Source organism: Streptomyces sp. NPDC052225, from assembly GCF_040679615.1.
Taxonomy (GTDB): domain Bacteria; phylum Actinomycetota; class Actinomycetes; order Streptomycetales; family Streptomycetaceae; genus Streptomyces.
Window position 1 is genome coordinate 115,344 of sequence record NZ_JBFAVD010000013.1, and the last position, 56,911, is coordinate 172,254.

At 72.1% G+C, this 56,911-nt stretch carries 51 protein-coding genes (2 of these 51 only partly in view); 33 read left to right on the forward strand and 18 right to left on the reverse strand.

Annotation, left to right across the window (positions count from 1 at the left end; all coding sequences use genetic code 11):
• Nucleotides 1–992: the 5' portion of an Lrp/AsnC family transcriptional regulator gene (locus AB0L37_RS20545; protein WP_365507082.1), read on the reverse strand. 46 nt of this gene lie to the left of the window's left edge; only the first 992 of its 1,038 coding nucleotides appear in the window; the start codon lies at nt 990–992; its stop codon lies off the left edge, out of view.
• A 132-nt stretch (nt 993–1,124) separates the two neighbouring features.
• On the opposite strand from AB0L37_RS20545, the gene AB0L37_RS20550 reads away from it, so the two are divergent.
• Together AB0L37_RS20550 and AB0L37_RS20555 are read left to right on the forward strand one after the other, a co-directional pair.
• Nucleotides 1,125–2,327, forward strand: a complete 1,203-nt coding sequence (locus AB0L37_RS20550) for a M20 family metallopeptidase (RefSeq protein WP_365507085.1) — start codon at nt 1,125–1,127, stop codon at nt 2,325–2,327.
• The gene (locus AB0L37_RS20555; RefSeq protein WP_365507087.1) at nt 2,324–3,772 is read left to right on the forward strand and encodes an MFS transporter; all 1,449 of its coding nucleotides are present in this window, start codon (nt 2,324–2,326) and stop codon (nt 3,770–3,772) included. The genes AB0L37_RS20550 and AB0L37_RS20555 overlap by 4 nt, the downstream gene beginning before the upstream one ends.
• On the opposite strand, the gene AB0L37_RS20560 is transcribed toward AB0L37_RS20555, so the two are convergent.
• The 5 genes from AB0L37_RS20560 to AB0L37_RS20580 all read right to left on the reverse strand — a co-directional run bounded on the left by AB0L37_RS20560 (nt 3,729) and on the right by AB0L37_RS20580 (nt 9,506).
• On the reverse strand, nt 3,729–4,751 hold the full coding sequence (locus tag AB0L37_RS20560; RefSeq protein ID WP_365507090.1) for an ABC transporter permease: 1,023 nt from the start codon (nt 4,749–4,751) through the stop codon (nt 3,729–3,731). The genes AB0L37_RS20555 and AB0L37_RS20560 overlap by 44 nt on opposite strands.
• On the reverse strand, nt 4,748–5,710 hold the full coding sequence (locus AB0L37_RS20565; RefSeq protein WP_365507093.1) for an ABC transporter permease: 963 nt from the start codon (nt 5,708–5,710) through the stop codon (nt 4,748–4,750). The genes AB0L37_RS20560 and AB0L37_RS20565 overlap by 4 nt, the downstream gene beginning before the upstream one ends.
• On the reverse strand, nt 5,703–7,229 hold the full coding sequence (locus AB0L37_RS20570) for a sugar ABC transporter ATP-binding protein (protein ID WP_365507096.1): 1,527 nt from the start codon (nt 7,227–7,229) through the stop codon (nt 5,703–5,705). The genes AB0L37_RS20565 and AB0L37_RS20570 overlap by 8 nt, the downstream gene beginning before the upstream one ends.
• Nucleotide 7,230: 1 nt before the next feature.
• Nucleotides 7,231–8,331, reverse strand: a complete 1,101-nt coding sequence (locus tag AB0L37_RS20575) for an ABC transporter substrate-binding protein (protein ID WP_365507099.1) — start codon at nt 8,329–8,331, stop codon at nt 7,231–7,233.
• A 161-nt stretch (nt 8,332–8,492) separates the two neighbouring features.
• Complete coding sequence (locus AB0L37_RS20580) at nt 8,493–9,506, reverse strand: LacI family DNA-binding transcriptional regulator (RefSeq protein ID WP_365507102.1); 1,014 nt, start codon at nt 9,504–9,506, stop codon at nt 8,493–8,495.
• Nucleotides 9,507–9,687: 181 nt separating this feature from the next.
• Here AB0L37_RS20580 and AB0L37_RS20585 point away from each other — a divergent pair, with 181 nt between their 5' ends.
• The 4 genes from AB0L37_RS20585 to AB0L37_RS20600 all read left to right on the forward strand — a co-directional run bounded on the left by AB0L37_RS20585 (nt 9,688) and on the right by AB0L37_RS20600 (nt 18,067).
• Nucleotides 9,688–12,309 (forward strand): PA14 domain-containing protein, encoded by a 2,622-nt coding sequence (locus AB0L37_RS20585; protein WP_365507105.1) that lies wholly within the window; start codon nt 9,688–9,690, stop codon nt 12,307–12,309.
• A 181-nt stretch (nt 12,310–12,490) separates the two neighbouring features.
• Nucleotides 12,491–14,833: a GH92 family glycosyl hydrolase gene (locus tag AB0L37_RS20590; RefSeq protein ID WP_365507108.1), complete on the forward strand. Its 2,343-nt coding sequence runs from the start codon at nt 12,491–12,493 to the stop codon at nt 14,831–14,833.
• A gap of 166 nt (nt 14,834–14,999) precedes the next feature.
• A complete protein-coding gene (locus AB0L37_RS20595) occupies nt 15,000–16,376 on the forward strand; it encodes a wax ester/triacylglycerol synthase family O-acyltransferase (protein ID WP_365507111.1) in 1,377 nt (458 codons plus the stop codon).
• Between the two features lie 185 nt (nt 16,377–16,561).
• Complete coding sequence (locus AB0L37_RS20600; RefSeq protein ID WP_365507114.1) at nt 16,562–18,067, forward strand: SDR family NAD(P)-dependent oxidoreductase; 1,506 nt, start codon at nt 16,562–16,564, stop codon at nt 18,065–18,067.
• On the opposite strand, the gene AB0L37_RS20605 is transcribed toward AB0L37_RS20600, so the two are convergent.
• Nucleotides 18,046–18,864 carry an SDR family oxidoreductase gene (locus AB0L37_RS20605; RefSeq protein ID WP_365507117.1) on the reverse strand — a complete coding sequence of 273 codons (819 nt, stop codon included), beginning with the start codon at nt 18,862–18,864 and terminating at the stop codon, nt 18,046–18,048. The two genes, AB0L37_RS20600 and AB0L37_RS20605, sit on opposite strands and share 22 nt — an antisense overlap.
• Nucleotides 18,865–18,962: 98 nt before the next feature.
• Nucleotides 18,963–19,535, reverse strand: a complete 573-nt coding sequence (locus AB0L37_RS20610; RefSeq protein ID WP_365507120.1) for an HD domain-containing protein — start codon at nt 19,533–19,535, stop codon at nt 18,963–18,965.
• Nucleotides 19,536–19,673: 138 nt separating this feature from the next.
• Here AB0L37_RS20610 and AB0L37_RS20615 point away from each other — a divergent pair, with 138 nt between their 5' ends.
• The 6 genes from AB0L37_RS20615 (at nt 19,674) to AB0L37_RS20640 (ending at nt 25,618) form a co-directional block, all read left to right on the forward strand.
• Complete coding sequence (locus AB0L37_RS20615; RefSeq protein WP_365507123.1) at nt 19,674–20,027, forward strand: hypothetical protein; 354 nt, start codon at nt 19,674–19,676, stop codon at nt 20,025–20,027.
• A gap of 63 nt (nt 20,028–20,090) precedes the next feature.
• Nucleotides 20,091–20,825: a thioredoxin domain-containing protein gene (locus AB0L37_RS20620; protein ID WP_365507126.1), complete on the forward strand. Its 735-nt coding sequence runs from the start codon at nt 20,091–20,093 to the stop codon at nt 20,823–20,825.
• On the forward strand, nt 20,822–21,721 hold the full coding sequence (locus tag AB0L37_RS20625; RefSeq protein ID WP_365507129.1) for a cytochrome c biogenesis CcdA family protein: 900 nt from the start codon (nt 20,822–20,824) through the stop codon (nt 21,719–21,721). Before AB0L37_RS20620 ends, AB0L37_RS20625 begins: the two co-directional genes overlap by 4 nt.
• Nucleotides 21,722–21,763: 42 nt before the next feature.
• Nucleotides 21,764–22,543: a DUF4142 domain-containing protein gene (locus tag AB0L37_RS20630; protein WP_365507132.1), complete on the forward strand. Its 780-nt coding sequence runs from the start codon at nt 21,764–21,766 to the stop codon at nt 22,541–22,543.
• 340 nt (nt 22,544–22,883) lie between these two features.
• Nucleotides 22,884–23,057, forward strand: coding sequence for a hypothetical protein (locus tag AB0L37_RS20635; protein WP_365507135.1), 174 nt, complete (start codon nt 22,884–22,886; stop codon nt 23,055–23,057).
• A 206-nt stretch (nt 23,058–23,263) separates the two neighbouring features.
• Nucleotides 23,264–25,618, forward strand: a complete 2,355-nt coding sequence (locus AB0L37_RS20640; protein ID WP_365507138.1) for an alpha-L-fucosidase — start codon at nt 23,264–23,266, stop codon at nt 25,616–25,618.
• Between the two features lie 13 nt (nt 25,619–25,631).
• On the opposite strand, the gene AB0L37_RS20645 is transcribed toward AB0L37_RS20640, so the two are convergent.
• Entirely contained in the window at nt 25,632–26,459 is an 828-nt protein-coding gene (locus AB0L37_RS20645; RefSeq protein WP_365507345.1) for an alpha/beta hydrolase, read from the reverse strand.
• A gap of 69 nt (nt 26,460–26,528) precedes the next feature.
• Between AB0L37_RS20645 and AB0L37_RS20650 the strand changes: the two genes are divergently transcribed.
• The 3 genes from AB0L37_RS20650 (at nt 26,529) to AB0L37_RS20660 (ending at nt 28,787) form a co-directional block, all read left to right on the forward strand.
• The gene (locus AB0L37_RS20650; protein WP_365507141.1) at nt 26,529–26,990 is read left to right on the forward strand and encodes a MarR family transcriptional regulator; all 462 of its coding nucleotides are present in this window, start codon (nt 26,529–26,531) and stop codon (nt 26,988–26,990) included.
• A gap of 290 nt (nt 26,991–27,280) precedes the next feature.
• Nucleotides 27,281–28,267 carry a formylglycine-generating enzyme family protein gene (locus tag AB0L37_RS20655; protein ID WP_365507143.1) on the forward strand — a complete coding sequence of 329 codons (987 nt, stop codon included), beginning with the start codon at nt 27,281–27,283 and terminating at the stop codon, nt 28,265–28,267.
• Nucleotides 28,260–28,787: a hypothetical protein gene (locus AB0L37_RS20660; RefSeq protein WP_365507146.1), complete on the forward strand. Its 528-nt coding sequence runs from the start codon at nt 28,260–28,262 to the stop codon at nt 28,785–28,787. Before AB0L37_RS20655 ends, AB0L37_RS20660 begins: the two co-directional genes overlap by 8 nt.
• On the opposite strand, the gene AB0L37_RS20665 is transcribed toward AB0L37_RS20660, so the two are convergent.
• Nucleotides 28,769–30,415: an amidohydrolase gene (locus AB0L37_RS20665; protein WP_365507149.1), complete on the reverse strand. Its 1,647-nt coding sequence runs from the start codon at nt 30,413–30,415 to the stop codon at nt 28,769–28,771. The two genes, AB0L37_RS20660 and AB0L37_RS20665, sit on opposite strands and share 19 nt — an antisense overlap.
• Before the next feature lie 30 nt (nt 30,416–30,445).
• The gene (locus tag AB0L37_RS20670) at nt 30,446–31,927 is read right to left on the reverse strand and encodes an APC family permease (RefSeq protein ID WP_365507151.1); all 1,482 of its coding nucleotides are present in this window, start codon (nt 31,925–31,927) and stop codon (nt 30,446–30,448) included.
• Between the two features lie 135 nt (nt 31,928–32,062).
• On the opposite strand from AB0L37_RS20670, the gene AB0L37_RS20675 reads away from it, so the two are divergent.
• A complete protein-coding gene (locus AB0L37_RS20675) occupies nt 32,063–32,779 on the forward strand; it encodes a TetR/AcrR family transcriptional regulator C-terminal domain-containing protein (RefSeq protein WP_365507154.1) in 717 nt (238 codons plus the stop codon).
• Here the strand turns inward: AB0L37_RS20675 and AB0L37_RS20680 are convergent.
• Nucleotides 32,769–33,782 (reverse strand): endonuclease/exonuclease/phosphatase family protein, encoded by a 1,014-nt coding sequence (locus AB0L37_RS20680; RefSeq protein WP_365507349.1) that lies wholly within the window; start codon nt 33,780–33,782, stop codon nt 32,769–32,771. The genes AB0L37_RS20675 and AB0L37_RS20680 overlap by 11 nt on opposite strands.
• Before the next feature lie 77 nt (nt 33,783–33,859).
• A complete protein-coding gene (locus AB0L37_RS20685) occupies nt 33,860–34,549 on the reverse strand; it encodes a M15 family metallopeptidase (protein WP_365507157.1) in 690 nt (229 codons plus the stop codon).
• An 87-nt stretch (nt 34,550–34,636) separates the two neighbouring features.
• On the opposite strand from AB0L37_RS20685, the gene AB0L37_RS20690 reads away from it, so the two are divergent.
• Both AB0L37_RS20690 and AB0L37_RS20695 read left to right on the forward strand, forming a co-directional pair.
• Complete coding sequence (locus AB0L37_RS20690) at nt 34,637–35,323, forward strand: response regulator transcription factor (protein WP_365507160.1); 687 nt, start codon at nt 34,637–34,639, stop codon at nt 35,321–35,323.
• Nucleotides 35,316–36,398 carry a HAMP domain-containing sensor histidine kinase gene (locus tag AB0L37_RS20695; protein WP_365507352.1) on the forward strand — a complete coding sequence of 361 codons (1,083 nt, stop codon included), beginning with the start codon at nt 35,316–35,318 and terminating at the stop codon, nt 36,396–36,398. The genes AB0L37_RS20690 and AB0L37_RS20695 overlap by 8 nt, the downstream gene beginning before the upstream one ends.
• Here the strand turns inward: AB0L37_RS20695 and AB0L37_RS20700 are convergent.
• Complete coding sequence (locus tag AB0L37_RS20700) at nt 36,395–37,093, reverse strand: FadR/GntR family transcriptional regulator (RefSeq protein WP_365507162.1); 699 nt, start codon at nt 37,091–37,093, stop codon at nt 36,395–36,397. The two genes, AB0L37_RS20695 and AB0L37_RS20700, sit on opposite strands and share 4 nt — an antisense overlap.
• Before the next feature lie 240 nt (nt 37,094–37,333).
• On the opposite strand from AB0L37_RS20700, the gene AB0L37_RS20705 reads away from it, so the two are divergent.
• Genes AB0L37_RS20705 through AB0L37_RS20740 form a run of 8 tightly spaced genes read left to right on the forward strand, consistent with a single transcriptional unit; the run spans nt 37,334 to nt 45,379 of the window.
• Nucleotides 37,334–38,443, forward strand: coding sequence for a sugar ABC transporter substrate-binding protein (locus AB0L37_RS20705; RefSeq protein WP_365507165.1), 1,110 nt, complete (start codon nt 37,334–37,336; stop codon nt 38,441–38,443).
• Nucleotides 38,440–39,963, forward strand: coding sequence for a sugar ABC transporter ATP-binding protein (locus AB0L37_RS20710; protein WP_365507168.1), 1,524 nt, complete (start codon nt 38,440–38,442; stop codon nt 39,961–39,963). The genes AB0L37_RS20705 and AB0L37_RS20710 overlap by 4 nt, the downstream gene beginning before the upstream one ends.
• A 17-nt stretch (nt 39,964–39,980) precedes the next feature.
• Complete coding sequence (locus AB0L37_RS20715; protein WP_365507170.1) at nt 39,981–41,021, forward strand: ABC transporter permease; 1,041 nt, start codon at nt 39,981–39,983, stop codon at nt 41,019–41,021.
• 60 nt (nt 41,022–41,081) lie between these two features.
• Entirely contained in the window at nt 41,082–42,446 is a 1,365-nt protein-coding gene (locus AB0L37_RS20720; protein ID WP_365507172.1) for an L-fuconate dehydratase, read from the forward strand.
• Complete coding sequence (locus AB0L37_RS20725; protein WP_365507175.1) at nt 42,443–43,210, forward strand: SDR family oxidoreductase; 768 nt, start codon at nt 42,443–42,445, stop codon at nt 43,208–43,210. Before AB0L37_RS20720 ends, AB0L37_RS20725 begins: the two co-directional genes overlap by 4 nt.
• Before the next feature lie 11 nt (nt 43,211–43,221).
• Nucleotides 43,222–44,211: an aldo/keto reductase gene (locus AB0L37_RS20730; RefSeq protein ID WP_365507355.1), complete on the forward strand. Its 990-nt coding sequence runs from the start codon at nt 43,222–43,224 to the stop codon at nt 44,209–44,211.
• Complete coding sequence (locus AB0L37_RS20735; protein ID WP_365507178.1) at nt 44,208–44,522, forward strand: L-rhamnose mutarotase; 315 nt, start codon at nt 44,208–44,210, stop codon at nt 44,520–44,522. The genes AB0L37_RS20730 and AB0L37_RS20735 overlap by 4 nt, the downstream gene beginning before the upstream one ends.
• Nucleotides 44,519–45,379 carry an amidohydrolase family protein gene (locus tag AB0L37_RS20740; protein WP_365507181.1) on the forward strand — a complete coding sequence of 287 codons (861 nt, stop codon included), beginning with the start codon at nt 44,519–44,521 and terminating at the stop codon, nt 45,377–45,379. Before AB0L37_RS20735 ends, AB0L37_RS20740 begins: the two co-directional genes overlap by 4 nt.
• On the opposite strand, the gene AB0L37_RS20745 is transcribed toward AB0L37_RS20740, so the two are convergent.
• The gene (locus tag AB0L37_RS20745; RefSeq protein WP_365507184.1) at nt 45,340–46,746 is read right to left on the reverse strand and encodes a lipase maturation factor family protein; all 1,407 of its coding nucleotides are present in this window, start codon (nt 46,744–46,746) and stop codon (nt 45,340–45,342) included. The genes AB0L37_RS20740 and AB0L37_RS20745 overlap by 40 nt on opposite strands.
• A gap of 96 nt (nt 46,747–46,842) precedes the next feature.
• Here AB0L37_RS20745 and AB0L37_RS20750 point away from each other — a divergent pair, with 96 nt between their 5' ends.
• From AB0L37_RS20750 to AB0L37_RS20760, 3 genes are read left to right on the forward strand one after another with little or no spacing between them, the layout of a single operon-like run.
• Nucleotides 46,843–48,075 carry a DUF6777 domain-containing protein gene (locus AB0L37_RS20750; protein ID WP_365507187.1) on the forward strand — a complete coding sequence of 411 codons (1,233 nt, stop codon included), beginning with the start codon at nt 46,843–46,845 and terminating at the stop codon, nt 48,073–48,075.
• A gap of 39 nt (nt 48,076–48,114) precedes the next feature.
• Nucleotides 48,115–50,226 carry a SpoIIE family protein phosphatase gene (locus AB0L37_RS20755; RefSeq protein WP_365507188.1) on the forward strand — a complete coding sequence of 704 codons (2,112 nt, stop codon included), beginning with the start codon at nt 48,115–48,117 and terminating at the stop codon, nt 50,224–50,226.
• Nucleotides 50,227–50,239: 13 nt separating this feature from the next.
• Nucleotides 50,240–51,100: a DNA-formamidopyrimidine glycosylase family protein gene (locus AB0L37_RS20760; RefSeq protein WP_365507191.1), complete on the forward strand. Its 861-nt coding sequence runs from the start codon at nt 50,240–50,242 to the stop codon at nt 51,098–51,100.
• A gap of 11 nt (nt 51,101–51,111) precedes the next feature.
• On the opposite strand, the gene AB0L37_RS20765 is transcribed toward AB0L37_RS20760, so the two are convergent.
• Nucleotides 51,112–51,777, reverse strand: coding sequence for a zf-HC2 domain-containing protein (locus AB0L37_RS20765; protein WP_365507194.1), 666 nt, complete (start codon nt 51,775–51,777; stop codon nt 51,112–51,114).
• 165 nt (nt 51,778–51,942) lie between these two features.
• Between AB0L37_RS20765 and AB0L37_RS20770 the strand changes: the two genes are divergently transcribed.
• Genes AB0L37_RS20770 through AB0L37_RS20785 form a run of 4 tightly spaced genes read left to right on the forward strand, consistent with a single transcriptional unit; the run spans nt 51,943 to nt 55,824 of the window.
• Nucleotides 51,943–52,692, forward strand: a complete 750-nt coding sequence (locus tag AB0L37_RS20770; RefSeq protein ID WP_365507197.1) for a LytTR family DNA-binding domain-containing protein — start codon at nt 51,943–51,945, stop codon at nt 52,690–52,692.
• A gap of 44 nt (nt 52,693–52,736) precedes the next feature.
• Nucleotides 52,737–53,123, forward strand: coding sequence for a hypothetical protein (locus AB0L37_RS20775; RefSeq protein WP_365507200.1), 387 nt, complete (start codon nt 52,737–52,739; stop codon nt 53,121–53,123).
• The gene (locus AB0L37_RS20780; RefSeq protein ID WP_365507203.1) at nt 53,120–54,637 is read left to right on the forward strand and encodes a cation acetate symporter; all 1,518 of its coding nucleotides are present in this window, start codon (nt 53,120–53,122) and stop codon (nt 54,635–54,637) included. Before AB0L37_RS20775 ends, AB0L37_RS20780 begins: the two co-directional genes overlap by 4 nt.
• Complete coding sequence (locus AB0L37_RS20785) at nt 54,634–55,824, forward strand: histidine kinase (protein WP_365507206.1); 1,191 nt, start codon at nt 54,634–54,636, stop codon at nt 55,822–55,824. Before AB0L37_RS20780 ends, AB0L37_RS20785 begins: the two co-directional genes overlap by 4 nt.
• A 30-nt stretch (nt 55,825–55,854) precedes the next feature.
• Here the strand turns inward: AB0L37_RS20785 and AB0L37_RS20790 are convergent, their stop codons facing one another.
• Together AB0L37_RS20790 and AB0L37_RS20795 are read right to left on the reverse strand one after the other, a co-directional pair.
• Nucleotides 55,855–56,349 carry a hypothetical protein gene (locus tag AB0L37_RS20790; RefSeq protein ID WP_365507209.1) on the reverse strand — a complete coding sequence of 165 codons (495 nt, stop codon included), beginning with the start codon at nt 56,347–56,349 and terminating at the stop codon, nt 55,855–55,857.
• A gap of 144 nt (nt 56,350–56,493) precedes the next feature.
• A protein-coding gene (locus AB0L37_RS20795) for a sigma-70 family RNA polymerase sigma factor (protein WP_365507212.1) crosses the window boundary here: on the reverse strand, nt 56,494–56,911 show its 3' portion. 119 nt of this gene lie beyond the right edge of the window; the window shows 418 of its 537 coding nt (coding positions 120–537); the start codon falls outside the window, past its right edge — the gene reads right to left on this strand; the stop codon is at nt 56,494–56,496.

A 56,911-nucleotide genomic window follows, 5' to 3' on the forward strand; every position in this document is an offset into this window, starting at 1 on the left:
CGGTATCCGCGCTCGTCCAGCAGGTGGCCGTTGAGCTTCATCGGCCACAGGGCCACCGCCCGGTCGACCACCGTGAGCGCGGGCAGCCGCTCCGCGAGGCGGACCTCGAAGCGCTGCGCGTCGTCCAACGAGCGGACCCAGGCGATCACCTTGAGGTTGTGGCGGCCGATCACCCCCGCGCACAGCCGCACCTCACGCGCCCCGGTCACCTGCTCGGCGACCGTGCGCAGTTCGGCGGGTGCCGCCCGGCCCCACAGGATCAGCGACACCGGCCACTCGGAGAGGGGACGTGCCACCTCGCAGCGGGTCTGCGCCATGCCCGACGCGAGCAGCCGGTTCACCCGGCGGCGCACCGTGTCCGGGCTCGTCCCGCACCGCTCCGCCAGCGCGCGGTGCGTCGCCCTGCCGTCCACCGACAGCTCGGCGAGCAACGCGCTGTCCAGATCGGTCAGTTCGAAGACCGGCGTCTGCCCGCGCACCGGGGCCGACTCGGTCAGCCGGGCGATCCGCGCGGAGTCGAGGGCGCGCAGCCGCCACCGGCTGCCCTCCGTGTAGACGGTGCTCGCGAGATGGGTGCGGGTGGCGACGATGCCCGTCAGCGAGCCGAGCCGGTGCGTCACCCAGCGGGTGAGCGCCGACAGGCGCGGCGCGAGCACGGTCAGCAGAAGGTCGCGGCCACCGCTGACGTGCTCGACCGCGATGACGTGCGACTCCGCCGACAGGGCGGCGGCGACCTCGGGCAACCGCCCGTTCGCGCAGTCCACCTCGACGAACGCCAGACACCCCTGGCCGGAGTCGGCGAGGGCCGGCGCCGGATGACAGCCGACCCAGGCGGCGCCCGCCTCGGTCAGCCGGCTCCAGCGGCGGGACACCGTCACCGGATCCACCCCGATCGCCGCGCCGATCCGCGCCCACCCGGCGCGCGGCGCGATCTGGAGGGCGTGCACGAGGGCCTGATCCAGGTCGTCGAGCACTCCACCGAATTCCTGCACCACCGCTCCAGTCCTGCGTTTTCCCTGCGATATCCGAGCCGCTGCTGCGCCAGGGCCACACCCTGACGCCCATCCCTGCCATCCGCGCCGTCCCGCCGGACCGTACCAGCCGTACCAGGAGGTACCTCCCGTATGTCGATCACCGCACGCGCCCGGGAACTGCAGCCCGACCTCGTCGCACTGCGCCGCAGCCTGCACCGCGACCCCGAACTCGGCCTCGACCTGCCGCGCACCCAGGAGAAGGTCCTCACCGCCCTCGAAGGACTGCCCCTGGAGATCACCACCGGCAAGGGGCTCAGCTCCGTCACCGCCGTCCTGCGCGGCGGGAAGCCCGGCGGCGCCGTCCTGCTGCGCGGCGACATGGACGCCCTGCCCGTCACCGAGAACAGCGGCGTCCCGTACGCCTCCCAGGTCCCCGGCGCGATGCACGCCTGCGGCCACGACCTGCACACCGCCGGCCTCGTCGGCGCCGCGACCCTGCTCGCCGAGCGGCGCGCACACCTCCACGGCGACGTCGTGTTCATGTTCCAGCCGGGGGAGGAGGGGCACAACGGCGCGGGCCTGATGATCGAGGAGGGCGTCCTCGACGCGGCGGGCAAGCCGCTCGACGCCGCGTTCGCGCTGCACGTCGCCGCGAACCGGCTGCCCGCAGGGCTGGTCGCCACCCGCCCCGGCACCGTCACCTCCGCCTCCGACGTCCTGCGCGTCACCGTGCGCGGCGCGGGCGGCCACGGCTCCACCCCGCACAGCGCCAAGGACCCGGTCCCGGTCGCCTGCGAGATCGTCACCGCGCTCCAGACCTGGGTCACCCGCCGCTTCGACCTCTTCGACCCGGTCGTCGTCACCGTCGGCACCTTCCACGCCGGCACCCAGCAGAACGTCATCCCCGAGACCGCCACGTTCGAGGCGACCGTCCGCAGCTACTCGGAGGCCGCCCACGAGCGCCTGATCGAGGGACTGCCCCGCCTGGTGCGCGGCATCGCCGAGGCGCACGGCATCGACGCCGAGGTGACGTACGACGTGCAGTACCCGGTCACCGTGAACGACCCCGGCGAGACCTCCTTCGCCCTCGACACCGCCCGTGAACTCCTCGGCCCCACCCAGGTGTGGCAGGCACCCGACCCGGCCAACGGCTCCGAGGACTTCGCGTTCGTCCTCCAGCGCGTGCCCGGCGTCATGCTGCTCGTCGGCGCGGCCCCCGACGGCGTGGACGCCTCGACCGCGCCCATGAACCACTCGCCGAAGGCCGTCTTCGACGACCAGGTCCTCCAGCGCCAGGCCGCCCTGCTCACCGTCCTCGCCGAGGAGCGCCTGCGGCGCGGAGCCGGCGCATGAGCGCCCCGGCCGCCACGAAGGTCCGCGCCGTCGTCGGACTCCTCGTCGCCTTCGAGCTGGTCAGCGGTTTCCTCCAGGGCGCGGCCGTGCCGCTGGTCCCGCAGATCCAGGACTGGCAGGGCATCAGCACCGGCCAGGCCCAGTGGTTCACCACCGTGCAGTACCTCGCCGCCGCGATCAGCGTCCCCGCCTTCGGCCGCCTCGGCGACCTGTACGGGCACCGCCGCCTGATCCGGGTCGCGCTCGGCTCCATCGCGCTCGGCACGATCCTCGTCGCCAGTGCCCCGAACCTGGCGGTCCTGTTGCTCGGCCGCGCCCTGATGGGCCCGCTCGCCGCGCTGCTGCCGCTGGAGATCGGTCTCGTACGGGACCGGCTCAGCGTCGACGGCGGCCGCCGGGCCGTCGGCCTGCTGGTCGGCTCGCTGACCCTCGGCACCGTCCTCGGCCACGCCCTCGCGGGACCGCTGCTCAGTCTCCTCGGCGATCTGCGCTCCACCCTCGTCGCCCTCGCGGTGCTCGCCGTCTGCTGCGTCGCGCTCTCCTTCGTCGCCGTGCCCGAGTCGCGCACCCGCGCCGAGGGCCGCATGGACTGGTCGGGCGCCGTGCTGCTCGCGCTCGCCCTGGTGCTGCTCCTCGGCACCGTCGCGCGCGGCAGCACGTGGGGCTGGCTCTCCGCGCCCACCCTCGGCGGACTGCTGCTCGCCGTCGCACTGCTCACCGTGTGGGCGCGGCTCCAACTCGCCCGCCCGCACGCCCTGGTGGACGTACGAGCGCTGGCGCGCAGGCACAGCGCCCCCTATTACGCGTCCGGGTTCGTGCTCGGCGGGGTGATGCTCGGCGGACAGACCGTCGCCGTCAGCTTCATGGCCGCCTCACCCGCCGACGAGGGGTACGGCTTCGACCTGGCGCCCTGGCAGATCAGTCTCTACGGCGTCATCCCGAACATCATGGCGTTCGCCGGCTCGGCCCTGTGCGCCGCGCTCGCCGCGAAGATCGGCTACCGGCGGCTGCTGCTCGTGGCGTTCACCCTGCTCGCTGCCGGCTACGCGGGACAGATCGCCGGACACTCCGCTCTCGTGCCGTTCGCCGCGTGCGGCGCCCTGGTCGGCGTCGGCGCCGGGTTCGCGCTCGGCGGGCTGCCGACCGTGATCGTCGAGCGCAGCGCCGCCGATCGCACCGCCAGCGCGACGGCCGTCTACAACAACCTCAAGACGCTCGGCGGCAGCGTCGGCGGCGCCGCCTTCTCCGTCGCCCTCGGCTCCCTCGTCCTCGGCACGACCGACACCCCGGCGCTCAGCGCCTACGTCACCATCTGGACCGGCGCCGCCGTCGCCTGCGCGGTCGCCGTCCTCGTCCAACTCGCCTTCCGCGCAAGGGAGTCGGCGCCACCGGCGGCCGCCGTCACAGCACCCGGCGCCGCCGCCCCAGCCACGTCTGAGCGATGACCACGACCGCGAGGAACGCCCCGCTGACCACCTGCTGATACGCGGAGTCCAGCGAACCGATCTGGTTGATCACGTTCTGGATGACCTTGAGGAGGAGCACCCCCACCAGCGAACCGCTGAGGAAGCCGAAGCCCCCGGACAGCAGGGTGCCGCCGATGACGACCGCCGAGATCGCCTCCAGTTCCATGCCGGAGCCGAGGATCGTCACGCCGGACACCAGCCAGGCCGCGTTGAGCGCCCCGGCCAGGCCCGCACAGAGACCGGACACCGTGTACACGCCGATCTTCGTGCGGGCCACCGGCGCGCCCATCAGGGCCGCCGCGTCCTCGTTGCCGCCGACCGCGTACACGTACTGTCCGAAACGGGTGCGGCGCAGCACCAGCGCGCCCAGGACGAACAGCGCCAGCATGATCCACACCGGGACGCCGACGCCGAGCAGCCTGCCCTGGCCGAGCGTCGCGAAGAACGTGGACTTGTCGACCAGATACGTCGTCGAGCCCTCGTCGGTGAGGGCGAGCAGCAGGCCGCGCGCGCCGAGCATCGCCGCGAGCGTCACGATGAACGGGGCGAGCCGCGAGCGCGCGATGAGCAGGCCGTTGACCAGGCCGATCAGACCGCACACCGCGAGCGGCAGGAGCAGCGCGACCGCGGTGCCGTACCGCGATCCCCAGGCCGCGAGCACGCCGCCGAGGGCGAACAGTGAACCGACCGAGAGGTCGATGCCGCCCGTCACGATCACGAACGTCATGCCGAGCGCGACGATCGCGAGGAACGCCGACGACAGCGCCATGTTCTCCAGGTTGTCGCCGGTCAGGAACGTGTCGAAGGACAGTGACGCGAGGAGCACGGCGATCACCAGCGTGACCAGCGCGCCGTGCTGTTGGGCCAGCGCGCTGAGCCGCTCGGCGCGCGTGGCACCGAGGGGTTCCTCCGGCACGGCCCTGCCCGGCTGTACGGCTTCCACGTCGGTCATCGTCATCGCTTCCCCCGTTCCCTGGCCGCGTAGACGGCGAGCACGATCACCGCGGCCTGGGCGATCTGCGTCCACGACGGCGGCAGGTCGTGCTTGATGAGCGTGGCCGTCAGGAGCTGGATGAGGACCGCTCCCGCGACCGTGCCGCCGATGCGCACCCGGCCACCGGTCAGCGGGGTACCGCCGACCACGACCGCGGTGATCGCGGAGAGTTCCATCAGGTTGCCGAGCGACGTCGGGTCGCTGGCCGTGAGCCGGGCCGTCGCGAGCACCCCCGCCACGGCGGCAAGCACGCCGGACAGCACGTAGACGAGGACGAGGACCCGCCGCACCGGAAGCCCCGCGAGCCGCGCCGCGGGCCGGCTGTCCCCGATGGCGAGGAGCCGGCGGCCGAACGTCGTGCGCCGCACGACGAAGGCGACGAGCAGCGCGAGCGCCGCCGCGATCAGCACCACGTACGGGATGCCGAGCACGTCACCGGTGCCGAGCGCCCGCAGCCCCGGGTCCCGTACGTCCTTCAGCTGGGGCAGGAGCACGAGCGCGAGACCGCGGCCCGCGACCATCAGCGCCAGTGTGGCGACGATGGGCTGCACGCCGACGAACGCGACGAGCGCCCCGTTCGCGACGCCGACCAGGACCCCGCCGACGAGCGCCGCGAGCACGGCGATCCACGCCCCGTACCCGAGATACAGGGAGATCAGGGACGTGGCGAGCGCCATGACGGAGCCGACGGACAGGTCGACGCCCTCGCTGCCGATCGCGAGGGCCATGCCGAGTGCCACGATCAGGACGGGCGCGACCTGGACGGCCTGCGTACGGAAGTTCTCGGCGGACAGGAAGTGCGGGGTGAAGGCGATGTTCACCAGGAGCAGGACGGCGACGCCCAGATAGACGCCGTAGTCCTGGAGCAGGCGCAGGGCGCGGTCCCGGTCGACACCGGACCTGCCCAGGGTCAGTTCACTCAACGGACGGTCCTCCCAGGGGAGTCGAGGCGATGGCGCGCATCAGGCGGTCCTCCGTGACCGCGTCGCCGGTCAGCTCGGCGACCAGCGCGCCGTCCTTGAGGACGACGACCCGGTCCGAGCCCTCGATGAGTTCCTCCATGTCGGACGAGATGAGGAGCACGCCGAGGCCGTCGTCCGCCAACTCGTCGATGAGCTTTTGCACTTCGGCCTTCGCGCCCACGTCGATGCCGCGGGTCGGCTCGTCGAGGAGCAGCACCTTCGGGTTCATCGCGAGCCAGCGGGCGAGCAGTACCTTCTGCTGGTTGCCGCCCGACAGCTCGCCCACCTTCTGGTGCGGTCCCGCCGTCTTGATGCGCAGCCGCCGCACGAACGTGTCGACGATCCGGTCGATGCGGCCCTCGTCGACGAGCCCGAACCGGGACAGGCCCGGCAGCGCCGCCAGCGCGATGTTCTCCCGCACCGACAGGCCGGGCACGATCCCCTCCGCCTTGCGGTCCTCGGGCAGCAGGCTGATCCCCGCGCGGATCGCGGCGGGCGTGGACCCCGTACGGACAGGGGTGCCGGCCACGACGACCCGGCCCGAGTCCACCGGCAGGGCCCCCGCGATGGCCTTCGCGGTCTCGCTGCGCCCGGACCCGAGCAGCCCGCCGAGCCCGACGACCTCACCGGGCCGGATCTCCAGGGACACCCCGTGCAGCTGGTGCCGCACGGTCAACTCCCGCGCTTCGAGGACCGGTTCGGCCGCCGTGTCGTGTTCCCCGCTGAACTTGGTGAGGCCTTCTTCCTGTACGTCACCGATGTCGCGGCCCAGCATCAGCGACACGAGCCGCAGCCGGTCCAGGTCCGCGAGCTTCCCGGTGTGCACCACCTTGCCGTCGCGCAGCACGGTGACCGCGTCGCACACCTCGTACAGCTCGTCGAGCCGGTGGCTGACGTAGACGACGGCGATACCGCGCTCGCGCAGCATCCGGATCACGCCGAACAGGGTGCGCACCTCGCGCGGCTCCAGCGACGACGTCGGCTCGTCCATGATGACGACCTTCGCGTCCACCGAGACCGCGCGGGCCAGGGCCACCATCTGCTGGGCGCCGACGCCGAGTTCGCGCAACGGGCGCCGCACGTCGACGCGGACGCCGAGCTCGCTCAGTGCCGTCTCCGCCTCCCGGTGCATCCGCCGGAAGTCGATCAGCCCCAGCCTGCCGCGCGGCTCGCGGCCGAGGAACAGATTGCGGGCGACGCTCATCAGCGGGACGAGGTTGACCTCCTGGTAGATCGTGGAGATGCCCGCGTGCTGGGCCTCAAGTGGTGTGGAGAAGCCGACCTGTCGGCCGTCGAAGGCGAGAGTGCCCGCGGCGGGGTCGGGCCGGTACACCCCCGTGAGCACCTTGATGAGCGTCGACTTGCCCGCCCCGTTCTCCCCGATCAGGGCGTGCACCTCCCCGGCGCGCGCGGTGAAGTCGACATCGTCGAGAGCGCGCACGCCGGGGAACGTCTTGCTGAGGCCGGTGGCTGACAGCATGTCAGAACGCCTTGTCGATGTCCGCGCCGGCGTTGGCCTTCGTGTACGCACTGTCCTTGATAACGATGTCCTGGCCGACCTTGTCACCCTGTGTGAACGAATCCAGGGTCTGGAAGGCGAGCGGGCCGAACCGCGGGTTGGACTCGATGACGCCGAAGATCCAGCCGTCGACGATGCCCTGCACCGCGTTGCGCGTACCGTCGACGGTCACGATCTTCACGTCGCCGGCCTTCTTGCCGGCGCCCTTGAGGGCGTTGACCGCGCCGAGGCCCATCTCGTCGTTCTCGGCGTAGATCCCGTCGATGTCCGGCTTCGACTGGATGAGCTGCTCGGTGACCTGCTGGCCCTTCTCCCGGGCGAACTCGCCGGTCTGCTTGAAGACCACCTTCAGATCCGGGGCCTTCTCCTTGATCCGGTCCTCGAAGCCCTTGGTGCGCTCGGTGGTGACGTTGTTGCCCGCAGCGCCGAGCAGGATCGCGAGGGTGCCCTTGCCGCCCGTCGCCTCGATCATCCGGTCTGCGGCGCGCTTGCCCTGCTCGACGAAGTCGGAACCGATGAAGGACACGTAGTCCTTGCAGGCCGTCGCGTTGATCTTGCGGTCGACGGTGACGATCGGGATGTGCCTGGCCCCTGCCGCGCGCAGCACAGGCTCCCAGCCGTCGGAGTTGAGCGGTGCGATGACCAGCAGGTCCGCACCCTTGGAGATCAGGTCCTGGACGTCGCTGATCTGCTTGGAGAACTGCGACTGGGCGTTGGCCGTGAGCAGCTTGACGCCACGCTTCTTCGCCTCGGCCTTGAGGGAGGCGGTCTCCGCGATCCGGAACGGGTTGGCCTCCTTCTCGGACTGCGAGAAGCCGACGGTGGCGTTCTTCAGGTCGAGCTTCTTGCCGCCGAACGCGGCGATGTCGCAGGTCTTGCCGCCGTCCGGCGAGGCGACCTCCTGCCCGGCGTTCTCGTTCGCGGCGCTCGAACTTCCCTTGCCCGAGCCGCTGTTGTCGTCCTCGGACTTGGCGCACCCGGTGGCGAGCGCGAGGCCCGCGACGAGGCCGGCGGCCAGCAGGGTCCGGGTGGAGGTACGGCGAAGGCGTGCGGTCTGCGTCATTGGTGGTCCCCATTACGGCACGGCCCGGCGCGTGAACGCGCTGACGGGGTGGATGTGTTCGACCGGTCGGATCTGCGCTACAGGGGAGGTTTTTACATCGTTGGAAGAAGGCTGTAAAGCCTTCGCGCAGGGACTCGCTCACTGCCCCCGGAGCGGGCGGCTCATCGCCGGCCGAGCGTGCTCTCGCGCTCCACCAGCCGGAATTCCGCGGTCAGTTCACGCCCCACCTGCGGCTCCGGGTGCTCCAGGTGGCGCAGCAGGGAGCCCACCGCAAGCCGCGCGATGGCCTGCTTGTCCGGGGAGATCGTGGTGAGCGTGACCGCGCCGTACCGGCCCTCCGCGAGGTCGTCGAAGCCGACCACCGCGACGTCCCATGGCACCCGCAGCCCGCGCTCGTGCAGCACCCGCATCGCCCCGATCGCCACCAGGTCGTTGTACGCGAACACGGCGTCGGGCCGCACCCCCGAGTCCAGCATCCGCGCCATCGCCTCGGCCCCGTCGTGCCGGTCCCAGCCGCCCGTCGGCCCCACGAGAGTGTCCGGCGCGGGGACCCCCGCCTCGGTCAACTCCGCACGCCAGCCGGCGAGTCGCAGGTGCGCGGGCTGGTTCGCCGCGTCGGTGCGCGCGCCCAGATAGGCGATGCGCGTGCGGCCCCGGCCGAGCAGATGGCGTACGGCGGTGCGGGACGCGGCGACGTTGTCGATCGCGATGTGGTCGTAGGGCAGGTCGTACTCGCGCTCGCCGAGCAGCACCAGCGGCACATCGTCCTCGCGCCCGCGCAGATCCGACTCCTCCAGCTCCAGCGGGCTCAGGATCAGGCCGTCGATCACCCGCGCCCTGAACCCCTGGCTCACCAGGACCTCCTGTTCGCGCTCACCCCGGGTGTGGTCGAGCAGCACCGTGAAGTCGTGCTCCGCCGCCGCGTCGATGACGGCTCCGGCGAGCTCGGCGAAGTACGGGTTGCCGAGCTCGGGGACGGCGAGCGCGATGATGCCCGTACGCCCTTTGCGCAGGTGACGGGCCGTCAAGTTCGGCCGGTAGCCCAGCGCGTCGATGGCCTCCTGGACACGGGCGCGCATCGCCGGGGTGACGTGCTGGTAGTTGTTCACGACGTTCGACACGGTCTTGATCGAGACGCCCGCACGCTCCGCGACATCCTTGAGGCTCACCCGCACGGAATCTCCCTCGGCTCGGCGCGCCCGCTCGCCGGGTGCGCGTGTCGTGCCCCTGGACAGCGCGCCGCGCAGCGTGCTGTCATGCCAACTGCCGTTCCTTCCAACGTTGTACATGCTCGTTGTACCGACTTGAGCGGCGAGCCGCCACCCTTCTTCGAAGCGTTCCAGCAAAGGAGGATCCGTGCGCACCAGAAACCTCAGACGTCACGGGCGACATCTGGCACTTCTCCTGACCACGGCCCTCGGACTGACCGCGCTCTCCATGGCCCCCACCGCCTCGGCGGGCACGGCCGCGGACGAACCGGTCGTGCCGCAGGGCCTCAAGGGCGAGTACTACGCCCAATCCGCCCCCGGTGCCTTCGACTTCGCCACCCTGAAGGCAACCGGGTTCGACCCGAAGATCGACTTCGGCAGCCTGGAGTCCCGCCTCCAGGCCGCCACCGGCAGCGCCGACGACGCCAGCGTGCGCTGGACCGGGAAGGTCGTGCCGGAGAAGACCGGCCTGACAACGTTTTCCATCATCGGTGACAACGGCTTCCGGCTGTGGATCGACGGAAAGCTGACCATCGACCACTGGGTCGACGACTGGGACAGGGAACAGACCTCCCAGCCCGTCGAGTTGACCGCGGGCAAGGCCGTCGACATCAAGGTCGAGTACTTCGAGCACTACGGCGGGTCCAACCTCCATCTGCGCTGGACCGAGCCCGGCGAGGCGAAGGAGGCGATTCCCTCCTCCGCGTTCCGGCTGCCCGACGACTGGGCGTACGACGGAGCGATCGGCACCACCGTGCTCGGCGACGGGCGCACCCTCAAGCTCGACTTCGCGCAGAAGCTCGGTGCGGTCCCCGGCGAGGTCGACGACCACCTCACCGCCGTGATCGGCGGTGCCAAGTGGCCGCTCGACTCGGTCGCGGCCGACCCCGACGACCCGCGCGCCGTCCTCGTCGGCCTGAAGGAGCCGGTCGTCGGCAACAAGGAGGGTGACGCGGCCGGCCTCGCCGACGTCACCTACGACGGCAAGGGCGGACTGACCGGCGCCGACGGCAAGGCGGTCGGCTCCTTCTGGTCCAGCGGCCCCAACCACTCCACGTACGAGCTGAGCACCAAGTGGGGCGACGACGTCACCCCCGCCAACGCGCACCGCGAGTACCCGCGGCCCCAGCTCACCCGCACCAAGTGGCAGAACCTGAACGGCAGTTGGCAGTTCGCCGCGGCCAAGGCGGGGGAGCAGCCGCCGGTCGGCAGGAACCTCGACGAGAAGATCCTCGTGCCCTACCCGGTCGAGTCCCAGCTCTCCGGGATCGAGCGCCACGAGGACCGCATGTGGTACCGGCGCACGTTCACCGTGCCCGCGGACTGGAAGGTCGGCACCGGACAGCGCCTCCAGCTCAACTTCGGTGCCGTCGACTGGCAGTCCGAGGTCTATGTGAACGGCAAGAAGGTCGCCGATCACAAGGGCGGCTACGACAAGTTCAGCGCCGACGTCACCGACGCCCTCAAGCCCGGCCGCACCCAGGAGCTGATCGTCGGAGTCTACGACCCGACGGACGCGGCGAACGGCGAGAACCCGCCGATGGGCAAGCAGCGCCTCGACCCGAGCGGCATCTGGTACACCCCGTCCTCCGGCATCTGGCAGACGGTGTGGATGGAGCCCGTCGCGGCCGACCACGTCACGGACCTCAAGCTGACGCCGGACGTCAAGAAGGGCGAACTGGCCGTCGAGACCAGGGGAGTCCGCGCCGGCCTGCCCGTCACCGCGACGGCGTACGAGGGTGACAAGAAGGTCGCCACCGCGACCGGCACCTCCGGCAGCCCGCTCACCGTGAAGCTCACGAACCCGCGGCTGTGGACCCCCGACAAGCCGTTCCTCTACGACCTCAAGGTGCGTGTCGGCGACGACCGTGTCGGCAGCTACTTCGGGATGCGCTCCGTCTCCGTCGAGAAGGTGAACGGCACCCCGCGCACCCTCCTCAACGGCAAGCCGGTCTTCATGATGGCCACCCTCGACCAGGGCTTCTGGCCCGACGGCCTGCACACCGCGCCGAGCGACGAGGCCCTGGCGTACGACCTGAGGATGCACAAGAAGATGGGCTTCAACTCGGTCCGCAAGCACATCAAGGTGGAACCCGACCGCTGGTTCTACTGGGCCGACAAGCTGGGCCTGCTCGTCTGGCAGGACATGCCGGCGATGGCCGCGGGGGTCAACCCGTCGACCGCCGCCCGTGCCGAGTACGAGCGCGAGATGAAGACGATGATCGACCAGCACGTCAACCACCCGTCGGTCGTCATGTGGGTCACCTTCAACGAGGGCTGGGGCCAGTACGACGAGGCCCGCATCGCCGACCAGGCGAAGTCCTGGGACCCGACCCGACTGATCAACTCGATGTCCGGCCTCAACCTCGGCCGGGACGGCGGCACCGGCGACATCATGGACGAGCACGGCTACCCGAGCCCCGCCCTGCCACCGCACCCCGACGGTGAACGGGCCCTGGTCGCGGGCGAGTACGGCGGTCTCGGCCTCGCCGTCCCGGGCCACGCGTGGTCCGTGCAGCAGTCGTACGTGGATGTGGACCCGGCCACGTACACCGACGACTACCTCGCCAAGCTCGCCGAGGTGCACAAGCTGGCCTGCAAGGGCGGCAACGGCGCCGTCTACACGCAGATCTCCGACGTCGAGGGCGAGCTCAACGGCCTGCTGACGTACGACCGCAGGGTCGTCAAGCCGGACGTGAAGCGGGTGCACGACGCCCAGGAGGCGCTGATCCGCGACGCCTCGCAGGACACCGTGGCGAACTGCGCCTGATCCGCACACCAGTGGGGGCGGGCCCCGTGCCGGGCCCGCCCCTCCTTCCCTGTCCATGAACATGCCTTCCCCGCCCGTGGTCTTGACGGGCCGTCGGGGCCGACGAAGAATGATCGCGCCCCCCGCTGACAACGTTGTCGAAAGGTGCACGATGCGCAGCCGCACGCCGAGCAGCACAACGATGGAAAGACGCCCAGGCCGCTTGCGCCCCCGCGCCCTGGGCGTGGTCGCTGCCGCCGCCCTGCTGGGGGCCGGACTCGCGGCGCCGGCGGCCCAGGCCGCCACGGACGGTCGACTGACCGATCTGGTCAACCCGTTCATCGGGACCGAGAACGAGGGCAACACCTATCCGGGCGCCGCCGTGCCGTTCGGCATGGTGCAGTTCTCGCCGGACACCGGGCACAACACCGGCTACGACCACTCCGACACCCACATCCGGGGCTTCTCCACCGTCCACCTCTCGGGCGTGGGCTGCGGACTCGGCGGCGATCTCCCCGTCCTGCCGACGACCGGCGACATCACGAGCACGGACTACGCGAAGTACGCGGCCGAGTTCAGCCACGACGACGAGCAGGCCTCGCCCGGCTCGTACAGGGTCGGCCTGAAGAGCGGCATCGAGGCCGAGCTGACCGCCACCAAGCGGACCGGCGTGCAGAAGTACACGTTCCCGGCCACCGACAAGGCCAACGTGATGATCAACGCGGGCCAGTCGCTGCACAAGACGCTGCACACCAAGGTCGAGATCCTCGACAACCGGACCGTGCGCACCGCCATCACCGGCAGCGGCTTCTGCCAGGACACCAAGCCGTACACGCTCTACACGATCACGAAGTTCGACCGCCCCTTCACCACGTCCGGCACGTGGAAGGGCGACACGGTCACCGAGGGCGCGAAGACCTCCGACGCCGACGCCGAGCGCAACGGCGCCTTCGTCCGCTTCGACACCAGCAAGGACCGCACCGTCGAGGCGACCACGGCCATCTCGTACGTGGACGCGCACGGCGCCGCCCTCAACCTCCGCACGGAGGGCGGCCGTTCGTACGCCGACGTGCGCGACGCCGCGCAGGCCGCGTGGGAGGACCGGCTCGACGACGTGAAGGCCCAGGGCGGCGGCGACACCCTGCGCCGCACCTTCTACTCGTCGCTGTACCGGTCGTTCCTCGCCCCGAACATCGGCAGCGACGTCGACGGCCGCTACACCGGCTGGGACCAGAAGATCCACCGCGCCGACGGGTTCACCTACTACCAGAACTGGTCCCTGTGGGACACGTACCGCACGCAGGCCCAGCTCCTGTCGCTGCTCGCGCCGCGCGAGTCGCGGGACATGGCGCTGTCCGTGATCCGGATCGACAGGGACAGCGGCTGGCTGCCCAAGTGGGGCTACGGCACGGTCGAGACGAACATCATGACCGGTGACCCCGTCACCCCGTTCCTCACCAACGCCTACCAGCAGGGGCTGTTGAAGGGGCACGAGGAGGAGGCGTACAAGGCGCTGAAGAAGAACGCCGACGGCGTGCCGCCGGCCGACTCCGCACCGGTGGGCCGCGAGGCCAACAAGGAGTACATCGCCGACGGGTTCGCGCCGTACATCAAGGGCCGCGCGCACGTGAAGCCCGGCGACTCCGACTACGACCACGGGGCCTCGGCCACCCTGGAGTACGCCCTGTCCGACGCCATGCTCGGCCAGATGGCCAAGGACCTCGGGCATGACGCGGACGCCGCGCGGTACACCGAGCGCGCGCAGAACTACCGCAAGATCTTTGACAGTTCGACCGGATTCTTCCGGGCTCGCGACGCCTCGGGGGCCTTCACCGGACCCGCGGACCCCGCCCAGAGCGAGGGCTTCCACGAGGGCACGTCCTGGCAGTACCAGTGGCTCGTCCCGCAGGACCTGCCGGGCATGGTCTCGCTGATCGGCGGCAAGGACGCCGCGAACCAGCGCCTCGACTCGTTCTTCGCCTACGACCAGCTGGTGAAGGACCCGGCGAAGACGGCGCGCGAGGTGTGGGTCAACGGCCCGTACGACTACTACAACGCCGACAAGTACAACCCGCAGAACGAGCCCGACCTCATCGCCCCGTACACGTACCTGTCGACCGGCCAGCCGTGGAAGACCACCGACGTGGTGCACGGCGCGCTCACCCTGTTCACCGACACCCCGACCGGGATGACCGGCAACGACGACCTGGGCACCATGTCCGCCTGGAACGTCCTGTCCTCCATCGGCATCTTCCCGGTGCAGCCCGGCACGGACACCTGGGGTCTGTCGACCCCGGTCTTCGAGCGCGTGGACGTCTCGCTCGACCGGCGCTACTACCCGACGGGGAAGCTCACCGTGCGGGCGCCGGGGACCTCGGACACCGTCCGCTACATCCAGTCGGCGAAGGTGAACGGCGCGGACTACGGCAAGACGTATCTGACCACCGACGACCTGCGCGGGCTTCGCGACCTCACCTTCGACGTGGGCGGCACGCCCTCCACGTGGGGGACCGGGGCCGACGCGGCGCCGCCCGCGCTGAAGTGACGTACTAGACACGGCACGTGGTGTCACAGCTGTCCCACGGGACCCGCCTTCCACCCGGGAGGCGGGTCTTAATCTGTTGTTAACTGTCCGTGTCTAGATCGTACTTGACCGTAATCGGCTCAGGGCTGTTGACTGCGGGTTCCCGTCGTCGACGCGAGAGCACTCCATGACCTCCACGAGCTCGGACCTGCTCGCACCACTCGACCTTGCGTTCTGGAACATCGAGACCGCCGAACACCCCATGCACCTGGGCGCGTTGGGGGTGTTCGACGCCGACGCGCCCGGTGCCGCCGAGCACGCGTACGAGCTGCTCGCGGCCCGCGCGGCCGGGGTGCCCGGACTGCGCATGCGCATCGCGGGGGTGCTCGTGCCCGTCGGCGGCGCCGCTCGCGTGCCCGTCGCCGACTTCGACCCGCTGGCGCACGTACGGCTCACGGAACCGGTGGACGACTTCCACGCCGCCGCGGGGGAGTTCATGGAGCGGCCCCTCGACCGGCGGCGCCCGCCGTGGGAGGCGCACGTGCTGCCCTCGGCGGACGGCGCCTCGTTCGCCGTGCTCTTCAAGTTCCACCACGCTCTCGCCGACGGGCTGCGCGCCCTGACGCTGGCCGCCGCCGTGATGGACCCCATGGACCTGCCGGCCGCGCGCACCCCGAAGCCCGAGCCCGTCCGGCGCCGCGGTCCGCGCCTTCCGTTTCCGGGCCTGCGCGAGATCACCCTCGGCGACCTCGACCCGCGGCGCTACCCGGACCACGTACGCACCGTCGTGGGCAGCGCCACCCAGGCCGTCGCCATCGGCGCCTCCGTGGCCCGCGCCACCTGGGGCGTGCGGACCTCGCCCGCGCTCACCGCGAAGGCCAGCGGCACCCGGCGCACCGCCGGCGCCGTCCTCGACCTGGACGACGTGCACCGCATCCGCAAGACCGTCGGCGGCACGGTCAACGACGTCCTCATCGCGGTCGTCGCCGGGGCCGTGCGGCGCTGGCTCGACGAGCGCGGCGACGGCAGCGACGGCGTGGAGCCGCGTGCCCTGATCCCCGTATCGCGGCGCCGCCCGCGCACCGCCCACCCGCAGGGCAACCGGCTCTCCGGCTACCTGGTGCGGCTGCCCGTCGCGCAGGCCGACCCGCTGGAGCGGCTGCGCGAGGTCCGGGCCGCCATGGACCGGCGCAAGGACCACGGGCCGAACCGCGGCGCCGGCGCCGTCGCCCTGCTCGCCGACCACGTGCCGCCCCTCGGGCACCGGCTCGGCGGCTCCCTCGTCGGCCAGAACGCGCGCCTGCTCTTCGACCTGCTGGTCACCAGCGTGCCGCTGCCCAGCCTCGGCCTGAAACTCGGCGGCTGCCCGCTGCGCGAGGTGTTCCCGCTGGCCCCCCTCGCCCAGGGCCAGTCCCTGGCCGTCGCGGTGTCGACGTACCGGGGGCGCGTGCACTACGGCCTGGTGGCGGACGCGGCGGCCGTCCCGGACCTGGACGCGCTGGCGCGGGCCGTGCACGCCGAGGTCGCGCTGCTGATCGCGGAGTGCGAGCGGGCTCCCCGGTAGCCACCCGGTGCGCGGCCGGTCGCGGAGGCGGCCGGCCGCTGCACCATTTGGCCGACCCGAGGGCGCGCCAGTATCCTCCGGAGCTGGCGGGATCAACTGTGCGACCTGTAAGGTGCCGCCTTTTGGCAGCCGCGCGGCCATCCCGTCCCGCCGCGGCACGAGCGACACGAGGAACAGCAGCGGCGATGACCGTCACAGAGGACAACCAGGCCCCCGAGGCCGGCGAGGCCGCCGGCATCGAGTTCGGCCCCGGCATCGACCCGGAGCGTCTCGCCGTGTGTCTGAGCGTGCTGGACGAGCTCGACAAGCTGGACGTCGACCACCCCGACGCGATCAAGGTCCGGCGCGCCACGGCCGGGATCTACCGGACCGTGAAGCAGCGCCGCCGCCAGGAGCGCCGTGCCGCCAAGACCGCCCACGACAAGGCCGTCACCGAGGCGACCGCGACCGGCTCCGCGGAGCGCATCGACGACGAGACCGAGGGCCTGCTGCCCTCGTCGAAGGTCGAGGAGGGCCGGATCGCGGGGATACTCCAGCGCCCCCGCTCCTGCTACACCTGCAAGACCCGGTACGTCGAGGTCAACTACTTCTACCACCAGCTCTGTCCGGACTGCGCCCGCCTGAACCGCGAGAAGCGCGACGCCCGCACCGACCTCACCGGCAAGCGCGCCCTGCTCACCGGCGGCCGCGCCAAGATCGGCATGTACATCGCGCTGCGCCTCCTGCGCGACGGCGCCCACACGACGATCACCACGCGCTTCCCGAAGGACGCCATCCGCCGCTTCAAGGCGATGGAGGACTCCGCGGAGTGGATCCACCGCCTGGAGGTCGTCGGCATCGACCTGCGCGACCCGGCCCAGACCGTCGCCCTCGCCGAGCAGCTCACCGCCGCGGGCCCGCTGGACATCCTGATCAACAACGCCACGCAGACCGTGCGCCGGCTGCCCTCCGCCTACGCGGCCCTGGTCGAGGGCGAGAGCGCCCCGCTGCCCGCCGGCGAGCTGCCCGCGCACTCGGTGATCGGCGCGTTCAACTCGGGCGCCGTCGACGGCCTCGCCGCGCTGCCCGTCGGCGTCAGCGGCCTCGACGCCCAGCAGGTCGCCGACCTCGCCCTCGTCGCGGGCAACGCGAGCATCGAGCGGCACCTCGACGGCACCGCCATCGACGCGGGCGGCCTGGTGCCGGACGTCGTCGACACCAACACCTGGGTGCAGACCATCGAGCAGATCTCCCCGGTGGAGCTCCTCGAGACCCAGCTGTGCAACTACACGTCGCCGTTCATCCTGATCAGCGCCCTGCGCTCGGCCATGGCCGACGCCGCCAAGAAGGCGGCGAGCGGACGCGCGTACGTCGTGAACGTCTCGGCGATGGAGGGCGTCTTCGGCCGCGGCTACAAGGGCGCGGGCCACCCGAACACGAACGCCGCGAAGGCCGCGATGAACATGGTCACGCGGACCAGCGCGCAGGAGATGTTCCAGACGGACGGCATCCTCATGACGTCGGTCGACACCGGCTGGATCACCGACGAGCGCCCGCACTACGACAAACTGCGCCTCGCAGAGGAGGGCTTCCACGCCCCGCTCGACCTGATCGACGGCGCGGCCCGCGTGTACGACCCGGTCGTGCGCGGCGAGGCCGGCGACGACGTGTACGGCGTCTTCCTCAAGGACTACGCGCCCGGCAAGTGGTGACGCAGCTGGTGCTGCACGGCCTGCGCGTCGCCGGTGGGTGAGGCGGCGCGCACCCGTGTGCCGCCGTCCACGAGGAGGTCCGCGCCGGTGATCCAGGACGCCTCGTCCGACACCAGCCAGCGCACCGCCCGCGCGATGTCCTCGGGCTCGCCGATCCGCCCGGTCGGCAGCCCGGCCGCCACCGCCTCCTCGGCCCGCTCCCACACGAACCGCGCCATCTCGGTGCGCACCAGGCCGGGGGAGACCGAGTTGACCCGCACCAACGGGCCAAGCTCGCCCGCGAGTTGAGCCGTCAGGTGCAGCAGCGCCGCCTTGCTCGTCCCGTACGCACCCACGTGCGGGCCGACATGCGCGGCTCCTTCGGTGCATACGTTGACGACGGCGCCGCCGTGCTCGCTCATCCACGCCCGCCACGCGCACTGCACCAGGCGCAGCGGCGCCTCCACGTTCACCGTGAACGCCGTGCGCCACGCGTCCGGGTCGGCGTCCATGAGCGGGCCGTACGGCTGGTTCGTCGCGGCGTTGTTCACGACGATGTCGACCCGGCCGTACGCCGCGAGCGTCGCCTCCGTGACCTCCCACAGGTGGGCCGGATCGGCGACGGAACCGGCCACCCCGATCGCGTCCGCGCCCCGCGCGCGCAGCGCCACGACCGTCTCGCGCACCCCGTCGGTGTCGCGTGCCGTCACGCACAACCGCGCCCCCGCGCGGGCGAGTTCGTCGGCGACGGCGCGGCCGATGCCCCGCGAGGCACCGGTCACGACGGCCGCCCTGCCGTCGAGGGGGCGTGAAGTCATGGGCGTACGGTCTCATGACCACCCGAGCCATGACGATGTGTCAGCCGTGCGAGGTTCGTGGACCGTTGGTAAAGGAGTGTGACCGGGGGAGCCCCACCTCACGTGACGGCGACCGGCGTTGGCCTGGCCCCCGCCGCCACCAGCTCAAGAACCGGACGCCAGTCGTCGAGGACCCCGGCGTCCAGGCCCACCACCTTGCCCGCGTCGTCGGCCTGCCGCAGCGTCACCGCGTCCTCGCACAGGGGGTCCGCCTCGAACGCGGCGACCTCCCGCGGCGTCATCGGGCCGCCCTGCGTCCCCATGGTCAGCGCGCTCTGCGGCGACAGGCCCCGGCCCGGCTCGACCGCCGCGAGATACCGCTTGGCCGGGACGTGCAGCCGTACGAGAGCGGCGACCCGCTCGCCGAGCAGCCCGCGCACCGCGTCCGCGGCCCGGTCCGCGTGCCCCGCGTCGTCGCCCGGGCACAGCAGATGCCCGAGATCGTGGACGAGACCCGCGACCTGCAACTCCTTGTCGCTGGGCCGGCCGCGGCGCAGCAACGCCGCGGTCTGCAGCGCGTGGTCGTGCAGATCGACGGGGTCGCCACCGCGGTCGGGGGCGTCCCACGCGCCGCGGCAGGCGTGCAGCGCGGCCATCAACTCCTCGACGGTGCGCAGCTCGACGCGTTCCATGGACGACTCCTCACGAAGATCCTCCGCTGCCCTCTCCTTGTCCGGAAGCAGACCATGCCGACCTGACGGACCGGTCAACGGGACGTTAACGGTCCGCCCTTTCGCGTCGTCTCCCGCGCGTGGTGCAGAATTGCCCGCATGCCCCGCTTCGCCCTCCACGCCTTCCTGGTGACACTCCTCGTCGCCGTGCTCGGCGTGGCCCAGGGCATGGGGGCCGACACCGCGTCCGCGACCGCCTCGACGGTCACGGCCGTCCGGGCGGCACCGGCGACCCCGGGCTGCGATCCGCAGCAGCACCAGGCGCCCGACAGCCGGCAGGGCGTTCCCTCGCGCGGCACGTCCGCCCATGAGCTCCTCGCGCCGCTCGTGTACGCGCACGGGCACGGCGCCACCGCCGTGTTCGACAGCGCGATCCCGCCGACGCCGGCCGGCCGCGGCCCGCCCCCGCTCGACCCGCCCAGCCCCGTCGAACTGTCCGTCCTGCGCGTGTAGATGACCCCGGCGTCCCGCCGACCCGTCATCACCTGTACCTCCCCACGCAAGGACGACTTCGTCATGCCCGAGAACACGTCAAGCAAAAAGACCCGCCCGCTCGCCATCGGCGCCGCCGTGGCCGTCGCCGCCGCCCTGCTCGGCACCGTCTCGTACACCGCGACCAGGCCCGAACCCCGAAGCGACGCCTCCTCCCGTCAGGAGAGCTCCGCCGGGCAGCAGCCCGACGACGCCACGGCCCAGCTCGTGAGGCTCGCCCGGCGCGACAGCGGCGACCGGCTCGCCCGGGGCCGCGCCGACGCCCCCGTCGTCCTCATCGAGTACGCCGACTTCAAGTGCGGCTACTGCGGCAAGTTCGCCCGCGACACCGAACCCGGCCTCGTGAAGAAGTACGTCGACGAGGGCACCCTGCGCATCGAGTGGCGCAACTTCCCGATCTTCGGGGCCGAGTCGGAGGCCGCGGCGCGCGCCGCCTGGGCGGCCGGACAGCAGGGCCGCTTCTGGCAGTTCCACCGGGCGGCCTACGCCGACGGAGCCAAGGAGAAGGGCTTCGGCGCAGGCCGCCTCGACGCCCTCGCCCGCGAGGCCGGGGTGCGCGACCTCGACCGGTTCCGCGCCGACCGCGACGGCGAGGCGGCGCACGCGGCGGTCAGGAAGGACCGCGACGAGGCCTACCGCCTGGGAGCCACGTCCACGCCGTCCTTCCTGATCAACGGCAGGCCCCTGGCCGGAGCCCAGCCCGCCGCCACCTTCGAGCAGGCGATCGAGACAGCAGCACAGCAGGCGGCCGAGAAGTGAGCGACATCGGCTACCTCGCGGCGTTCCTCGGCGGACTGCTCGCGCTGCTCAGCCCGTGCAGCGCGCTGCTCCTGCCCGCGTTCTTCGCGTACTCCATCGACAGCCCCACCCGTCTCGTGGCCCGCACCGGCATCTTCTACCTCGGCCTCGCGACGACCCTCGTGCCGCTCGGCGCCGCCGGCTCGTACGCGGGGCGCTTCTTCTACGGCAACCGCGATCTGCTGGTCACCGTCGGCGGCTGGCTGATCATCGCGCTCGGCCTGCTCCAGATCGCCGGCCGCGGATTCGCCTCGCGGCGGATGACCGAACTCTCCGGCCGCATCCGCCCCACGAACGCCCTGTCCGTCTACGCCCTCGGCGCCGTCTACGGCCTCGCCGGATTCTGCGCGGGACCGATCCTCGGCAGCGTCCTCACCGTCGCCGCGCTCGGCGGGCACCCGGTCTACGGCGGGGCCCTGCTCGCCGTCTACGCGCTGGGCATGGCCGTACCGCTGTTCCTGCTCGCCCTGCTGTGGGAGCGGCTCGACCTGGGGCGCCGGCGGTGGCTGCGCGGCAGGAGCGTGCGGATCGGGCGGTTCGAGGCGCACTCGACGTCCCTCGCCTCCGGCCTGTTCTTCCTCGCGCTCGGCACCCTGTTCCTGGTCTTCGACGGGACGACGGCGCTGCCCGGACTGCTCGACGTCGACGCCTCGTTCGCCGCCGAGCAGTGGGCGCGCCGCGTCGGCGACCGGGTGCCGGACGCGGCCCTGACGGCCCTGGCGGTCGCCGCCGTGGGCCTGGTGTTCGTCGTACGGGCCCTGCGGGGCCGGACACGGACGGTGACCGGGCACCGCGAACCCCGCGAGGAGGTGAACGCCGCGCCCGCCCCGCCCGTATCTTCCCGTACCACCAAGTAGCTCGCCGCACGGGCGAGTTGACATCGGTCCCGGGAGGTCTGCTTGCGTCGCGTGAACGGCACCGCTCTCATCCTCGCCGCCCTGGTCGCCACGTTCGGCGCCCTGGCCTTCCCGATCTGGTCGTACGCCGACCGGTCGGGAACCGGCCAGGCGAATCTGAACGCCGGCACGGTCGCCACCCAGTGGGGGCCGCTGTCGGCGGCCGACCGGGACCTCGTCGTGAAGGTCAGGCTCGCCGGACTGTGGGAGATACCGGCGGGCCAGCAGGCCATGGAGCGCGCCCCCACCCAGGCGATCAGGGACGCGGGCGACCACCTCGTCGTCGGCCACACCGATCTGGACCAGCGGGTGCGCTCCGTGGCCGCGAAGCTGGGCGTCGAACTCCCCAATCAGCCGAACCCGCAGCAGCAGGGCTGGCTGGATGAGCTGACGGCCGCGAGCGGCAAGGACTACGAGCGGAAGTTCGCCAATCTGCTGCGGGACTCCCACGGAAAGGTGTTCGCGGCGATCGCCCAGGTCCGCCACACCACCCGCAACACACTTGTGCGAGAGCTGGCCACCGACGCCAACCAGACGGTGCTCGACCACATCACGATGCTGGAGAACACCGGTGACGTGGACTTCGACGCCATCGCCGACGAGGCGGCGGGCACCGCAACGGCCAGTCCGACGGGCCCGCCCCCGCCGAACGGCCAGGTCCCGAGCGCCCCCGCGCCCGCCGTGCCCTCGGGTTCACCCGACGCGACCTCGCGCCCCTCGGCCGCCCCGACCGACGAACCGGGCCGCAGCATCAACACGGACCGGCCCGCTCCCACGTCCTGAAGCGCCCCGAGGGAGCGAATGCGGTCGCGGGCCGACGGGTGCGCGTGGCTGAATGAACACCCGGCGACCTCCGGAGGGCAGCCGGGTTTCAGCCCCATAGAGCGGACCCCCGCTCATTTGGTTACTCTGTAGCCGGACGGTTACCGCACGTGGGTCCCACCCGTACCCATGGTTCCGTCCGGGGAGAGGCCGATCACCACGGCCGATCCCACCAGCGACAACCGGCGCCACCGCGCCCGAACTGGCCCTTTGTTCAAGCCCGATCGGGCCTCCGGACCCCAGCACCACGCTGGGCAGCCGGTATGCCGGAGCGGGTTACCCGACACACAAGGAGTGCGCGGTGACACCAGAGAAGACGAACACCGAGAAGCGCCCGAAGGAACGTACCGAGCGGGCCGGCCGCAGGCCGGAGAAGCTCGGCAGCCTGGACGTCTGGGCCCGGTCGGCGCCCATCCGCCTCGCCGGCTACGAGGACGATCTCGCCGAACCCCACATCCTGCCCAGCGTCGACTGACCCGGCGCGCTCGGCCCGCACCCCTCCTCCGTGAGGGGTGCGGGCTTTTTTGTGTCCCTGCCCGCGAGGTGTCATCGGATCAATCTCCCAACTCTCTTCTCTGCGCGGCCCATTGACGGTCTTCGTGCGCCGCCGCATCATCAGACATCCGATGAATGAAGGTCGAGCCGCCCACCGCCCCGCCGCCCCTCAAGGGAGTGCTGTGCATGAGTGCGTACCCAAGACGTCAGGTCCTCGGAGCCGCCGCCGTCGTCGCCGCCGCGACCGCGGTGCCCTGGGCCACCGCAGGACCCTCCGCCGCCACGCCGCGCGCCGCCGCGGACGGTGACTGGGGTGCCGTCCCCGCCCCGGTCCCCGTGCCGCTCGATGCCCTCTTCGACAACGACGGGATCGACACCGCCGACGCCCGCGGCGGCAGTTTCGACGGCAGCGGTTACACCTTCCCGGGCGAGGAGTTGCCCGCCGGACGCGTCGAGGTCGACGGCGTGCCCTACGTCTTCCCGGCCTCCGCGGCGGGGGACAAGAACAACGTCGTCGCGCGCGGCCAGCGCGTCGACCTGCCGCCGGGCCGCTATCTGTCCGCCCTGTTCCTCGCCGCCGGCAGCTACGGCAACGCCTCCGGACAGGCCACCGTCCACTACGCCGACGGCTCCACGGCGAGCGCCGGGCTCGCCGCGCCCGACTGGTACTCCGGCGGCGGCGCTCTCTCCGCGCTCTCCACGGCTTTCCGCTACAAGCCCGACGGCACCAAGGACACCCACGGCGTCGGCATCGGCGTCAGCGAACTCGCCCTGGACGCCCAGCGCGAGGCCGTCGCGATCACCCTGCCCACGCTCGCGCCGGCCGAGGAGGGCAAGACCGCCCTGCATGTCTTCGCGCTGTCGCTCCAGCCCGCCGCCGAGGGCCGGGCGCTCGCTCTGCGCGACGCCCGCTCGACCTTCTCGCTCCTGGAGGACAGCGGCGCGCAGAGCGTCGAGGCGACCGTCGTCAACGCGGGCACCGTCGCCGTCCTCGCCGCCGACGGGCTCACCGTCGGGGTCGACGTGCCCGGCGCACGCACCGTGCAGCCCGCGAAGGTGACCCGGCTCGCCCCCGGCGAGCAGGCCCGCGTCCGGATCGGCATCCGCAACCGGCTCGGCGTCGCGCCCGGCACCGTGCAGAGCGGCGACATCGTCGCGACCGGCCGCGGCGCGCGGGCCGCCACCGCCGCACGGAAACTGACGCTCGGCGTGCCCGACTACCGGCCGACCGAGGCGTCACTGTCCGGGCACCAGGCCCCGTACTGGTTCCACGCCGCGAAGTTCGGGATCTTCATCCACTGGGGCGTGTACTCGGTGCCCGCCTGGGCGCCCGTCGGGCAGCAGTACGCCGAGTGGTACTGGGACCAGATGCAGGACCCGAACAACCCGACGTACGCGCACCACAAGGAGGTCTACGGCGAGGACTTCGCGTACGACGACTTCATCCCGCGCTTCACGGCGGAGAAGTTCGACCCGCGCGCGTGGGTGGAGCTGTTCCGTGACGCGGGCGCCCAGTACCACGTCCTCACGTCCAAGCACCACGAGGGCTTCGCGCTGTGGGACACCCGGCTGTCCGACCGCAACTCCGTGAAGATGGGCCCCAAGAAGGACCTCGTCAAGGAGCTCTTCGACGCCTCGCGCACCTACACGCCCGAACTCCACCGCGGCCTGTACTTCTCGATGCCCGAGTGGTTCAACCCGGACAACCCGTGGATGGGCCACGCGCCGCGCAACCCGTACACCCTCGAACCCGTCCCGTACACCGGCTACACCGCCGGCAAGGACTACGTGAAGGACTTCCAGGCGCGGCAGATGCGGGAGTTGATCCACAACTACGACCTGCAACTGCTGTGGTGCGACATCGGCGGCGCGAACGACTCGGTGCACGTCCTCGCCGACTACTTCAACCACGCGAAGAACCGGCCGAAGCCGCTGGAGGTGACCGTCAACAACCGCTCGGGGATCGGCTTCCACGACTTCACGACGCCCGAGTACACGACGTACGACAACACGGTCGTCGCCAAGTGGGAGTCCAGCCGGGGCCTGGACCCGTACAGCTACGGCTACAACGCCCAGACCCCGGACGACCGGTACATGACGACCCAGGAAGTCGTGCACAGCCTCGTCGACATCGTGTCGAAGAACGGCAACTTCCTGCTCGACATCGGGCCGCGGGCCGACGGCACCATCCCCGAGATCATGCAGACCCGGCTGCGCGAGACCGGCCGCTGGCTGAAGGTGAACGGCGAGGCGATCTACGACACCACGTACTGGTCGCGGATGGCGCAGCTCGGCGAGGACCTGCGGTTCACGGTCAAGCAGAACAGCGCCTTCTACATCCACTCGCTCGCCGAGCCCGGCGCCACCCTCACCGTGGAGGCGCCGGTGCCCGTACGGCCGGGGGACAAGGTGACGATGCTCGGTTACGACCGGCCCCTCAACTGGACCGTCCGGGCGGGGGCGTTGGTGATCGACGTCCCCGCCGCGGCCCGCCGGGCCGGTGAACACGCGTGGGTGTTCAAGGTGGCCTGGCGGGCCTGAGGGGCCGCGCCCGTCACCTCGCGGGGAGGAGACACCGCTTCAGGAACGATTCCAGTACGTCGACGAAGACGTCCGGGCGCTCCATGTTCGGGTAGTGGGCGGTGCCCTCGATCGCCTGCGTCCGCCCGTCGCGCACGGTCGCCGCCAGGCGTTCGGCCATGCCGGTGTGGTCGGGGGAGTCGAGAGTGCCGGTGACGGTGAGCACCGGCACCTCGATGCCGGCCGCGCGCGCCCACGTGTCGGGGACCGGGATCTGGTGGTCGGGCTCGTCGCGGGTGTGCTTGGCCAGGGTGTGACGGGTCATGCGGCGCAGCCGGGCCACGACCTCGGGGTCGAGGTCGTCGAGGGTGCGGTGCGGGCCCGCCGCGAACATCGTGAACGCCTCCACCGTGGCGTCGAGGTCGCCGGCCGTCATCGCCGTGTGCCAGGCACCCCACGTCGCCGTGGTCCACGGGTCGTTGAAGTACGGCTCACTGGTCCCCGCGCCCACGACCACGGCCGAGGCGACGAGTTCGGGGTGTTCCAGTGCGGTGTCGACGGCCATCGACCCGCCCATCGAGAGACCCACGAGGACCGCCGGCCCGGTCTCCAGGTGGCGCAGCAGCGCGGCCAGGTCGTCGGTGTGCCGGAAGGGTCCCGCCGCGTTGGCGGAACCGCCGTGGCCGCGCGCGTCGGGGGCGATCACGCGGTGGTGCCGGGCGAGGACGGGGATCTGCGCGTCCCACATCCCGTGGTCGAGGAAGCCGCCGTGGAGCAGGACGAGGGGGTGACCGGGGCCGGAGGGGTGCTCGGGTGCGCCGGTGTCGAGCCAGAAGAGGTCCTGGGGAGCGGTCGCGTTCATCATGACAACCAAGGTGTCATTGTGAGCGGGAGATGACAACCTGGTTGTCATGAGTGGCATCATGGGGGCGTGACCGGAAACCCTGACGTCCCGGCGGAGCGCCTCGCGGACGTGTACGACCTCGTGGGGCCGCTGTACCGGCGGGTCTTCCGCAAGGTCGAGCTCGACGGCCTGGCGGCCGGACTCTCGGTCGGCGTGCGGGCCGTGCTCGACATGCTGCGCAGGCACGGGCCCATGACGGTGCCGCAGCTGGGCCGGGCCCAGTCCCTGAGCCGGCAGTTCGTGCAGCGCATGACGAACGAGGCCGCCGCCCTCGGCCTGGTCGAGGCCGTCCCGAACCCGACGCACAAGCGGTCGTCACTGATCCGCCTGACCGACGCGGGGGAGCGCGCCATCACCGCGGTCGTGGAGCGCGAACGGGCCGAGCTTGGCCGGATCGAAGGGGTGACCGGCGCCCAGGTCGAGACGTGCATCCATGTGCTGACCCGGATGCTGCGGCTGCTCGACGACGTCGAGGTGGAGGGCGACTGAGCCTCCCGTGCCGACGACCGCGTCGTGTGCGTCGGAGCATTGGTCCTCGCTCCGCTGCGAAGGTCCAACTGGTCGGCAGGTCAGGTCCCTTGAGATGGTGCGGCGCCGCGTCCTCGTACTGCCCTCACCGCTCACCGCTCACCGCTCACCGCTCACCGCTCACCGCGCGACGCTGGCGGCCGCGGGTCACACCGTCCAGGGTCGGACGTGCGCATACGGCAGTTCGGGCCGTACCGGTCACGGCCGTGACCAGGGGCGGGGCCCCGCACGGGCCGTGCGAGGATCGCACGATGGGCCACACCTCCGCCGCGTCCGAGGGCGCGGAACCGCACCGGCCGGCGTGCTGCGCCGCGCCCCGCGCGGCCGGCACGCCCGAGCCGGTCGCGCTGACGCCCGTGCCCGCGCCGGTGTCGCGCCGCACGGCCCCGCTCAAGGGCATGGCGGCGCTGTCCGGCGGCACGTTCTGGATGGGCAACGACGACGCGCGGGCCAACCCCGGCGACGGCGAGGGGCCGGTCCGCGAGGTCACCGTCCCGCCGTTCCGGATCGACGAACACGCCGTCACCAACGCCCAGTTCGCGACCTTCGTCAAGGAGACCGGACACGTCACGGCCGCCGAACGGTTCGGCTGGTCGTACGTCTTCGCGGGCTTCCTCGCCCCCGAGCGGGTGCGGGCCACGCGGGCCCCGGCCGCGACGCCCTGGTGGCGCGGCGTCGAAGGCGCGACCTGGCGCACGCCCGAAGGCCCCGGCACCCATGTCGGCGACCGCGCACGGCACCCCGTCGTCCACGTCGGCTGGGACGACGCCGCCGCCTACGCCGCATGGGCCGGCAAGAGGCTGCCCACCGAGGCCGAGTGGGAGTACGCGGCCCGCGGCGGCCTCGACCGGGCCCGCTACCCGTGGGGCGACGAGCTGACCCCGCGCGGCCGTTGGCGCTGCAACATCTGGCAGGGCGACTTCCCCCGCCACGACACCGGCGAGGACGGCCACGTCGGCACGGCCCGCGTCGACGCGTACCGGCCCAACGCGTACGGCCTGTACAACACCGTCGGCAACGTCTGGGAATGGGTCGCCGACCGCTTCACCGCCACGCACAGCGCGGCCCCGGCCACGGACCCGCGCGGCCCCGAGCAGGGCGAGAGCCGGGTCATGCGGGGCGGCTCCTACATGTGCCACGACTCGTACTGCAACCGCTACCGGGTCGCGGCCCGCACCGCCAACACCCCCGACTCCAGCAGCGGCAACTGCGGCTTCCGGTGTGCCGCCGATGTCTGAGACCACGGCGGCACGGGTGTGGCGCGCACTGCCCGACGGCCTGCGTGACGAGGCCGACGGGCACGTGCTCAAGGACGCCCGCATGGCGGCCGTCCGCGTCCTCGTCATCCACGGCCTGAGCCTCTTCGACGCCCAACTGGCCGTCCATCAGCGGTACATCGACCTCGACGGCCGGATCGAGCGGCGCCCCCCGACGCCGCTCGACCTGGAGACCCTGAGCTCCCGCGCCGCGGCGGTGCCGGGCCGCGTCGTGGAGATCGCCGCCGAGTGGGACGGCGACACCGTGCACGACTGGTTCGTGGACCTGGTCGCCCGCACCGCCGTCCCCGCGTGCGACCACCGTCTGGCGACCCTCACGTGGACGGCCGCGACCCGGCACCTCGGCGGCGAGGACCCCGGCGGGCGCCATCCGTCGGCCGTCGCCGCGGAACGGATCGGCACCGAGCTCGCCGCCCGCCTCGCGGTGCCCTTCCGCTTCGACCACCCCGACGACCCCGGACATCAGCCGAACACGCGCTGACCGCCCACGAAGGTCTGCGTCACCTTCGTCGTGCCGATCTCCTCGGCCGGACCCGCGAACGGGTCCCGGTCGAGGACGACCAGGTCCGCGAGGCAGCCGGCGGCGATCGTCCCCGTCTCGGTGTCGAGGTGGTTCACGTAGGCGCTGCCCGCCGTGTACGCGGTCAGCGCGTCCGTGAGGCCGATCCGCTGCTCGGGCAGGAACACCGGCGTGCCCGCCGCCGCGTCGGCCAGCACCCGGTTGACCGCCACGTGGATGCCCTCCAGGGGATCCGGGCTGCTCACCGGCCAGTCGCTGCCGGCCGCGAGCGTCGCGCCCGAGCGCAGGAGCGCCCCGAACGGGTACTGCCACCCGGCCCGTTCGGCGCCCAGGAACGGGATCGTCAGGTCGTCCATCTGCGGCTCGTGCGCCGCCCACAGCGGCTGCATGTTCGCGCTCGCGCCCAGCGCGCGGAAGCGGCCGATGTCGTCCGGGTGCACGACCTGGAGATGGGCGAGGTGGGGCCGTGTGTCCGTCCAGCCGTTGGCGCGCCGGGCCGCCTCCACCGCGTCCAGTGCCTCGCGCACGGCCCGGTCGCCGAGCGCGTGGAAGTGCACCTGGAAGCCGTGGGCGTCCAGTTCGGTGACGTACTTCTTGAGGTCCTCGGGCGGTACGAAACTGATCCCGCTGTTGTCGCTCGCGCAGCCGCACCCGTCGAGGTACGGGCCGAGCATCGCCGCCGTCCCGTTCTCGGCGACCCCGTCCTGCATGATCTTCACGGTCGTCGAACGCAGCCGGCCGCGCGTCCCCGCCGCGCGCCGGGCGAGCAACTCCTCGATCTGCTCGGTGCCGCGCGCCCGGTCCCACCACAGCGCCCCCACCACGCGGGCGGTGAGCCGCCCGTCGTCCGCGCACGCCAGGTACGCGTCGGTCGGGTCGGTGAGGTTGGCGTGGCTGCCGAGCAGCGCGTCCTGCCAGGCCGTGATGCCGAGCGAGTGCATCAGTTCCTGCGCGCGCAGCAGCCCGGCGATCCGCTCCTCGCGGGTGCTCGGCGGCAGCAGCCGGCCGACCAGGTTCGCGGCGCCTTCCTGGAGCATGCCCGTCGGGGTGCCGTCGGCGGCGCGCTCGATCCGGCCGTCCGACGGGTCGGGCGTCCCGGCGTCGATCCCGGCCCGCCGCAGGGCGACGGAGTTGACCCAGGCGCCGTGGTGGTCCCGGTTGACCAGGTACACGGGCCGGTCGGGGACCAGGGCGTCCAGTTCGGCGGCCGTCGGCAGGCCCCCGGGGAACGACTCCATCGACCAGCCGCCCCCGGTGATCCACTCGGCGTCGGCGTGCTCCCGCGCGTACACGGAGATCCGCTCCCGGTACCCGGCGAGTGTCGTCTCCCCGCTGAGGTCGCACTGGCCCAGTTCCATGCCGCCGCCGACCGGGTGTGCGTGCGCGTCCTGGAAGCCGGGGATCAGCAACTTCCCTGCCAGGTCCACGACGTCGGTGTCGGGGCCGATCAGCTCGCGGACCTCGTCGTGGCCGACGGCGACGATCCGTTCGCCGCGTACGGCCACCGACGTGGCCCGGGAGCGGGCGGGCGACCCGGTGTGGACCGGACCGCCCGTGAAGACCAGATCGGCGGAAGCGGTGTCGGGCATGTGCGGCAACTCCTTTGTGGATGAGGGGTGTTACGGGACTTCGGGCGCGGCCAGCGTCAGCGCGTCGGCGTCGGTGCCGCGCCCCGTCGTGAAGTAGGGGGAGCGCCGTCCGTACTTGGCGACCGCGGCCATCACGAGACCCGACACGATGATCGCGGCGGGCACCGAGAGCATGAACCAGCCGTTGTCCGGGCGGAGTTCGAAGCTGTCGCTCATCGTCGCGTACGACTTCGCGAGGTACGCGCCGATGCCGAGCAGGGCGAGCCCGCTGAGCCCCGGCGCGCAGACCGCGCGCAGCGCCTCGCGCGGCGCCGTGCGCAGCAGCGACCGGAACCGGACCGCGCAGGCGAGGGCCGTCAGGCCGTAGTAGAGGGCGACGGTCAGGCCGATGGAGTTGACGGCCGCGAGGATCATCTCGTTGAGTTTGGGCAGGGCGAGCGCGAGCACGGAGACGGCGGCCGCGATCGACATCACGAGGACCGTGCCGACGGCCGGCGAGCCGTACCGGGGGCTCACCCGCGTCCACACCCGCCCCATCGTGCGGTCCCGGCCCATCGCCAGCAGCCCGCGCGCCGTCGGGATGACGCTGGCCTGGAGCGAGGCGACCGCCGAGAACAGCAGGGCGAGCAGCGGCAGACTCGCCCACGGCTCGTCGGCGAGCTTCGCGCCGAGATACGTGAGGGCCTGCGGCCCCTGCTCCATCAGTTCGGGCAGCGACATCTCGCACTGGAAGGCCACCGACCCGTACAGGAACAGCGCGAGCATGCTGAACAGCGCGATGAAACCGCCGCGGCCCGCGTCCCGTACGTCCTTGGTCTCCTCGGTGACGCTGAACGCGGCGTCCCAGCCCCAGAAGAAGAACACCGCGAGGACCAGGCCCTGCGCGAAGGCGGTGCCGTCGTGGATGGCGAACGGGTTCAGCCACGACCACTGGAAGTCGTGCGCGCCGGTGATCAGGGACCAGCCGCAGAAGCCGAGCAGGACCGCGTACTCGAAGACGAGCAGCCACGTCTGGAAGCGGGTCGCCTTGCGGACGCCGGTGACCGCCGTGACCGTGACGGCGGTCAGCACGAGCAGGCCGACGGCCGTGGACAGCGCCGTCGAGTTCGGGTCCAGGCCGATCCCCAGCACCGTGTGCAGATGGGCCTTGTTGGCGAACTGGAGGAAGACCGAACCGGTCACCGCGCTCGTGTACGCCATGAAGACCAGGGTGCCGACGAGCGTGACCCAGCCGGTCAGAAAGCCCAGCCACGGGCCGAGCGAACGGCCCACCCACACATAGCCGCTGCCCATGTTGGGCTCGTGCCGGTTCAGTCGCGCGTACGCCGTCGCGATCCCGAGGATGGGCACGAACGCGACGAGCAGGATGGCCGGCGCCTGGAGCCCCACCGTCGCCGCGAGGGACCCCATTCCGATGCCGATGCTCGTCGTGGCGGCCGTGCTGGAGGCGGCGATCGCGATGCCGTCGACGACACCGAGGGAACGACGCAGACCTGGAGGTTCGCTTCTCATCAGCAGGCTCCTGGGGAACGGAAGAGGCATGGGTGGGGAGGAGGCTGTGATCAAACCGGGGTTGTCAGCGTTGCGTCAATGGTGTTGACATAAGGGCGGTGCGGGTCGTGCGGGCCGGCGGAGAGGGCGGGCGGGATGACCGAGGGACGCATTCCGGGGGAGCGGCGGCGCCGCAAGCCGACGAAGTCGGGGGTGCTGCTGTCCGAGGACGTGATCGTGGACTGCGCGCTGCGCCTGGTCGGGGAGCACGGGCCCGACGCGCTGAGCGTGCGGCGGCTCGGCGCGGCACTCGGCTGCGACCCGAGCGCGCTGTACCGGTACTTCCACAACACGGACGACCTGCTGCTCGCCGTCGCCGACCGGATCATCGGCGAGGCGACGGAGGGCTTCGCACCGGAGACGATGAGCTGGCGCGCGGGGCTGCGGGAGATGGCGCTGCGCATCCACCGCGGATACCGCGAGCATCCGCGGGTCGCGGCGCTCGCGGCGTACCGGGTGACGCGCCGCGCCCACGAGTTCCGGGCCGTGGACGCGGGGATCGGGCTGCTGCGCCGGGCCGGGTTCAGCGACGAGGACGCCGTACGGCACTACTCCGCGTTCGTCGACACGGTCCTCGGGCACGCGGCTCTCGACGCGGCGCACCTGGCGCTGCCGGCCGAACGCAGGGCGGCGGACGACCGCGCGTGGGAGGGGGAGTACGCGGGTCTGTCCGCCGAGACGCACCCCCACCTCGCCGCGGTACGCCCTCATCTGGCGCTGATGGCGGGCAGCTCCTTCGAGGCGGCGCTCGACCTGCTGCTCTCGGCGCTGGAGGCCGCGGCGCCGCGGCCTCGCGGCGGGATCACCAGCTGATCGTCGCCGCCACCGGCCGGTGGTCGCTACCGGTGGCCGGCAGCAGCCACGCGCTGTCGGCCCGGACACCCCGGACGAGGATCTGGTCGATCCTGACCATCGGGAACGCGGCGGGCCAGGTGAAGCCGAAACCCTTGCCGGCCTCGTCCTGCACCGAGTCGAGCTCCGCTGTCAGGCTGTCGAACGCGCGGTCGTCCATGGTGCCGTTGAGGTCGCCGGCCAGCACGACCCGCTCGTTCTTCTCCTCGGCGACCGTCTTCGCGAGCGCCTCGGCGGCGGCGTTCCGCTGCCCCGTGGACAGTCCCTCGCGGGGGTTGATGCGGACGGACCCCAGGTGCGCCACGTACACGGCGACGGGCCCCTTGTCCGTGGTGACCGTGGTACGGATCGCCCGGATCGAGTCCGACGACGCGTCGACGGGCTGCCGCTCGCCCAGCGGCCCGAACATGCCCTGGAGCACCGACGCGTCGAGCGGCTCGGTGCGGGACAGCGGCAGCTTGCTCCACACCCCGACCGTGCCGAGCACGGCGTGGTGCGGATACGCCGTCGCCAGCGCCTTCTCGTACGTGACCACGGCCTTCGGGGTCATCTCCTCCAGGGCGAGGACGTCGGCGCCGGAGGCGGCCAGATCGTGTGCGGTGCCGGTCGGGTCGGGGTTCTCGGCGCCGACGTTGTGGCTGACCACGGTGAGGTCGCCGCCCGTCTGCGACGACGTGGTGAACAGGCCGCCGAAGAGGCTCAGCCAGGCCACGACGGGCAGCAGCAGCGCGACGACCGCGACGGCGGAGCGGCGACACAGCGCGGCGACCAGGAGCACCGGCACGAACACTCCGAACCACGGCAGGAAGGTCTCCACCAGGCTGCCGAGGTTCTTGAACCCGTTCGGGATGTGCGCATGCAACAGCAGGACCAGGCCGAGCAGCACCGCGAGCGCGGCGAGCACGCGGCCGCGCTTCCAGGGGCCCGGACGGGACAGGGCCCGCAGGGCGCGGCGCGGACGCATGGACGCCCCGCCACGCGTGTCCGGCCGGTCCGTCTCGACGTCGGCGTGCGTCATCGTCTGCTCTCGTTCGCTCGTGCTCACTGCTGCATCCTCGGGTCCTGCGTGGGGTCGTCGTACAGGGCCGGGCACCCCTTCTCGCTCGCCTCGGCGCGCAGTTCGTAGTGCCACGGTTCGTTCTTGTAGATCCGGCACAGCCCGTAGGCGGCGCCGTGTGCGGACAGCCAGGCCGTCGCGTCGGACCTGCCGAGGTCGACGGCGTCGCCCGACACATGGGGCGAGGTGGCGGCGGTGGCCACCCAGCGGGCGGCCTCGTCCTCGGAGCCGTACTTCGACACCGCCTCGTCGAGCAGATGGTTCTGGTACTCGGGGGAGCGCCAGCCGCTGTTGACGTGGAACGCGACCCCGCGCTGCCCGGCATCCGTCGCCGCCTGCCGCAGCGCCTTGAGCAGGGCCGGATCGAGTTGCGACACCGCCGGCACCGAGTCGTCGAAGACCGTCGTGCCGTCGGGCACGACACCGTCGGCCGCGGTCAGCGGACCCCCGTGCTCGGGGCGCGCCGACTCCATCGGCGACGGGGCCGAGGAGGCGGAGGGCGCGTGCGTGGGCGTACGGCCGGGAGGCGCGGCGCGCGCGGACGTCTCGGGTGCGGGCTTCGGCCACAGGTACCCGAGAACCACGGCGATCGCCGCCACGACGCCTGCCAGGCCGAGGACGACACGGCGCGTGCGCCGCGCCGCCGTCCGTGCTGAAGGAGGTGTTCGAGCCATGCCGACAGTCAAGGCAGCGCGGTGTTGCGGGCCCGTATGCGGATTTCGATACGCGGACGATATGTCCCTGCTCTTAGCATCGACGGCATGCGTGTGCTGATCGTCGAGGACGAGCTCTACATGGCGGAGGCCATCCGCGACGGACTGCGGCTCGAGGCCATCGCGGCCGACATCGCGGGCGACGGCGACACCGCCCTGGAGCTGCTGAGCGTGAACACGTACGACATCGCCGTCCTCGACCGCGACATCCCAGGACCTTCGGGGGACGAGATCGCCCGGCGCATCGTCGCCTCCGGCAGCGGGATGCCGATCCTCATGCTCACCGCGGCGGACCGCCTCGACGACAAGGCCACCGGGTTCGAACTCGGCGCCGACGACTACCTCACGAAACCCTTCGCGCTCCAGGAACTCGCGCTGCGGCTGCGCGCCCTCGACCGCCGGCGCGCCCACAGCAGACCACCCGTACGGGAGATCGCCGGGCTGCGCCTCGACCCGTTCCGCCGCGAGGTCTTCCGGGACGGCCGCTATGTGGCGCTGACCAGGAAGCAGTTCGCGGTTCTGGAAGTCCTCGTCGGCGCGGACGGCGGTGTCGTCAGCGCCGAGGAGCTTCTGGAGCGGGCGTGGGACGAGAACGCCGATCCGTTCACGAACGCCGTCCGCATCACGGTCTCGGCGCTGCGCAAGCGGCTCGGCGAGCCGTGGGTCATCGCGACCGTGCCGGGCGTCGGCTACCGCATCGAGGCACAGGAGGACGGCCGTGGCTGTCGTGGCTAGGGAACCGGGGCTGAGCGTCCGGCTCAGGCTCACGCTCAGCTACGCCGGGTTCCTCATGGTCGCGGGCGTCCTGCTGCTCGCGGCGATGTGGGCGTACCTGGTGCACTCCCTGCCGAACGTGACGGCCATCGCCGGAGGCACCCTCCTGGTCCGCGACGACCTGCTGCGTGACTTCGTGCCCGCGGCCGCCGCCGTCATGGGCTTCCTGCTGGTGTTCGGGCTCGTCGGCGGATGGTTGCTCGCCGGGCGGATGCTGGCCCCGCTCGACCGCATCGCGGAAGCCACCCGCACCGCCGCGAGCGGATCGCTCTCGCACCGGATCCGGATGCCGGGCAGGGACGACGAGTTCCGGGAGCTGGCCGACGCCTTCGACGCGATGCTCGCCCGGCTCGAAGCGCACGTCGAGGAGCAGCAGAGGTTCGCGGCGAACGCCTCGCACGAGCTGCGCACCCCCCTGGCGATCTCGAAGTCGCTCGTCGACGTGGCCCGCGCCGACCCCGACAGCGACATCCCCGAACTCCTCGACCGGCTCGCCGTCGTCAACACCCGGGCGATCGACCTCACCGAGGCGCTGCTCCTGCTCAGCCGCGCCGACCAGCGCTCCTTCACCCGCGAACGCGTCGACCTGTCGCTCCTCGCGGAGGAGGCCACCGAGACGCTCCTGCCCCTCGCGGAGAAGCACGGCATCACGCTCGAGACCTCCGGCGACATCGCCGTCACGACCGGCTCTCCGGCGCTCCTGCTGCAACTGACGACGAACCTCGTGCACAACGCGATCGTCCACAACCTGCCCGTCGGCGAGGGCGGTTCGGTGCGGGTGACGACGCAGGCCCGGCCGACGACGGTGCTGCTCACGGTCGAGAACACCGGCGAACACCTCGCCCCCGACCTGGTCGCCACCCTCACCGAACCTTTCCGGCGCGGCGCCGAACGCATCCACACCGACCAGGCGGGCGTCGGCCTCGGCCTCGCCATCGTCGAGCGCATCGCCCACGCCCACGACGGCACCCTCGCCCTCACCGCCCGCCCGACGGGCGGCCTCCGCGTCACGGTGGAACTGCCCGCTCGCGCTTAGTCGAGCTGCGTGCGCAGCCACTCCTCGACCTCGCCGACATGCGCGGCCGCCGCCGCCCGCGCCGCCTCCGGGTCGTGGGCGACGAGCGCGCGGTGGATGCGGGCGTGCTCGCGCCGGGTCCGCTCGAACGCGCCCTCCTCCTGGTAACCCCGCCACACGCGCGCCCGGAACGTCCGTGAGGACAGGCCCTCCAGGATCGCCGCCATCGTGTCGTTGCCCGCGGCGGCGACGATCGCCCGGTGGAACGCGAGGTCGTGGGAGAGGATCTCCTCCGGGTCGTCCGTGGCCTCCATCGCGATCAAGTGCTCCTCGACCTCGGCCAGTTGGGGTCGGGTGATCCGGGCAGCGGCCAGGGCCGTCGCCGTCGACTCCAGGATGCGGCGCACTTCGAGGAGTTCCACGAGCTGCTGCCCGCGCGAGAGGTCCGCGACGACCCCGAACGTCTCCAGGAGGTCACCGGCCTCCAACTGCGTGACGTAGATACCCGATCCGTGCCGCGCCTCCAGGACGCCGAGCACGGTCAGTGCCCGGATCGCCTCGCGCATCGAGGAGCGCGAGATGCCCAGCTGCACCGCCAGGTCCCGTTCCGTGGGGAGGCGTTGTCCCGGCTCCAGGCGGCCGCCGCCGATCATCGCCTTGATCTGCTCGATCGCCCGCTCCGTGACAGTGCCCTTCTGGGGGGCGGTCTGCTCCACGATGACGTCCTCCTACGGCCGGATGCGCCGCAGTCTAACCAGCAATGTGGTCAGACCACTATGGAGGTGGTCCGACCTTTCCGGGGTCTCTGAGGGTCTCAGAGGGGTAAAACCCAAGGGAATTTGGGCCCAGAGGGTGTTGGCGCACCGAAGTGGTCTGATAAATATCTCGGCGCGGCCGGTTCGGGACACGCAACACCCGGTCGCGGTCCCTGACTTCCGGAGCCGAGGAGCGGTCCGATGACTGGCACCACGAAGGGCACGAAGGGTACGAAGAGCGCGGAGGTCTCCAGGACTTCGAGAGCGGGAGCGCTGCGCGTCGCGGCCCTCCTGGGGTGCGCGGCCCTCGCCCTCAGCGCGTGCGGCAGCACGAAGGACGACAACGCGGGCTCCGCGGGCGGGGGAGGCGGCGACGGCAAGGGCAAGGTCGGCGTCATCCTGCCCCTGCTGACCTCGCCGTTCTGGCAGTCGTACAACGACTACGTGCCGAAAATGGCGACGTCCGAGGGCGTCGACGCGCTGAAGACGGTCAACTCCAACAGTGACCCCTCGCAGCAGATCACCGACATCAACAACCAGCTCAACCAGGGCGTGAAGGGCCTCGTCGTCGCGCCCCTCGACAGCGCCGCCATCGCCGCGGGCCTCGACCAGGCCGAACGCAAGGGCGTCCCCGTCGTCGCCGTGGACGTCGCGCCCGAGAAGGGCAAGGTCGCCATGGTCGTACGCGCCAACAACGTCGCGTACGGCGAGAAGGCCTGCGAGTACCTCGGCAAGCAGGTCAAGACCGGCAAGGTCGTGCAGATCATGGGCGACCTGGCCTCGGTCAACGGCCGTGAGCGCTCGAAGGCCTTCCGCGACTGCGTCAAGGAGAAGTACCCGAAGCTCAAGGTCCTGGAGATCCCCGCGAAGTGGGAGTCGGACACCGCCGCCTCCAAGCTGGACACCCTCCTCAACGCCAACCCCGACATCAAGGGCATCTACATGCAGGCGGGCGGCGTCTACCTGGCGCCGACCCTCCAGACCCTCAAGTCCAAGGGGATGCTGAAGAAGGCGGGCAGCGCCGGACACATCGCGATCGTCTCGAACGACGGCATCCCGCAGGAGTTCGAGGCCATCCGCAAGGGCCAGATCGACGCCACCGTCTCGCAGCCCGCCGACTCGTACGCCAAGTACGGGATGTACTACATCAAGGCGGCGATGCAGGGGAAGACGTTCAAGCCGGGTCCGACCGACCACGACTCGGAGATCGTCAAGCTGCCCAGCGGCATCCTCGAGGACCAGCTGCCCGCGCCGCTGGTCACCAAGGACAACGTCGACGACCCCAAGCTGTGGGGAAACACGGTCAAATGACGGTGACGACACCGCCGTTGGTCGAAGCCGACGGCATCGCCAAACGGTACGGGCCCTCGGTCGCCCTCGCCGACGGCCGCCTGACCGTGCGCGCGGGCGAGTCCCACGCGCTGGTCGGACGCAACGGCGCCGGAAAGTCCACCCTCGTCACCGTCCTGACGGGGCTTCAGGCACCGGACGCGGGCACGCTGCTCTTCGACGGCGCGCCCGCACCGGCCCTCGGCGACCGCGAGGCCTGGCGTTCCAAGGTCGCCTGCGTCTACCAGAAGCCCACCGTCGTACCGGAGTTGACGGTCGCCGAGAACCTCTTCATCAACAGGCAGCCCGGCGTGCGCCGCGGCTTCTTCAGCTGGAAGAGGCTCCATGCGGAGGCCGCGCAGCTCCTCGACACCTGGGACATCCGCGTCGACCCGGCCGCCCGCACCGCCGACCTCAAGGTCGAGGACCGTCAAATGGTCGAGATCGCACGGGCGTTGAGCGGCGGCGCCCGGTTCATCGTCCTCGACGAGCCGACCGCGCAGCTCGACAACAAGGAGATCGACCGGCTCTTCACGCGCATGCGGGCCCTCCAGGACTCCGGCGTGACCTTCCTGTTCATCTCGCACCACCTCCAGGAGGTGTACGAGGTCTGCCAGACGGTCACCGTGCTGCGCGACGCCCGCTGGATCACCACGGCTCCGGTCGCCGAACTGCCGCGCCCCGCCCTGGTGGAGGCCATGGCCGGCGAGGCGGTCGCTGAAGCGGCGGCGGCCGCCGCCGAGGCCGTCGTCGAGCAGGCCGCCGACGACCAGGCCGCCCCGGTCGTCCTCGACGTACGCGGGCTGAGCTCGGACACGTACCGGAACATCGACCTGTCCGTGCGCCGCGGCGAGGTCGTCGGTCTCGCCGGATCCAGCGGCAGCGGCAAGATCGCCCTCGCCGAGTCGCTCGCCGGACTGCACACGCCGACCGCCGGAACGGCTCAACTCGACGGCAGGCGGCTGCCGTTCGGCGATGTGTCGGCCGCGCTCGCCGCCGGTGTCGGGTGTGTGCCGCGCGACCGCCACGACCAGGGGCTCGTCACCGGCATGTCCATCGGCGACAACGCCACGATGACCGTCCTCGGCCGCCTCGGCCGGTACGGGTTCGTCGCCACCGAGCGCAAACGCGCCGTCGCCCGCGACCTCATCGACCGCCTCGACATCCACACCGAAGGCCCCGACCAGCCGGTCTCCGACCTCTCCGGCGGCAACGCGCAGAAGGTCGTCATGGCCCGCGCCCTCGCCTCCGACCCGCATCTGCTGATCCTCATCAACCCCACCGCCGGCGTCGACGTGAAGTCCAAGGAGTCGCTGCTGCGCCGCGTCGACCATGCCCGCGACGACGGCACCGCCGTGCTCGTCGTCTCCGACGAACTCGACGACCTGCGCCGCTGCGACCGCGTCCTCGTCCTCTTCCACGGCCGGGTCGTCGCCGAGCACGCGGCCGGCTGGTCGGACCACGACCTCATCGCCTCCATCGAGGGCGTTGAGGACGAGTGACCTCAAAGGAGCCCACCATGGCTGACACCAAGGCCCCGTCGGCCTCGACTCCGACCCGCACCCCACGGCCCGCCGCCCCGGCCGGCGCCGCGAAGAGCGTCCTGCTGCGCCGGGCGCGTGAACTCGCCCTCGTCCCCGCCCTGTTGCTGCTGATGATCCTCGGCGCGATCGTCAACGACTCCTTCCTCACCGAACGCAACCTGATCTCGATCCTCGGTGCCTCCGCCGCCCTCGCGATGGTCGTCCTCGCCGAGTCCCTCGTCCTGATCACCGGCAAGTTCGACCTGTCCCTCGAATCGGTCGTCGGCATCGCGCCGGCCGTCGGCGCCCTCCTCGTGCTCCCCGTCGCCCAGTCCGGCTGGGGCACCGAGTTCCCCGTCGCCCTCGCGCTGATCTCGATCCTCGTGGTGGGCGGCGTCATCGGCGCCTTCAACGGCATCCTCGTCGTGAAGTTCAAGCTCAACGCGTTCATCGTGACCCTGGCGATGCTCATCGTGCTGCGCGGCCTGCTCGTCGGCGCCACCAAGGGCAAGACGCTCTTCGGCATGCCGGACGCGTTCTTCTCCCTCGCCACCACCACGTTCCTGCGCATCCCGATGTCCGTGTGGCTGGCCGCCGTGGCGTTCGGCGTCGCCGGCGTGATCCTCAAGTACCACCGTGTGGGCCGCGCCCTGTACGCCATCGGCGGCAACGCCGACGCCGCGCGCGCCGCCGGCATCCGCGTCGAGCGCGTCATGCTCGGCGTGTTCGTCGTCGCCGGTGTCCTCGCGGCGGTCGGCGGCATCATGCAGACCGGCTACGTCGGCGCCATCAGCGCCAACCAGGGCAACAACATGATCTTCACGGTGTTCGCCGCGGCGGTCATCGGCGGCATCAGCCTCGACGGCGGCAAGGGCACCATGTCCGGTGCCCTCACCGGCGTCCTGCTGCTCGGCGTCGTACAGAACCTGCTCACCCTCGCCCAGGTGCCGTCCTTCTGGATCCAGGCCATTTACGGCGGAATCATCCTGCTCGCCCTGATGATCGCCCGCGTGACGACCGGCCGCGCCCAGGACTGAGCGCCCGCTTCGACGCCACCGCCCCGGCCGCCGCGACGGCCCCCGCCCGAAAGGCATCCCGTGACCCCGACCTCCGCGCCCCGTGTCACCGCGGTCGACACCTACGACATCCGGTTCCCCACCTCGCGGGAACTGGACGGCTCCGACGCCATGAACCCCGACCCCGACTACTCCGCCGCCTACGTGGTGCTGCGCACCGACGCCGCCGACGGACACGAGGGGCACGGCTTCACGTTCACGATCGGCCGCGGCAACGACGTCCAGGTCGCCGCGATCGACGCGTTGCGCCACCACGTCGTCGGCCGCCCGCTCGACGAGCTGTGCGCCGACCCGGGCAGTCTCAACCGCGACCTGGTGGGCGACAGCCAACTGCGGTGGCTCGGGCCCGAGAAGGGCGTGATGCACATGGCGATCGGCGCGGTCGTCAACGCGGTGTGGGACCTCGCCGCCAAGCGCGCCGACAAGCCCCTGTGGCGGCTGCTCGCCGACGCCGACCCCGAGTGGCTCGTCGCGCAGATCGACTTCCGCTACATCGCCGACGCGCTCAGCCCCCAAGAGGCCCTGGTCATGCTCCAGTCGGGCCGACACGGTGCCGCCGAGCGCACGGCCCGCCTCCTGGAGCGCGGCTACCCCGGCTACACGACGTCACCGGGCTGGCTCGGCTACTCCGACGAGAAGCTCACCCGCCTCGCCCGGCAGGCCGTCGCCGACGGCTTCACCCAGATCAAGCTGAAGGTCGGTGCCGACCTCGACGACGACATCCGCCGCTGCCGCACCGCCCGCGAGGTCATCGGCCCCGACATCCGGATGGCCATCGACGCCAACCAGCGCTGGAACGTCGACGAGGCGATCCGCTGGACGCGCGCGCTCGCCGAGTTCGACCCGTACTGGGTGGAGGAGCCCACCAGCCCCGACGACGTCCTCGGCCACGCCGCGATCCGCACCGCCGTGACCCCGGTCAAGGTCGCCACCGGCGAACACGTCCAGAACCGCATCATCTTCAAGCAGCTCCTCCAGGCCGGCGCGATCGACGTCCTCCAGATCGACGCGGCCCGCGTCGGCGGCGTCAACGAGAACCTCGCGATCCTGCTGCTCGCCGCCAAGTTCGGCGTCCCCGTCTGCCCGCACGCGGGCGGCGTCGGCCTGTGCGAACTGGTCCAGCACCTGTCGATGTTCGACTACGTCGCGCTGACCGGCACGACCGAGGACCGCGTCATCGAGTACGTCGACCATCTGCACGAGCACTTCCTCGCCCCGGTCGTCGTCCGCGACGGCCACTACACGGCCCCCGGGGCCCCCGGCTTCTCCGCCACCATGCGCCCGGAGTCGATCGCCGAATTCACCTACCCCGACGGGGAGTTCTGGGCCAAGGATCTCGCTGCCCCGCCCACCGACCGCACGCCCACGAACGGAGCCGCAGCATGAGCGACACCCTCCAGGACTTCGCCGGACTCAAGGCGCTCGTCACCGGCGGCGCCTCCGGCATCGGCCGCGCCACCGCCGACCTGCTCGCCGCGCGCGGCGCCGACGTCGCCGTCCTCGACCGCGACATCAGCGCCGTGGACAAGCCGCTGCGCGGATACGCGGCCGACGTCACGGACGACACCACGGTGCGGGCCGCCGTGGCGGCAGCGATCTCCGACCTCGGCGGCCTCGACGTCGTCGTCAACAACGCCGGCATCGGCGCGCAGGGCACCGTGGCCGACAACGACGACGCCGAATGGCACCGCGTCCTCGACGTCAACGTCATCGGCATGGTCCGCGTGACCCGCGCCGCCCTGCCCGCCCTGCGGGAATCGGAGCACGCCGCGATCGTGAACACCTGCTCCATCGCCGCCACCGCGGGCCTGCCGCAGCGCGCCCTGTACTCCGCGTCCAAGGGTGCCGTGTACTCCCTGACCCTCGCCATGGCCGCCGACCACGTCCGCGAGGGCATCCGCGTCAACTGCGTCAACCCCGGCACGGCCGACACCCCGTGGATCGGCCGGCTCCTCGACAAGGCCGACGACCCGGCCGCCGAACGCACCGCCCTCGAAGCCCGTCAGCCCACCGGGCGCCTCGTCTCCGCCGCCGAAGTCGCGGGCGCCGTCGCCTACTTGGCGAGCCCGCTGTCCGGCGCGACGACCGGCACCTCCCTCGCCGTCGACGGCGGCATGCAGGGGCTGCGCCTGCGGCCCGCGGGGCAGTGACCGGCATGCGTATCCGCACCCTCGGCCGCAGCGGCGCCCCCGTCACCGAACTCGGCTACGGCGCCGGCGGCATCGGCAACCTGTACACCCCGGTCCGCGACGACGAGGCGTACGACGCGCTCGACGCCGCCTGGGACGCGGGGATCCGCTACTTCGACACCGCCCCGCACTACGGCATCGGCCTGTCCGAACGCCGCGTCGGCGCGTTCCTGCGGACCAGGACCACCACCTCGTACACCCTCTCCACCAAGGTCGGGCGGCTTCTGGAGCCGTACGACGGCGGCGGTGACGACCTGGCCCACGGTTTCGCGGTGCCCGCCACACACCGTCGGGTCTGGGACTTCAGCGCCTCCGGGGTGCGCCGCTCGATCGAGGAGAGCCTCGGCCGCCTCGGCCTGGACCGCATCGACATCGCCTACCTCCACGACCCCGACGACCACGCCGAACAGGCCTTCGGCGAGGCGTACCCCGAGCTGGAACGGATGCGTGCCGAGGGCCTGGTGGACGCCATCGGCGCCGGGATGAACCAGGCCGGGATGCTCACCCGGTTCGTCCGCGACACCGACGTCGACGTCGTCCTGTGCGCGGGGCGCTACACCCTCCTCGACCAGCGGGCCCTGACCGCGCTGCTGCCCGCGGCCGCCCGACGCGGCGTGTCCGTCGTCATCGGCGGCGTCTTCAACTCCGGCCTGCTCGCCGACCCCCGCCAGGGCGCCACCTTCGACTACTCCCTCGCCTCGCCGAGCGCCGTCTCCCGCGCCCTGACGTGGAAGGCCCTCGCCGAGCGGCACGGCACCACGCTGCGCGCCGCCGCCCTCGCCTTCCCCTTCGGCCACCCGGCGGTGACGAGCGTCCTCGCGGGGGCGCGTTCGGTGGCCGAAGTCGCCGACACCGTACGGCAGTTCGCGACACCTGTGCCGGACGCGTTCTGGCAGGAGGCCCGTGAACACCACCTCCTGGCAGCCGACGTCCCCACCCCCGAACGGGAGAAGCCCGCGTGAGAGTCGCCCTGCACACCACGGTCCGCGCCGACCGCATCGCCGAGTACGAGGCCGCCCACCGCGAGGTCCCCGCCGAACTCGTCGCCGCCATCCGCGCGGCGGGCGCCACCCGGTGGACGATCTGGCGCAGCGGCACGGACCTCTTCCACGTCCTGGAATGCGAGGACTACGCGCGCATGCTCGCCGAACTCGACAAGCTCCCCGTCAACATCGCCTGGCAGGCCCGCATGGGCGAACTCCTCGACGTCACCCACGACTACTCGGCAGAGGGCGCCGACGCCGGGCTCCCCGTCGTCTGGGAGCTGCCATGACCGCGATCGTCGACGCCCACCACCACGTCTGGGACCTCTCCGTCCGCGACCAGGACTGGATCACCGGACCCGAACTCGCCCCGATACGCCGCGACTTCACCCTCGACGACCTCGCCCCCGACGCGCGCGCCGCGGGCGTCACGGCCACCGTCCTCGTGCAGACCGTGACCGTCGCCGAGGAGACCCCCGAGTTCCTCGCCCTCGCCGGGCGCAGCGACCTCGTCGCGGCCGTCGTCGGCTGGACCGACCTGACCCGCCCCGACGTGTCCGACACCCTCGCCGCCCTGCGCCGACTCCCGGGCGGCGAGCACCTGGTGGGCATCCGGCACCAGGTCCAGGGCGAGCCGGACCCGCGGTGGCTGCTCCGCCCCGACGTGCGCCGCGGCCTGACCGCCGTCGCCGACGCCGGACTCGTGTACGACCTCGTGGTCCTGCCGCACCAGCTCCCCGCCTGCGCCGAGGCGGCCGCACGCCACCCCGAACTCACCTTCGTCCTCGACCACGTGGGCAAGCCGCCGATCGCCACGGGGGAGCGGGATCCGTGGTCCGCGCACATACGAGCCCTCGCCGCGCTCCCGAACACGGTCTGCAAACTCTCCGGCATGGTCACCGAGGCCGACTGGCGGCACTGGAGCGCCGACACCCTGCGCCCGTACGCGGACACGGTCCTGGACGCCTTCGGGCCCGAGCGCCTGATGTTCGGCTCCGACTGGCCGGTGTGCACCCTCGCGGCGACATACGGCCAAGTCCTCGATACGGCGGTGGAGTTGGTGGGCGGCCTCGATCCCGATGTCTTCGCCGGTACCGCCCGGCGCGTCTACCTCAGCCGGGTCGGCGGCAGGAACTCCCGTACATAGGTCCGCTCCCACCACGCCCCCGTCGCCCGCAGCTCGCGCCACGTCGTGAAGCGGTAGCGGTACACGCGCGCCCGGATGTGCGCCGGCGGCGCGTCCGGGAACGGGCAGTGCCGCAGCAGCCGCAGCGTGTCCCGGTCGCCCTCCAGGAGTCGCTCCACGAACGGCTCGAACCACGAGCGCGCGTACGCGGGCGACAGCGCCGCGAACCACATCATCCAGTCGAGCCGCAGATGGTACGGCGCGAACTGCCGCGGCAGGCGCGAAGGATCGCCCGGCTTGCCCTTGAACTCGTAGGCCAGCCACGCCGATTCGCGCCGCGGCACCTCGTCCGCCGTGCCCTCGACCACGATCTCGTGCCGGACCCGGCCGACCGTGCCGAACGCCCCGTACGTGTTGACCAGGTGCAATGCGTCGTACGACCGGTTCATCGACTGGCGCCGCGAGAACAGATTGCGCACCGGCCGGTAGCTGAGCGCGGCGACAAGCACCGTCAGGGCCGCGACGAGGACCTCGTACCAGAGCGGGGCGGCGGGCAGCGCGGGCGGCGTACGCAGCGGCGACAGGTCCAGGGCCGGGACCGCGAGGACCACGGCGAGCCAGTTCAGCCACGCGAAGTTCCCCGACAGGATCAGCCACAGCTGCGTCACGATCATCAGCGCGGCCGCCGCCGACGCGACCGGCTGCGGTGTGAACAGCAGGAACGGCACGCCGAGTTGGGTCACATGGTTCGCCGCGGCCTCCACCTTGTGCAGCGGGCGCGGCAGACGGTGGAAGAACCAGCTCAGCGGTCCCGGCATCGGCTGCGTCTCGTGATGGAAGTACAGGCACGTCAGCTTCCGCCAGCACGCGTCGCCCCGCATCTTGATCAGACCCGCCCCGAACTCCAGGCGGAACAGCACCCAGCGCAGCAGGAAGAGCACCAGGACCGGCGGCGCCACCTCGTCGTTGCCGAGGAACACCGCGAGGAACCCGGTCTCCAGGAGCAGCGACTCCCAGCCGAAGCCGTACCAGGTCTGCCCCACGTTCACGATCGACAGATACAGGGCCCACGGCACCAGCCACAGCAGCATCGCGCCCCACAGCGGAAGCAGCCCGTCGGCCCCGGCGAGCAGCGCCCCCGCGACGACGGCGCCCGACCACGCACAGAGCGCGAAGAACCGGTCCGAGTAGTGCAGCCGGAACACCGTCGGCGCCCGCTGCCACGGCACCCGGGCCAGGAACCGCGGCACCGGCAGCATCCCGCGCGCGCCGATCAGCGGCCGGAACTGCACCGCCGCCCCGACGAACGCCACCAGGTACAGCGCCGCCAGGCCGCGCTGGAAGACCAGGCGGCTCAGCCAGTAGTCGGACGCCGTGAACCACTCCACCCCTCCAGTGTGTGCCCGCGACGCCACCACTTGCGGGGTCCGCCCGTCCGGTCCGCACTGGAAGGACAGACTGCCGGTGCCCAGGTGGGAGAACAGGTGCGCGCACGGACCAGGACCAGAACGTATGTCACCGCGCTCGGGATATCCGCGGCGCTGCTGCTCGCCGGATGCTCAGGCGGCGGCGACGAGAACGCTTCCGACAGCAAGGGCGAACTGTTCCTGCAACCCGTGGCGGCGCAGGGCCCCGACCCCTTCACCGAGTCCACCGCCACCGCGGAGGAAAGCCCGCCGCCCGTCACCCGAACGCCGCAACCGACCCCGACCGCTCCGCCGAGCGCACAGGGCGAACAGACGTACTCGGGCGAGACCCCCGGCCTCTACGGCGGCACCAAGTCCCTCGGCAGCTGCGACGTCGAGCGGCAGATCCGCTTCCTCACCGCCGACCAGGCCAAGGCCTCGGCGTTCGCGCAGGCCTCCGGCATCGACGCGGCCGACATCCCGGGTTTCCTGCGCGGCCTGACCTCCGTGGTCCTGCGCGTCGACACCCGCGTCACCAACCACGGCTACAGCGACGGGCACGCCACCACGTTCCAGTCCGTCCTCCAGTCCGGTACCGCCGTGATGGTCGACAGTCACGGCATGCCGCGCGTGCGCTGTGCCTGCGGCAACCCGCTCAAGCCGCCGGTCGCCTTCAAGAGCGCGCCGAGCCACCAGGGTCAGCCGTGGCGCGGCTACGAACCGACGAAGGTCGTCATCGTGGCCCCGTCGACGACGGTCATCCAGAACATCACGATCATCAACGTCGTCAACAACACCTGGATCGAGCGGCCGATCGGCGACAACGGCCACACGGACCGCACCGTGCCGCCGCCCACCCCGACCCCGACGCCGACGCAGCCGAGCCCCGACCCGGACTCGTCCTCGTCCTCGCCGTCCCCCGACGGCTCCTCGACGTCACCGGCGCCCAGCGACTCCGACAGCGACACCGCGAGCCCGGACGACGCCACCAGTACCGCCTGTCCCACGGCCACGGCGACGCCCACCGGCACCCCGACGGGCACTCCCTCGCCCTGGCCGTCCGGCTGCCCGACACCGACGTCCACGCAGACCCTGCCCCCGGACGCGCCGACCTCACCGGACACGGGTACCGATCCCGGTACCGACTCCCCGGACGGCACCGACGGCACTGACGGCACCGACAACCCCGGCACCGAGGAGTCCGGCCCCCAGACCGTCCCCGACAGCCCCGACCAGCCCGACGGCGGCGGACTGATCCCCGACGCCACGGACGACACGCCCTCCTTCGACGAGGACGGACCGGCGAGCTGACCGAGTGCGAGGCCCCCGCCCTGCGCCTAGCGTGGCCCTATGGACGCGGGTAGCGGGGGCGGCGAGGAGCCCGGCGATTCCCCGGGCGGGGAGCGCCCGGAGGACTCCTCGCGCGGATTTCTGGAGGAGTACGGGCGGGGCCTGCGCATGGGCAGCTTCGAGTGGGACCTCGACTCGGGCCTGATGCACATGGACGCGCAGGCCCACGCCGTCTTCGACGTCACGCCCGAGGAGTACGACGGCCGCCCCGAGACGCTCTCGCTGCGCGTCCCGCCCGCCGAGGGCGTCCGGCTCGACGGCCTCGTCTCCCAGGCCCTCAAGAACGGCGACGAGAACTACGGCGCCTACTTCCGCATCCGCACCCGCGAGGGCCACCTGCGCTGGACCCACACCCGCGGTTACATCCGCCGCGACGAGCGCGGCCGCCCGTACCGCATCGCCGGCATCGTGCGCGACGCCACCGACGAACTCAACGACGCCACCGTGCAGCACGAGCGCGCCGCCCGCGAGGCCGTCCGGCGCCGCGAGACCAGCGTCGTGCAGAGCACCACCGCCGCCCTCGCGCACGCCCGCACCGTCAAGGAGGTCATCGACGTCCTGCGCGAGACGCACGGCATCGAGCACCTCGGCGCGACCAGCTTCGTCATGGGCCTGGTCAGGGCGGGCCGCATCCACCTGGTCGCCGAGGGCCCCTCCGGCAGTTTCGTGCCCGGCACGCACGTCACCCGCGTCGACGACCCGTACCCGATGAGCGAGGTCGTGCGCACGCTCACGCCACGCTTCATCGAGTCGCCGGAGGACTTCGCCCGCTCGTACCCGCTGCTGTGGCCGCACATCACCCACCTCGGCATCCGCTCGGCCGCCTACCTGCCGCTCATCGCGCAGGCCCGGCCCATCGGCTCCGTCGGCCTGCTCTACCACGACCGCAAGGGCTTCACGCAGTCCGAGCGCAACGTCCTCGTCGCCCTCGGCAGCAGCATCGCGCAGAGCCTCCAGCGCGCCATGTTCTACGAGCAGGAGAAGGACCTCGCCCAGGGCCTCCAGCAGGCCATGCTGCCGCGCACCATCCCGGACGTGCCCGGCGCCGACATCGCCGTCCGCTACCGCGCCGCCTCCGGCCAGTCCGCAGGACGCGACATCGGCGGCGACTGGTACGACGTGATCCCGCTGCCCGGCGGCCGCGTCGGCGCCGTCATCGGCGACGTCCAGGGCCACGACACGCACGCCGCCGCCGTCATGGGGCAGCTGCGCATCGTGCTGCGCGCCTACGCGGCCGAGGGCCACACCCCCGCGACCGTCATGGCCCGCGCCTCCGTCTTCCTCCACGAACTCGACACCGAACGCTTCGCGACCTGCCTGTACGCGGAGGCCGACCTGTCGACCGGCGTCGTCCAGCTCGTCCGCGCCGGACACCTCGACCCGCTGCTGCGCCGCACCGACGGCACCTGCCGCAAGGTGCCCGTCGACGGCGGCCTGCCGCTCGGCCTGTCCGCCGAGTTCGGACGCCTCGAATACCCCGTGACCACTGTCGAACTCGACCCGGGCGAGACCCTGTTGCTGTGCACCGACGGTCTCGTCGAACAGCCCGGCACCGACCTCGACGACGGGTTGCACGCCCTCACCGCGATGATCGGCAGCGGCCCCGCCGACGTGGACCGGCTCGCCGACAAGCTGTGCGCGTCGGTCGACGAACGCGGCGGCGAGGACGACGTGGCGCTCCTGCTGCTGCGCCGCCGCGGCGCGGGCGCCACGCAGAGCGGCGGCCGCCTCACCGAACACGTACCGCCCGGCGACCCCGACGCGCTCGCGGCGGCCCGTCACATGATCCGCGCCGCCGTGCGCGCCTGGGGCGCCCGCGAACGCGCCGACGAGATCGAGCTGATCGCCGACGAGCTGATCACCAACGCCCTCATGCACACCGACGGCCCCGCCGTCGTGACGCTGCGCGTGCTGACCGGCACCGACCGAAGACTGCGGGTCGACGTGGAGGACACCTCCAGCGCCCTGCCGCGCCGCCGCGAAGCCGGCGAGTCCGGCGTCTCGGGCCGCGGCCTGCTCCTCGTCGACCGGATCGCCGACGTGTGGGGCGTGGAGGCGCGGGGTGGCGGCAAGTGCGTCTGGTGCGAGTTCGTCGTCCCCGCACGCGAGTGAGAGGCTGGAGCGTATGCCCGAACTGCCCGAAGTGGCGGCGCTCAGGGACTTCCTCACCGAGCACCTGGTGGGGCGCGAGATCGTCCGTGTGCTGCCCGTCGCGATCAGCGTCATGAAGACGTACGACCCTCCGCTCACCGCCCTCGAAGGCCGGACCGTCACCGCCGTCGCGCGGCACGGAAAGTTCCTCGACATCGACGCGGACGGCCTGCACCTCGTCACGCACCTGGCCCGCGCGGGCTGGCTGCACTGGAAGGACCGCCTCCCCGACGGCCCGCCCAAACCCGGCAAGGGCCCGCTCGCCCTGCGCGTCGCACTCGCGACCGGCGAGGGCTTCGACCTCACCGAAGCCGGTACGACGAAGAAGCTCGCCGTCTACGTCGTCCACGACCCCGGCGACGTTCCCGGCGTCGCCCGCCTCGGTCCCGATCCGCTCGCCGACGACTTCGACGAGGCCGCGTTCGCGAAGCTCCTCGCGGGGGAGCGGCGGCAGCTCAAGGGCGCCCTGCGCGACCAGTCGCTGATCGCCGGGATCGGCAACGCCTACAGCGACGAGATCCTGCACGCCGCCCGCATGTCCCCGTTCAAGCGGGTCCCGACCCTGACGCCCGACGACGTCCACACCCTCTACGAGGCGCTGCGCACCACCCTCACCGGCGCTGTCGAGCGCTCGCGCGGTGTCGCCGCCGGACGCCTCAAGGCCGAGAAGAAGAGCGGGCTGCGCGTGCACGGACGTACCGGCGAAGCCTGTCCGGTCTGCGGGGACACGATCCGCGAGGTCAGCTTCGCCGACAGCTCGCTCCAGTACTGCCCGACCTGCCAGACCGGCGGCAAGCCGCTGGCGGACCGGCGTATGTCACGCCTGCTGAAGTAGCCCGCCCGCCGTCACCGCACCGGCAGCGTGAGCAACCGCTGCCCGCCGACCGCCCGTACCTCGAACCGCGCGATCTCACCGGGCCGCGCCGCCGCCCCGCCGTCGATCGAGACCCGCCCCTCACGCCCACCGTCCACCGACCACGTCGCGACCGGCTGCTCGGACCCGTCCCGGCCCACCGCGACCAGCTCGCACACCCGGGGCCCGCCCGGATCGCGCACGTCGAGGCCCACGTCCGTGCCCCACGCCCGCGCGTCGGCGGTCAGCGTCGCGGCCACCCCGGACCTGGCGTCCCGCCCGCGCAGCGTCAGGTCCGCCGCGTCCCCCGTCCCCGCGCCGGACAGCATCGCCGCGCCCTGCCCCGCGATCGCGAGCAGCAGCGCCACCGCGACGCCCGCGCCCCACCACCGGCGCCGCGCCGCCCGGTGCAGCACGCCGAGCCGGTCCACCGCACGGTCGACGAGCGCGGGCGCGGGCGGCCGCGCGAACAGGTCGACGTGCGGCGGAGTCGCCCGCGCGTACACGCCCAACAGCTGTGTCGCGGGCCGCACTTCACCGACGTACCGCGCGCACGCCGCGCACTCGACGAGATGGTCCTCGAAGCGGAACCGGTCCGCCGTGTCGAGGACCCCCAGCGCGTACGCACCCGCGTCGCGATGCCGTTCCAGGGACCTCATGTGTTCCTCCTGCTCTCTGAGAGCCTGCCTTTGAACCCCCGCCTGCGCAGCGGCGTTCGGTGCGTGCGCCCTCCGGGCGGACGACGGGGGTTCATAGGCAGGCTCTCCCGGGTACGCAAGAGGCAGGCGATTCATTCAAGCGACCGCGCGATTACACTCCGGCGCATGCTGCGCGTACTGGCCGTCGACGACGAGGAACCCGCCCTCGCCGAACTCCTCTACCTCCTGCGCGCCGACCCGCGCGTGCGCACCGCCGAAGGAGCCACCGACGCCAACGAGGCGCTGCGCCGCATCGGCCGCGCCCTGGAGGAGGGGCCCGGCGGCGACGGCGCCATCGACGTGCTGTTCCTCGACATCCAGATGGCGGGCCTCACCGGGCTCGACGTCGCCCGGCTGCTCGCGGGCTTCGCCCGGCCGCCGCTCGTCGTCTTCGTCACCGCCCACGAGGACTTCGCCGTCCAGGCCTTCGAGCTCAAGGCCGTCGACTACCTCCTCAAGCCCGTACGCCGCGAACGCCTCGCCGAGGCCGTGCGCCGCGTCGCCGAACGCGCGGCCGTCGCCCCGCCGCCCACCGCCGTCGCCGACCGGATACCCGTCGAACTCGGCGGCGTCACCCGCCTCGTGGCCGTCTCCGACATCACGTACGCCGAGGCGCAGGGCGACTACGCGCGCCTGCACACCGCCGACGGCACCAGCCATCTCGTGCGCATCCCGCTCACCACCCTGGAGGAGCGCTGGCAGGCGCTCGGGTTCGTGCGGGTCCACCGCAGCCACCTCGTCTCCCTGCACCGCATCGACGAACTGCGGCTCGACGGCGGCGGGATGACCGTCCGCGTCGGCGCCGCCGAGATCGCCGTCAGCCGCCGCCACGCCAGCCGCGTGCGCGAACTCCTCATGCGCAGGGCCACCGGCTGATCAGCCCCTTCCTTCGGGCGTCCCGGCCTGCCTACACTCCGCCCGTGTCCGAACCCCGACGGCAGGTGGTGACCGGCGAGCCGCGCACCGTGCACGGCGCGGCCGGTCTCCCCGGCCTGCGCACGCAGGGGGAGATCGACGAGCAGACGATGCTCGGCGCCGCCTACGTCCGCTCCCTCATGCGCAGCCAACTGCGCGCCGGAGTCGCCGCGTTCGTGGTCCTCGCCGTGCCCGTCGCGGTTCTGCCCCTGTTCTTCGGCGCCCTGCGCAACGCGGCCGTCGAGTGGCTCGTCCTCGGCTTCTGCTGCTACCCGTTCCTCGTCCTCATCGCCTGGTGGTACGTGCGCCGCGCCGAGCGCAACGAACACGACTTCGCGGCCCTCGTACGCGGCCGCGACACCGGCGACGCCGTCGGCAACGGAGCGCCGTGAACGAGGCGTACGCGATACCCGCGGTGGCCGTCGTCGTCCTCGCCACCGTCCTCATCGGCGGCTTCGGCCTGCGCATCTCCCGCACGACCTCGGACTTCTACGTGGCGTCGCGCACCGTCGGACCCCGCCTCAACGCGGCCGCCATCAGCGGCGAATACCTCTCCGCGGCGTCGTTCCTCGGCGTCGCGGGGCTGCTCCTCGTCCACGGCCCGGACATGCTCTGGTACCCGGTCGGCTACACCGCCGGCTACCTCGTCCTCCTGGTCTTCGTCGCGGCCCCGCTGCGCCGCTCCGGCGCCTACACGCTCCCCGACTTCGCCGAGGGCCGCCTGGAGTCCCGGCAGGTGCGCCGCGTGGTCAGCATGTTCGTGGTCGGCGCGGGCTGGCTCTACCTGGTGCCCCAACTCCAGGGCGCCGGGCTGACGTTGCAGATCCTCACCGGGGCGCCGCGCTGGTTCGGCGGGGCCCTGGTCGCCGCCGTCGTGGTCCTCGCCGTGGCGGCGGGCGGCATGCGCTCCATCACCTTCGTCCAGGCCTTCCAGTACTGGCTGAAGCTGACGGCGCTCCTCGTCCCCGCCTTCTTCCTGCTCCTCGCCTGGCGCGGGCAGGGTGCGACCCCGCCCGGCTTCCCGGCCACCGACGTCCCGTCCGCCGGGGTGGGCGCGGGCCGGCCCCTGGCCACCAGCCGCGCCGACCATCCGCTCTACGCCACGTACGGACTGATCGTCGCCACGTTCCTCGGCACGATGGGCCTGCCGCACGTCGTTGTCCGCTTCTACACGAGCCCGAACGGCCGCGCGGCCCGCCGCACCACCGTCGTCGTCCTCGCCCTGATCGGCACCTTCTACCTCCTGCCGCCGCTCTACGGCTGGCTCGGCCGGGTCTACGCCCCTGAACTCACCGCCACCCAGGACGCCGACGCCACCGTGCTGCTGCTCCCCGGCCGCGTGGTCGACGGGGTGGCGGGGGACCTGCTCGGCGCTCTCGTGGCGGGCGGGGCCTTCGCCGCGTTCCTGTCCACGGCGTCGGGCCTGACGATGGCCGTCGCGGGCGTGGTGAGCCAGGACGTCCTTCCGGCGCGCGGCGTACGGCACTTCAGGCTCGGCGTGGTCCTCGCCATGGGCGTCGCGCTCGCCGGAGCGCTCCTGGTGGACGGTGTCCCGGTGGCCGACGCGGTCGGCATGGCGTTCGCGGTCTCCGCGTCCTCCTTCTGCCCCCTGCTGGTCCTCGGCATCTGGTGGCGCCGCCTCACCCCGCCCGGCGCCCTGGCCGGTCTGTTCCTCGGCGGCGGCTCGGCACTCCTGGCCGTCACGCTGACCGTCTTCGGGGCCGCCACCTCCGGCTGGCTGCACACCCTCCTGGCGTGGCCGGCGGTCTGGTCGGTGCCGGTCGGCTTCCTCGCGATGATCCTGGTGTCCCTGGCGACGCCGGACGCCATCCCGCCGCACACGACGGCCACCATGACCCGCCTGCACCTCCCGGAGGCCCTGAAGAGCGGGGGCGGTACGCCATGAGCGGCGCCGTGACGGCCACGCTGCTCGCCCTGTGCCCCGTCCTGCTCGGCGCGGGCTTCCTCCTGGGCCGGCGCGCCCACCGCGCGGGCCACAGCGACGTCGGCACCCCGGTCGAGCGCGCCACCTTCGAGACCCTGCACACGGCCTCGCTCGCCGCCCCCGCCCTGCGCGCGGGCCTCACCGAGGACACCGCCCGCAAGTCCGCCCGCCGGCTGCGCACGCTCCTCGGCACGGAGGCCCTGGCCGTCACCAACCGCGGGGCCGTCCTCGCCTGGGACGGCGCCGCCGAGCACCCGCACGCCCAGCACGTCATGGACCAGGTGGCCCCGGCCCTGGCCGGCGGGCGCACCGTCGCCTTCGCGTGCGGCTGCGACGCCGTCGACTGCCCGCTGCGCTGGGCGGTCGCCGCCCCGGTCGTCGCCGACGGCCGCGTCCTCGGCACCGTCGTCGCCTACGCGCCCCGCGAGTCCGCCGTCCTGGCCCGCGCCACCGACGAGGTCGCCCGCTGGGTCTCGGTCCAGCTCGAACTCGCCGAACTCGACCGCTCCCGCACCCGCCTCATCGAAGCGGAGATCAAGGCGCTGCGCGCGCAGATCTCCCCGCACTTCATCTTCAACTCCCTCGCGGCGATCGCGTCGTTCGTCCGTACCGACCCGGAGCGCGCCCGCGAACTCCTCCTGGAATTCGCCGACTTCACCCGCTACTCGTTCCGCAGGCACGGCGAGTTCACCACCCTCGCCGACGAACTCCACTCCATCGACCAGTACTTGGCCCTGGTCCGTGCCCGCTTCGGCGACCGCCTCGCCGTCACCCTCCAGATCGCCCCGGAGGTCCTCCCGGTCACGCTCCCGTTCCTGTGCCTCCAGCCGCTGGTGGAGAACGCCGTCAAGCACGGCCTGGAGGGCGCCGTCACGCGCAGCCGCATCTCCATCGGCGCGACGGACGCGGGCGCCGAGGCCGAGGTCGTCATCGAGGACGACGGCGTCGGCATGGACCCCGACGAACTGCGGGCGATCCTGCGCGGCGAGGGCGACGCCTCCAGTGGCATCGGCCTCTCCAACGTCGACGAACGCCTGCGCCAGGTCTTCGGCGACGGCTACGGCCTCGTCATCGAGACGGCCGTGGGCGCGGGCATGAAGATCACGGTCCGCATCCCGAAGTACCGGGCGGGCGTGTACGCGCCCTGACCCGCCCGGCCCGCGCCCTCGGAGCCTGTCTCAGAACAAATGAATCGCCAAGTGGCCGAGCGGCAGCCCGAGTTGCCAGGCGGGCGTCCACACCTGCGGTCCGTCCTCCTCGTCGGGGACGGGCACCGCGTCGAGGTCGGCCGCGAGCAGCTCCGTCTCCTCCAGCCATCTCCATGCCGCCACGGCCAGCTCCAGATCGGGCGACCGATTCCCGCCGTCGCGCCCTTCCCGCTCGGCGAGGCGCTCGCGCACCCACCGCTGCCACGGCTGGTCGTAGGCGGTCAGCGACGACCAGGTCTCCAGCTGCGACACCACCCGGATCCCGGACAGCTCGTCCTCCGCGTCGGACAGGAAGATGGTCAGGGCCAGCGCGTCGCGCCCGGCCCGGAACTCGAAGGACGTCGGGGGCATCAGATCCCCGGTGCGCAACAGTTCGTCCGCGATGTACTCGGCGTACAACCACGCCATGGGTACGGTGAGTTCGCCTCCGGCGCCCGTCGCGCCGCCTTGGCTCCCGTGCAACATTCCTTCCTGCCTTCCTCCGGTCCGTGCTTCGCCGGCCCCCGGGCCCCACCCGTCCAACTCGCCGGGGAGGACAGCGGATTACTCAACCGAGAAAACGGCACGCTGAGCAAGGCGCTTTACGGAGGCTTGACCCGGCCTCCGGTTTCATCGCAGGTCGGACGCATACCCCGGAAGAACCCGGCGCAACGCGCGCAACGCGTAGTACGCGCGGGACTTCACGGTACCCGGGGGGATGCCGAGCGTTCGTGCGGCCTCCGCCACACTCGCGCCCTTGAAGTACACCTCGAGGAGGACGGCGCGGTGCTCGGGGGTGAGCGTCGCCACAGCCTCCCGCACATCGAGCGCCGCCGCGGACCGTTCGGCGTGATCGGCGCAGACGCGCGCGTTCTCCAGGACCGCGTCGCCCACTTCGGCTGGCCGCGCGAGCCGCGCCCGCCGCGCGTCGATCGCGAGCCGCCGCCCGACCGTGAACAGCCAGGGCCGCACCGACTCGAACCGCGCGTCGAGCGCCTCCGGATGCTGCCAGGCCCGTACGTACGTCTCCTGGACCAGGTCTTCCGCC

Excerpts from the sequence above, each read along its gene's own strand:
- AB0L37_RS20640 (WP_365507138.1), top strand. The coding sequence starts at position 23,264 with ATGAGTGCGTACCCAAGACGTCAGGTCCTCGGAGCCGCCGCCGTCGTC.
- AB0L37_RS20680 (WP_365507349.1), bottom strand. The coding sequence starts at position 33,782 with ATGCGTCCGCGCCGCGCCCTGCGGGCCCTGTCCCGTCCGGGCCCCTGG.
- AB0L37_RS20555 (WP_365507087.1), top strand. The coding sequence starts at position 2,324 with ATGAGCGCCCCGGCCGCCACGAAGGTCCGCGCCGTCGTCGGACTCCTC.
- AB0L37_RS20690 (WP_365507160.1), top strand. The coding sequence starts at position 34,637 with ATGCGTGTGCTGATCGTCGAGGACGAGCTCTACATGGCGGAGGCCATC.
- AB0L37_RS20710 (WP_365507168.1), top strand. The coding sequence starts at position 38,440 with ATGACGGTGACGACACCGCCGTTGGTCGAAGCCGACGGCATCGCCAAA.
- AB0L37_RS20610 (WP_365507120.1), bottom strand. The coding sequence starts at position 19,535 with ATGGAACGCGTCGAGCTGCGCACCGTCGAGGAGTTGATGGCCGCGCTG.
- AB0L37_RS20560 (WP_365507090.1), bottom strand. The coding sequence starts at position 4,751 with ATGACGATGACCGACGTGGAAGCCGTACAGCCGGGCAGGGCCGTGCCG.
- AB0L37_RS20575 (WP_365507099.1), bottom strand. The coding sequence starts at position 8,331 with ATGACGCAGACCGCACGCCTTCGCCGTACCTCCACCCGGACCCTGCTG.
- AB0L37_RS20760 (WP_365507191.1), top strand. The coding sequence starts at position 50,240 with ATGCCCGAACTGCCCGAAGTGGCGGCGCTCAGGGACTTCCTCACCGAG.
- AB0L37_RS20550 (WP_365507085.1), top strand. The coding sequence starts at position 1,125 with ATGTCGATCACCGCACGCGCCCGGGAACTGCAGCCCGACCTCGTCGCA.
- AB0L37_RS20790 (WP_365507209.1), bottom strand. The coding sequence starts at position 56,349 with ATGTTGCACGGGAGCCAAGGCGGCGCGACGGGCGCCGGAGGCGAACTC.
- AB0L37_RS20715 (WP_365507170.1), top strand. The coding sequence starts at position 39,981 with ATGGCTGACACCAAGGCCCCGTCGGCCTCGACTCCGACCCGCACCCCA.
- AB0L37_RS20670 (WP_365507151.1), bottom strand. The coding sequence starts at position 31,927 with ATGAGAAGCGAACCTCCAGGTCTGCGTCGTTCCCTCGGTGTCGTCGAC.
- AB0L37_RS20770 (WP_365507197.1), top strand. The coding sequence starts at position 51,943 with ATGCTGCGCGTACTGGCCGTCGACGACGAGGAACCCGCCCTCGCCGAA.
- AB0L37_RS20740 (WP_365507181.1), top strand. The coding sequence starts at position 44,519 with ATGACCGCGATCGTCGACGCCCACCACCACGTCTGGGACCTCTCCGTC.
- AB0L37_RS20655 (WP_365507143.1), top strand. The coding sequence starts at position 27,281 with ATGGGCCACACCTCCGCCGCGTCCGAGGGCGCGGAACCGCACCGGCCG.
- AB0L37_RS20645 (WP_365507345.1), bottom strand. The coding sequence starts at position 26,459 with ATGAACGCGACCGCTCCCCAGGACCTCTTCTGGCTCGACACCGGCGCA.
- AB0L37_RS20725 (WP_365507175.1), top strand. The coding sequence starts at position 42,443 with ATGAGCGACACCCTCCAGGACTTCGCCGGACTCAAGGCGCTCGTCACC.
- AB0L37_RS20620 (WP_365507126.1), top strand. The coding sequence starts at position 20,091 with ATGCCCGAGAACACGTCAAGCAAAAAGACCCGCCCGCTCGCCATCGGC.
- AB0L37_RS20615 (WP_365507123.1), top strand. The coding sequence starts at position 19,674 with ATGCCCCGCTTCGCCCTCCACGCCTTCCTGGTGACACTCCTCGTCGCC.
- AB0L37_RS20675 (WP_365507154.1), top strand. The coding sequence starts at position 32,063 with ATGACCGAGGGACGCATTCCGGGGGAGCGGCGGCGCCGCAAGCCGACG.
- AB0L37_RS20685 (WP_365507157.1), bottom strand. The coding sequence starts at position 34,549 with ATGGCTCGAACACCTCCTTCAGCACGGACGGCGGCGCGGCGCACGCGC.
- AB0L37_RS20755 (WP_365507188.1), top strand. The coding sequence starts at position 48,115 with ATGGACGCGGGTAGCGGGGGCGGCGAGGAGCCCGGCGATTCCCCGGGC.
- AB0L37_RS20785 (WP_365507206.1), top strand. The coding sequence starts at position 54,634 with ATGAGCGGCGCCGTGACGGCCACGCTGCTCGCCCTGTGCCCCGTCCTG.
- AB0L37_RS20660 (WP_365507146.1), top strand. The coding sequence starts at position 28,260 with ATGTCTGAGACCACGGCGGCACGGGTGTGGCGCGCACTGCCCGACGGC.
- AB0L37_RS20765 (WP_365507194.1), bottom strand. The coding sequence starts at position 51,777 with ATGAGGTCCCTGGAACGGCATCGCGACGCGGGTGCGTACGCGCTGGGG.
- AB0L37_RS20705 (WP_365507165.1), top strand. The coding sequence starts at position 37,334 with ATGACTGGCACCACGAAGGGCACGAAGGGTACGAAGAGCGCGGAGGTC.
- AB0L37_RS20605 (WP_365507117.1), bottom strand. The coding sequence starts at position 18,864 with ATGACTTCACGCCCCCTCGACGGCAGGGCGGCCGTCGTGACCGGTGCC.
- AB0L37_RS20600 (WP_365507114.1), top strand. The coding sequence starts at position 16,562 with ATGACCGTCACAGAGGACAACCAGGCCCCCGAGGCCGGCGAGGCCGCC.
- AB0L37_RS20590 (WP_365507108.1), top strand. The coding sequence starts at position 12,491 with ATGGAAAGACGCCCAGGCCGCTTGCGCCCCCGCGCCCTGGGCGTGGTC.
- AB0L37_RS20665 (WP_365507149.1), bottom strand. The coding sequence starts at position 30,415 with ATGCCCGACACCGCTTCCGCCGATCTGGTCTTCACGGGCGGTCCGGTC.
- AB0L37_RS20570 (WP_365507096.1), bottom strand. The coding sequence starts at position 7,229 with ATGCTGTCAGCCACCGGCCTCAGCAAGACGTTCCCCGGCGTGCGCGCT.
- AB0L37_RS20595 (WP_365507111.1), top strand. The coding sequence starts at position 15,000 with ATGACCTCCACGAGCTCGGACCTGCTCGCACCACTCGACCTTGCGTTC.